The following is a 52,874-nucleotide window of genomic DNA, read 5'->3' as shown; positions in this document are numbered from 1 at the left end:
CATACTTGCTGTGTTAAAGCTAAATTAATTATTTTTTTAACTTTGACACAGTTCCATTTACAGTCTCTACTAAAATCGCCCGCAAGCAGTGGTCGAGAATGCATAACTCTATTTCTAATAGGAGCTATTTCATTTAACTTAGTCGTTAGCCCTTTTAATTCTCTAATTATTTCGACCGGAATAAAATCACTATTCTGAAAAAGAATAGTATACGAATCCTGAAAATCTATGAAATTAATTGCCTCATCTAAATTATTATTTATGTCAAGTCCATAATTTTCTGTTTGAAAACGTTTTCTGACTTTTTCTTTTAGGTCAGGAGTTCTTAGAAAGCTCAGGTCTTGATGCAGAGGAATTATATGTTTTTGGATTAGATATCTCAAATCCATCTCTATTGCATAGATATATGCAGCTAATGTTAATCTAACTTCTGTTACCTTCTGCATCATTTATTAAGTTTACTTGAGGCCATACTTTTATCCTTTAGGTATCCTTTAGGTATCCTTTAGGTTGAGGCGAATCAGATTCTCTGATTGCGCCTTCTTCACAAACTGTTGTGCCAATTCCTCTGCAAACTGCTTCACCTTTTTCTCAAAAAGAACTCCATCCTCTTCTTCCGCTTGGCAATTGCAGCCCGAAAGACAGGCTATGGACATTTATGCTGCTCTTTTGCCTGCATCTAAATTTATGGGAAATGGTAATTCTTTCCTTGTAAATTTCAGGTTGAGAAATTTTTTCCAGTTTCTCCTATTCTTCTGTTTGATTTAAGCTAACTGGGTTGCCTTATAGCCCCCATTCTCCTGATTTACTTCCAGAGTATAAGGGCTAAAAGGGGAGTTCAATTGAATAGAAACAAAACCATTTCTATTCAAATTTCCCAGCTTTCTTTCCTGCTCAATGGTATATTCCTGAAGGCTTTCTTCCAGCTTTACCTTTGGGGCAACTCCGAGCGCCAGGCTCAGTTCAATTAATTTGCTTAGTGAAAAGTTGAAATTGCCATTCACGATTTGTGAAACATAGCCCTTGCTGACACCTAATTCCTTTGCCAGGGCAGACTGGTTCAGCTGCTTTTCTTCCATATACTGATGAACCATACAGAAAATATCATTCTGGATTCTTTCAAGCCAATACTCAGGGGTTTGATGCAATTGTTCTCTTGAAATCATAATGCTTTATCGTTTAAGTAGGCTTCTTTAATCTTTCTAAGCCTTCTAATATTTTAAAATTGGTGGTAAGAACCTCCCTGCTGTAAAACCTCTTGGCACGAATTGCTTGTTCGTGGCATATTGATTACCTTTGTAAAAGCAATCTCCGTACTTCCTCTCCCAGATACCTAATGCTGGTGATGAAGCCAGTTTTTTTTCGTTTAGGGCTTTTTCACTCTTAAAATCCATAGCCAATCCCCTGCAGGTTCTCTCGAATCCGCTTCTCCAGCTCAGCCCCTTCCTCAAACTGTTGAGCCAGCTCATTCGTCAGCAACTTCATCTTTTCTTCAAAGGGAACTCCATCATCCTCCTCCGCTTCGGAGCCTACAAAGCGGCCGGGAGATAAGACAAAGTTGCTGGTCTTTACCTCTTCCAATGGGGCGGCTTTGCAGAAGCCTTCCACATCGGCATAATTCCCATTCAAGTTGCGCCACTGATGGTAGGTGTCGGCTATTTTAGAAATGTCGGCATCTTCAAACACCCGCAGGCGGCGGCTCACCATTTTGCCCAGCTTTCGGGCATCGATGAACAGGATTTCCCCTTTGCGTTCCCGGTGCTCGCCATCCTGCCCATCCCTGTTTTTACTCAGGATAAAGAGGCAGGCAGGGATACCGGTGGTCATGAACAGCTTGTCGGGCATCTGCACAATGCAGTCGACCATGCCCTGCTCAATCATATATTCCCGCACGTTTTTCTCGCCGGCACTTCCGGTGGTCATGGCGCCATTGGCCATCACAACACCAGCCGTGCCGCGCTCGCTGAGGTGGTGCCAGAGGGTTTGGAACCACATATAGTTGGCATTGCCTGGGGTGGTAAATTCTTCCTTGGCGCCAAACAGCCGCGGGTCGTTCTCCGGCAGCTGCTCCGGGTGCCAGTTGGAGATGTTGAAGGGAGGATTCATCAGCGCATAGTCCGCCTTCAGTTCCGGAAAACGGTCCTGCAGCAGGGAGTCGCCCAGCTTTACATCGAAAGAGAGGTTACGCAGTAAAAGGTTCATCTTACAGAGGCGCAGCGTGCCTTCGTAGCGTTCCTGTCCGTAGATGGAGATATCGTTTTTATTTCCGCCATGGGCCTGGGCAAACTTGAGGCTCTGCACAAACATACCACCGGAGCCACAGGCCAGGTCCATAATGCGGCCTTTCAGCGGCTCAATCATTTCTACCAGCAGCCGCACCACCGAGCCGGGCGTAAAGAACTGTCCGGCGCCGGAGCCTTCGGCCATGGCAAACTTGCCGATATAGTATTCATATACCCGTCCGTAGATATCACTCTCCGGATTGTTAATTTCGGAGAACTTCTCTTTAGAGAAAAGGTTAATCAGTCCCGCCACCTGGGCAGGGGAAAGCTGGCTTTTCACAAAGATAGGCTCCAGTACGCCTTTATAGTCGAGATTGCGCTGGGACAGGATTTCATCAATCAGCACAAAAGCCTGGTCGACTTTTACCTTGATGTCATCCTGCTCGGCATGCTCACGCAGGAAGGTCCAGGTGGCTTCCTTTGGCAGACGGTACACATTCTTTACCTGGTACTCCAGTTCATCCTCCAGCACCTCGCTTTGCTCCTCGGAATCGATATTGTAATAAGTACTTTTCGGGTCGGAAAAGGATTGCTTTATTTCCTGCTGCCGTACCTCATAGCGTTCCGAGAGGTGCTTCAGGAACAGCAGGGAGAGTACATAATCTTTATATTGGTTTTCGGCTACTGCCCCGCGCAGTTCGTTGGCAGCATCCCACAATTCTTTTTCAAAATCAATATCTGCCCGGGCTTTGGCAGGGGAGGAGTCTTTCTTTGGCATCTGTTCTTCCTTTCTTCACTATATTATTCCTGAAAATAAGGAAATTCAGGGGAGTTCCGGAAGCAATTTTCTGATAATTTTATCTTTTGTTGGAAGCCAAAGTGGGAGTAGTTTGTATTTAATTGGCAGTGAGTGGATTAGTGGAAAGAATTTCAATGCTGCGAATCAATCCGATACGCGATGCTACTGCTAACACTGAAGTGGACATTAGAACAAGGGGCAAAAAAAATCACCTGACAATTAAGTTTTCAGGTGGTTCATATTAATGTTTGCCGATAGCTTTCTCTTATTCTGCTTGTTCTGTTGCCTGCTTGCTTTTTATCAGGCTGCCAATATCAATGGCGGGTAAATAATACCTTCCTGTCGGACTTTGAGAGCTTGCATTGCTTAACTCGCCCCGCAAGCTGTTAATTACTATGTTGAGGGATGAAAAAACGCGTAGGTTACCCGCCACCGATTCCTGCAGCTGTTCAGCATTGCTTAGCTGAAAGATGCCAACGCCCTGGGCTGCTAAATGAAGTCCGGGCAACTTTTCTTCACCGGTATTCACTTCTATGTTCACCCAGACCTGGAAAAAGTCGTCCTCCAGTGATTGATGATTAAAATCAATCTCAATGGGATACTGGTCCATGATTTCATTCCAGTATTCCACCTCTTTTTCCGGTTCTATAAAGCGGAGGTACTTTTCATACAGATAAAAGCTAACAAGCTTTAAGGGAGAAGTAGTTGCTATCATACGGCCATGGCGTTAGAATCCACATCCAGTTCATAGTTGAAATCTTCCGGCTCATGGGTCGTTTCATTTCTGCGGTATACCCACAAACCATCCTTATCAGCCCTTGGAGAATAGTACTGTCGTAATTGTTTTTCTTTGGTGCTTACATAAAACTCAATATCGAGGGCCTCTGCCATTTTCTGAACAATGCTGAAGTTTGGGTTGCGGTCTCCCATAAACAGCTGGGTAATATAAGAAGGGGAGGTACCTACCTTCTTTGCCAGCTCTTTCTTCTTGATGTTTTGCTTTTCCATGGCCTCATCAATCTCCGACAGGAACTTAAAGATTAGCATCTGCGTGTTATGCTCGTGCTTCTCTTCTTTATTTTCCAGGTTAACTAAATCGGCAAATGCTTTTTGTATATCGTTCTTATTCATCGAATTCGTACTCATATTTGGCTACTTTACGGATGATTTGTTTTTCTTTATTGGTGAGCCCCTGGGATTTTTTCTTTTCCAGTAGCTCACAGGCGATAATCACAAATACTTTTTTGTCCTTCCGGCTAAATTGCTGGCAATAAATACGGGGATTGTTTTTCCCTTTTGCCAGCTTGATAGCCGTTACATGCTCACAACCTTTTTCGATGTTTTCTTTGTCATACAAATCTCTGGGAGGGCGGTTTTCATTCAGTATTAAATCCGTTACAAGTGCAAACTTCTTTTTATACGCACTGGTACTGTTTAAAAAATCTATTATTTGCGGAGCATTTTCAGCATCTACATAAAATTCTTTCTTACCATCGTTAGATAAACGGATGAGATTGGCTTTTCGTTTCGACAAAATTAACTTATTGCTTAATTTCTCAAAATATTTTGCTCACTTATTATTTAAACAGCCGGATTGTTTTTTAACAAGCATCTCCTAAAGATATAAAAACAATAGATATAGGATACTTGTAGCGGGGTAAATTATTTGGAGCAAAAGGAGGTTAGCTGAAATTTAACAGACTGGGAGCTGTACGAAAAAGGTTTTAATTCTTTTAGTTAATTTTCTTTTTCCATTGGAAGAATAAAATTAGGGTAATTCAAAAACTAAAGTAAACCAGCGCCTTTGGGTGAGGGTCAGGTACTTTAGCTGGTTCAAAATTAGTAAGGGTGAGCTTAGAGATTATCTTCAGGATTTCCTATCCGGCTGATTTTATCAGGATTAAAGTTTAAGGAAGCCAGGAACCAGTATATTTCCCTCCTTCCTTATTCTAAATCCTCCCGAAAAAGTTCTTCTAAAGTAATTCCAAAGGAATTTACTACACTTGGTAAAGAGCCAATGCGCATGTCAATGCTGCCGGCCTCATACTTTCCATATTATGACCTGTTAAAATTGTAGATGAATTCACCACCACTTTTGAATCTCTTTTTTCTCTTCTTAAATTCTTGAGCTTTGGCTCTTGCTATTCTGTATTAGGTTTTTTATATTTTATGCTTAATAAGTTTAAACTTTAAATCATAAATGTTATGCCCGTAAAACATACGCCATCAGGTGAGGTCCATAAAGGACAAGCAGAGGAAGAACTGGATGTGGAGTAGACACAAATCAACTTAGATCTCATTGGGTCAATACAAATGAGCGAATTACCTGTGGTAAAAATGGTTGTAAAAACTAAGATAGTTATTAGTTAAAACACAAACACGAGCAGTTCCGTTTTTAGAAGAGTTCGTGATTTGCGGAATTTAAAAGGTTAACTGTGGTGGACCAGTAAATCCACTACAGTTAACAATTTTCAACGTTATATTAAGTTTCTTTAGATTTGAGGAGCTGACTATTTATTTGCCTCACCAACGAATTCGCATTTTTCTTTTGAAACTTGCCTGGTTTTGAGGAGGGATTTATAAGAGAAACGATAAAAAATTAGTTTGTACAATCGCCTGTTTTCCCACCTCTTTGCTTCTTTTAAGGTTACCTAATCGGAAATATTTGCAAATATATAAGTATCTGAAGACATTAGTTAATAGTATGTAAAGATTGGCTATTCTTAACGTACCTTGCCTATTAAAGATATGCTACTTCCTTCCTTGTTTGTTCTCCTTTTCAATAGGGGGGATAAATTCTTTAGGGATAGAAAATTCAAAGTTGAATAACTCTTTTGGGTGAACTCCAATTGCCCTGGAGATTTGGGCGATATTACTTATGGAGGTATTTGTTTCTCCCCTTAAAATCCTGCCTACCTGCCTTAAATCAAATCCGGTTCTTTCACTTAAAACTTCCTGACCAATATTCTTTTCTTCACAAATCTCTAGTATTCGCTTGCGCACCTTATCAATGAATTCCTGGTCCTTGTAGTTTTTCTTCTTCACAAGGACAATTTGTTACAGTCCATGAAGAAATGTTAGGACATATTTGTCCTATTTAAATTTTTTCCATATCTTAGATCTAATTAATCAAACTTTCTAATCTGATAACTAAAGGAAGAGTAGAAGGATTTTGATTTTGTAAATTATATTTGCGATACTTCAAAATTAAAAGCATTTGAAGCATTCGCACTGATAGTCTCGTCTTAGAAAACTGGCATTTTCATTGACCACGGGACGGTAAGTGTAGTGCTCACGCTATTGGCGTGGGCCCACTTATTCGTGGTCGGGTATGCCAGTACCTCTAAGACGGATAAGCCGGGTTCCACGCCATCTTTTTTTGGTGCATGCTTTCCGCCCTGCTTTCCCTTCGGAGACTCTTTTTTTTAAAAAGACACAACGCTGTTTTGCTGGTTCCTAACAACAGGAACCGGCAGGCGCTAAACCCTTTTTGCAATGGAACATGCCTATCATATCTGGCTGCATTGTCACCGGCCACCGGCCTGAACCGCTCACCTTTGGGTGGAGCCACTTCCTGCGTCCTGGCTGCTAAGCTTATTTTGCTGGCAGTACAGGTAGGGAATGGGGGCTCCGCCTTTTCCCGGGGAGGGCCCGTGCTTGCCGGCGGCAGGGGCTTTCCTTTCTCTGTATGCTTATCCTGTATGCTTATATACCTGTCGCATAAACCATTTTTATGCGTACCGGTACCGCTATGTCTTTGTTGTTAGTAGCGGCACCGGAAAGGGGGGCAACTCGTGCCTCCTTCCGGGCCTGCTAACAAATGCCAGGACCCTCTTCATGAGGGTGTGAAGGGGTGGGCTTTGTCCTGTACACGGCCTGCTTCAACACCCCTCTGCTATTAAAAGGGAGTGCTGCTCCCGGCCTTTCCGCTCTTCCTGTCCTGTAACCCGCCGGCACCTGGGTACAGGCAGGAGGGGAGGGAGGCTTATCCAACCACCTTAAATCTGCTATCATGAAAAATTATATGCTTTTACTCCTGCTTGGCCTGCTGCTGGGCTCTCTGCCTGCTTATGCGCAGCAGGGACCAGCTACCCTGCGGGGCAAAATTACCGACGAGCAGGGAAATCCCCTGCCGGGCGCAAACCTCTACCTGCTGCAAAGCCACTCAGGGGCGGTAACGGATACGGAAGGGCTTTTCAGTCTCGAAGTACCGGCGGAGGCTTACCAAATGGGCGATACGCTCCGCATTTCTTTCCTGGGCTATGTAACGGAAAGCCTGCCGCTCCCGGAAGAAAATTACCTGGAGGTAGCCCTTATGCCGGACATTGCCACTCTCATGGAGGTGGAGGTGGTATCTACCGGCTACCAGCAGCTGCCCAAGGAAAGGGCCACAGGCTCCTTCGTGCAGGTAGAGGAGGAGCTGATTAACCGCTCGGTGGGTCCTGATATTCTCAGCCGCCTGGAAGGAGTGGCCTCGGGCGTGCTTTTTTCGCCGTACGGGGATGGTTCCGACATTACCATTCGCGGCCGCTCTACGCTCTTTGCCAATGAAGATCCCCTTATCGTGCTCGACAACTTTCCCTACGAAGGCGACATCTCCAACATCAATCCCAACGATGTGGAAAGCATTACGGTGCTGAAAGATGCGGCTGCCGCCTCCATCTGGGGTGCCCGCGCAGGGAACGGGGTGATTGTGATTACCACCAAAGGGGGGCGCTTTCAGCAGGCTCCGCGGCTGTCCTTTAACAGCAACCTGACCATCGGGCAGCAGCCGGATGCCTTTTATGTCCCCCGCATGTCGACCGCGGATTTTATTGCTACGGAGCGAACCCTTTTTGAGACAGGCTACTACAACTTTGCTGAAACGGCCTACGATAAGCGGCCGCTCACGCCCCTGGTGGAGCTGCTTATTTACCAGCGGGAGGGGCGCATTTCTGCCGAAGCGCTGCAGAGGGAAATCGAACGCCTGCAGGAACAGGATGTGCGACATGATTTTGCCGATTACCTCTACCGCCCCAGCGTACTGCAGCAGTATTCCGCCAGCCTTAGCGGAGGAGATGAACGCCAGCGCTATTACCTATCTGCAGGCTGGGATAAAAACCTGGAAAGGCTGGTAGGGGAAGGGAACAGCCGTGTAACGCTCAATGCCAAAAACAACTGGACCTTCTTCAGCAACAAACTGCGGTTTGGTGCGGACATTTATTATGCACAGCGCGGGGAGGAAAATAAAGGCCTGGACCCGCTCTTCCTGCGGCAGTCCACCAACGATGGCCTGCCCCCCTACAGCCGCCTTGCCGACGATGCCGGGCAGCCGCTGATGCTGATAAAAGACTACCGCCTCCAATTCGTGGAGCAGGCGGAAAGGGCAGGCCTGCTGAACTGGCGCTACAGCCCGCTACAGGAAATGGAGCTGCTGGATAAAACAGCCGCCGTAACAGATTTCCGTACCCGCCTGGAGACAAGTTATCAGCTGCTGCCTTCCCTGGAGGCTTCCCTCTTCTACCAATACTGGAGCGGACAACAACTAGGCAGGGACCATTACCCGGAAGAAAGCTACTTTGCGCGCGACCTGGTAAACCGCTTTACGCAGGTAGGTGCCGATGGTACGCTCAGCCGTCCGATACCAGTAGGTGGGGTGCTGGATGAGTACATGTTCCTTTCGGCCAGCCACAACCTGCGGGCACAGCTGCAGTTCTCCGAAACCTTCCGGGAACGGCATGAGCTGAATGCCCTGGCAGGCTGGGAGGCAAGAGGGGTGGAAAGCCGGAGCAGCAGCTTCCGCTACTACGGCTACCAGGAGGATAAGGCGCTGCAGGCTGCCGTAGATGCCGCAACGCTCTTTCCGCAATACCATTATCCCGGTCGCCGGCTGGCCATACCCAACGGGCAGGAGCTGGACATCCTGCACGACCGCTTCCTGTCGTACTACGCCAATGCTTCCTATGCTTATGACCGCCGCTACCTGCTTACGCTCAGCGCCCGGAAGGACCAGTCGAACCTATTTGGGGTGGAGGCTAACCAGCGGGGTGTGCCGCTCTGGTCGGCAGGGCTGGGCTGGAACCTGCATGGCGAAGGCTTTTACCGCTGGAAGGCGCTGCCTTACCTGAAGCTGCGTGCCACTTACGGCTACAACGGGAACATCGATAAAAGTGTGTCGGCCTTTACCACCGCCCGCCTCATGGGCAACAGCTGGGATACCCGTCTGCCCTATGCGGGCATTACCAATCCGCCCAACCCGGCCCTGCAGTGGGAGCGGGTGGAAATCCTCAACCTGGGCCTGGACTTTGCCAGCCGCAACTACCGCCTGAGCGGGAGCCTGGAGTATTACCGCAAGAACGGCCGGGACCTGATTGGCTATGCACCGGTTTCGCCGGTAACGGGCCTGGCTGAATTCCGCGGCAATGTGGCCGCCACGGAAGGGCAGGGGCTCGACCTGCAGCTGAGCAGCCTGAATGTGGCGGGTGCTTTCAACTGGCAGACGGACTGGCTGTACAGCTATGCCACCACCACGGTAACCGATTACCGGGCAGAGGTGCCTGCCTACCTGCTGCTACAGAACGGCGTTTTTCCGCGCGAAGGCTTTCCGCCCCGCGCCCTCTACAGCTATCGCTGGGGTGGTCTGAATGGGGACACCGGCAATCCGCAGGGCTTTCTGGACGGGGAAATCAGCGAAGATTACGGGTCTATTATCGGCAATATGGAGCCGGACAGCCTGATTTACCATGGCTCTCTTCAGCCGACCCATTTCGGTGCCCTGCGCAATACCTTCAGCTGGGAAGGGTTTTCGCTATCCTGCAACATCACCTACCGCCTGGGCTACTACTTCCGCCGCGAATCTATCCGCTACGGCACCAACCGCGGGCTGGGTGGCCATGGCGATTATGCCTTTCGCTGGCAGCAAACCGGGGACGAAGCCTTTACGCAGGTGCCTTCTGTTCCGGAGCAGGGTAGTTCCTACCGCGATGACTTTTACACCTATTCCGAAATGCTGGTAGAGCGGGGCGATCATGTCCGCCTGCAGGATGTGCGCCTGAGCTATACCCTTAGCCGGGAAGTGTGGCCGGGGCTGCCTTTCCGGGAGCTGCAGGTCTACGGCTACGCCAGCCACCTGGGGATACTCTGGAAAGCCACCAGCGCGGTGCCCGACCCGGATTACCGGAACATGCCCGCTCTCCGGAGCTGGTCTGTCGGCTTACGAGCCAATTTCTAAACCTTAATCTAACACCCTATGAAACTAATCAATAACCATTTCCGCTGGCTTCCGGCACTTTTACTGGCTGTATGGCTGCTTACCGCCTGCGAAGACTATCTGGACATAAAGCCGGATAATGCCCTGCTGGTGCCCACCAGCCTGCAGGATTTTCAGGCCCTGCTCGATAATGACTTCGAAGTGATGAACCAGGAGCCTGCCCTCGGCTTTATGGGGGCCGACAATTATTACCTGCTGCCCGAAGACTGGAACAGCCTGCTGACGGAAATCGAACGCAATGCTTATATCTGGGCGGAGGAAATTTACGGCAGCAGCCTGCCGGAGGACTGGAGTCTGCCTTATAAACAGGTTTTTTATGCCAATGTGGTGCTGGAGGGGCTGGAGAAAATGGAGGTAACAGCAGAGGAGCAGGCTGAATGGGAACGCCTGAAGGGCAGCGCCCTTTTTTACCGCTCCTATGCCTTCCATTCGCTCAGTCAGCTGTTTGCACCTGCCTATGTTCCAGGCAGGGCAGCGGACCTTCCGGGTATTCCCCTGCGCCTGAGTGCGGACATCAACCAGCCGGTGGAGCGGGCAAGCCTGCAGGAAACCTATGCGGAAATCCTCAACTCCCTGGAGGAGGCAGTGCCTTTGCTTCCGCCCATGAGCAGCTATAAAACCCGCCCCGGCAAAGCCGCCGCTTATGCGCTGCTGGCCCGGGTAAGCCTGAATAAGCAGGACTATGAAGCGGCCGCGGCTTATGCCGACAGCAGCCTCGGGATTTACCATTCCCTGATGGATTATAACCACCTGGATTCGGCCGTGGCGGTGCCTTTCCCGCTCTTCAACGAGGAGGTAATTTTCCATAGCGTCCTTTATCCTTATGAAATGCCCTTTAACCGGGCGCTGGTGGAGGAAGATTTCTATGCCCGCTATGCGGAGGAGGACCTGCGGAAATCGCTCTTCTTTAGCCGGAAGGATGATGGGAGCCTGTTTTTCCGGGGGCACTATTCCGGGCAGTTTTATTTCCTGTTCGGCGGACTGGCGACGGATGAGGTGTACCTGATTCGGGCCGAAAGCCGCGCCCGTCTGGGGGATGTAAGCTGCGCGCTGGAAGACCTGAATAGGCTTCTGTCCACCCGCTGGGAAAGCGGCACCTTCGAGCCTTTTACGGCCGCCAATGCTAGGGAAGCGCTGGACCTCATCCTGGAGGAGCGGCGCAAGGAGCTGCTGTTCCGCGGCCTGCGCTGGAGCGACCTGCGGCGGCTCAACCAGGATCCCCGCTATGCGAAAACCCTGGTGCGAAAAGTAGACGGGGAGGTGTATACCCTGCCCCCGGGAAGCCCCCGCTGGGTATACCCGATTCCTGAACAGGAAATCGAGCAAAGCGGTATTGAGCAGAACCCTCGCTGAAAAAGCGGCCGGTCCGGCTGTCGACAGACTGTATCCTGTCGACAGCCACTGCCCCCGCTTCTTACCTGATGGGCCTGGCAGCAGGTCCTTCCTCAGTTGCCTTCCAATCCTAACCTTGAAAAGTAAAAAGCATGAATGAAATAAAGATTTTAATTCTGGGCATCGGGCTCCTCCTGGCAGGGCTGCCCGGAGCTGCGCAGGTGCTGAAGCCTGCAGACTGGACCTATTACACTTCGCAGGAAGAGGTGGAAATAGGACAGGAAATAGAGCTATTCTTTGATGCGGAACTCGACAAAAGCTGGTTTATGTATGCATCGGATATCGATCCGGGCCTGGGACCGGTCCCCGCCAGCTTTTCCTTTGAACCGCACGAAAGCTATGAGCTGCTGGGAAAAATTGAATCGGTTCAGCCAACCCAAAAGTACGACCCCCTGTGGGAGGGGGATGTCCGCTTTTTTGAAGGGCAGGCCCTGTTCCGGCAGCGCATCCGGGTGCTGGCCGAAAACCCGCAGATACAGGGCACCCACCGGTACCAGCTCTGCAGCAGACGCGACGGCCGCTGCATTATGGAAGAGGCTGACTTTGTCTTTAACCAGCTAAAGGTAAAGCCGCGGCCTCCTGGAAGGCAGCAGCCGGAAAAGCGGGTCCGGCAGGAAAAGGCTGCGGGGCGGCACAAAGCCCTTCCGCTTCCTGCTGCTCCGGCAGATACCGCCGGTACTCGGGAGAGGCCGGCAGTGGAACAGCAGGAAGCCGGCGGTGAAGCCCTGCAGGAGCAGGAAAGCCTGCGGCTGACAAATCCTCAGGAGGATGCTGCCCCAGCGGATGCTGCCCCAGCGGATACTGCCGCGGAGGAAGGCCTGTGGCATTTTGCCCTCCTGGCTTTTATGGCCGGACTGGCAGCCCTGCTTACACCCTGCGTCTTTCCTGTTATCCCCCTAACGGTAAGCTGGTTTGCCTTTGAAAGAGCACCGGCAGCAGGAGGGAAAGCCGGGCCGGGCAAGCCGCTTCTGTACGGCTTTTCCATCATCGCTATCTATACAGTAGCAGGTACCCTGCTGGCCTGGCTCAACGGCCCGGCTTTTGCCAACTGGCTCAGTACTCACTGGCTGCCCAACCTCCTCTTCTTCGGGGTATTTACCCTCTTTGGCCTTTCTTTTCTGGGGCTGTTTGAAATTCGGCTGCCGGCTTCCTGGATAAACCGGGCGGACCGCCAGGCAGATAAAGGGGGTAGCCTGGGGGTGTTTTTTATGGCCTTTACGCTGGTGCTGGTTTCCTTTTCCTGTACGGGCCCGCTGGTTGGTACCCTGCTGGTTGCTTCGGCCGGAGGGGCGGTGCTGCTGCCCCTTGTAGGCATGTTTTTCTTTTCCCTGGCTTTTGCCCTTCCTTTTACCCTGCTGGCCCTTTTTCCGCAATGGCTCAATAAGCTGCCGGCCTCCGGCAGCTGGCTCCATTCGGTAAAGGTGGTGCTGGGCTTTCTGGAGCTGGCCCTGGGCCTGAAATTCCTGAGCGTAGCCGACCAGGTGTACCACTGGGACCTACTGGACCGGGAGGTTTACCTGGCCTTGTGGATTACTATCTTTTCCCTGATGGGCCTTTACCTGCTGGGGAAGCTGCGCCTGTCGGGTGCAGACGGCAACGAAAAGGTGGGGGTGCCGCGTCTCCTGCTGGCCCTGGCGGCTTTTAGTTTTGTGATGTACCTGCTGCCCGGCATGTTCGGAGCGCCCCTTCCTGCACTGGCCGGATATCTGCCTCCGAGGCAGGCAGGAGGGGTGGTAACAGCCGGTTTTCCCGGCCAAAGTTCTACGGCTGCTTCTCTTAGCAGGGAAGGTTCCGGCATCTGTGATGCGCCCTTATATGGCGATAAGCTGCACTGGCCCCATGGCCTGCAGGGCTATTTTGAGCTGGAGCAGGCCATAGCCTGTGCAAAGGAACAGGGTAAGCCGCTTTTTATTGCCTTTACCGGGCATGGCTGCGTGAACTGCCGCGAAATGGAAGCCCGGGTGTGGAGCAATCCCAGGGTACTGCAGCTGCTGAAAGAGGAATATGTACTGCTGGCCCTTTATGTGGATGAGAAAACGGAACTGCCGGAAGCTGAATGGTATCGTTCGGAAGTGGACGGCCGGATAAAAAAGTCCGTGGGCGGGCAGCATGCAGATTACCAGATTAGCCGCTTCGGGACCAATGCGCAGCCTTACTATGTGCTGCTGGACCCGGAAAGCGGACAGCTGCTGATAGACCCCATGGCCTATGAACTGAATCCGGACCGCTTTGCCGCTTTCCTGGAGCAGGGAAAAAGGGCCTACAGGAGTATCCGGCAGCTGGGCGAAGGGATCGGCAGCCCGGAAAGGGCTGCTCCGGCCCGGGGGGTGCTGTAAAGCCGGAAGCGGTTCAGGCACTGTCTGCTCCCGGGGGAGCAGAGCTATAAGTTCTTAGATTTTTCAAAACCTGAATAATATAAACATCAAATGGAAACGCAGGAAATCATTCAATATGCCGATAAAGTACTGGAAGATAAGTTTTACCGCCTGGGCTTTCTCATCGGCAATACGCCTATGCTGGAGCTTCGCTACTGCTATAAAGGGAAGCCGGGCAGCATCTTCGTAAAATGTGAACAATATAACCTGAGCGGCAGCATCAAGGACCGGATGGCCCTCCGGATACTGGAAAAGGCCTGGAGGAGGGGGCATCTGAAGCCGGGGGATACCATTGTGGAAGCTACCAGCGGCAACAGCGGAATTGCCTTTGCAGCTGTCGGGCAGGCATTGGGGCACCCGGTGAAAGTAGTGATGCCGAACTGGCTGACCCGGGAACGGGCCGTCCTGATGGAAGCAATGGGGGCTACGGTACGGCTGGTGAGCCGTGAGGAGGGCGGCTTTATGCGGAGCATTCAGCTGGCCACCGAAATGGGTGCCATGGACCCGAATGTTTTTCTGCCCCGGCAGTTCGAGAATGCCGATAATGTGCAGGCCCATGCCCAGACCACCGGACCGGAAATTGTGGCGCAGCTGTCCCGGCTGGGCAGGCTGCCGGATGCTTTTGTGGCCGGTGTAGGGACGGGAGGAACCGTCATGGGGGTAGGGAGCTATCTGCGAAGTGTCAATCCCGAGGTGCGTATCCACCCGCTGGAACCGGCGGAATCGCCCACCCTCTCTACCGGCCGCAAGTGCGGCTTTCACCGGATTCAGGGGATTTCCGATGAGTTTATTCCGCCCATTGTCCGCCTGGATGAGCTGGCACCGGTGGTACAGGCACAGGAGGAGGATGCTATCCTGATGGCGCAGAAGCTGGCGGCCAGGCTGGGACTGGGCGTCGGCTTCTCCTCCGGGGCCAATGTCGTCGGCGCCATCCGGCTTCAGCAGGAGCTGGGGCAGGATTCCACCGTGGTAACAGTGCTGCCCGACAGCAACAAAAAATACCTGAGCACCGACCTGCTCTGGGAGCACTCCTCCCGGGAAGGCTATGTGACGCCTGAAGTAGAGTTCAGGGATTATGTACCTATTGCACGACTTGCATAAGCAGCAGCCTCCCTCCGCCTGCTCCTTCTTTGGAAGGGCAGGGTGGGAGGAGGTGCTGGGTCAGGGGCTTTTTCTGCCGGCTTTGGTAATCAGCACCTCAAATGAAACACTTAACTACCTAATACCTATGAAAAATTTAGCCAGGGCTTTGTGCCTGTTATTGTTCTTCTTTTGTTTGTCTGCCCGGGGGCAGTCAGACCCGACTGCTTTAAGACCTTTAGGGATAGGCGATACGCTGCCACCCTATATCCTGGAAAACGTCATGAACCACCCCGAAGGCCGGATTCAGCTGGGAGATTACCGCGGCAGCTGGCTGGTGCTGGACTTCTGGGCCAGCTGGTGCGGGGCCTGCATCGGGATGTTCCCGAAAACAGATTCCCTGGAGCGGCTGTTCGAGGGGAAAATCCACTTTCTGCCGGTGACCTATGAGCCGGAGGCGGTGGTGCAGAATACTTTTGCGAAGCGTAAGCTCCTGCAGGGTTTAAAGCCACCGATGGTTGTACGGGATATGACTCTGCGGGCGCTCTTTCCCCATGAAAGCCTGCCGCACTACGTATGGATAGACCCGCAGGGGGTGGTGCGGGCACAAACCAGCCTGAATGAAGTAAATGCGGCTAATATCCGCCTCCTGCTGGAAGATGGCTCCGTAGCCGGAGAGTTCCGGCAGCCACGCCTGCAAAGCCTGCCTTTCGACCGGGAGGATAAGCTGGGCAGGCTGCATGAGCTCCTGCCGGAAAAGAATGCAATCTACCAGTCTACGCTAAGCGGTTATGTTGAAGGTCTGGGAGGCTTTTATACTTACCGGCAGTCGAAGGAGGGGCAGCCGGGGCGGATTATCCTGATGAACTACCCGCTTCGAGGCTTATATCAGCTGGCTTACAGCAGCGTAGCCGTTTTTTTTGGCCTGAACCGGATTGCGGTAGAGGTGGAAGAAACCGCCCCCTTCGATGCAGGAGGGGCAGGGGAAGCTTATGAGGACTGGCTGCGGCAGGGGAACGGCTACTGCTATGAACTGCAGTTTCCGGCGCGTCTGGCGGGACAGGAGTTTAGCATGATGCAGGAAGACCTGGACCGCCTCTTTCCGCAGTACCGGGCAAGGGTAGAGGTAAGAGAGTGGCCTGTCTGGGCGCTGGTACGCACTAACCGGAAAGAAAAGTTTAAAAGCGGGGGTGGGCAAGCGAAAGCTGATGTCCGGCCTTTCGGGCTCCGGCTGCAAAATACAACCTTTCATCCGCTGGTCCGCCTGCTCAATATCCAGTATATGCAGCACCTGGACGGACCGGTGGTGGATCTCACGGGCTATGAAGGCATGGTAGATCTGGAGCTGGAAACGGAAATGAATGATGTGGAAGCCGTGCGCAGGGCCCTTCAACCCTATGGTCTTGACCTGCAGAAAAGAAAAGCCAAAGTCCCCGTACTGGTGATTCGGGATAGGGCGCAAAAGGAGGAATAAGGTATCGACGGCACTTTATGCAGTAGGTTCTGAAGGTAGCCTGTGGTGGGTTTAAGAACAGAAAAAGCACAGAAGGATGCCTTCTGTGCTTTTTATTTCCCTCTTAAAAGGAAGTTTACTGGATAAACCGGCCCCTTGAGGATTCTACCATCTGGCCATGCTGCGGGTCGTTGTTTTCAAAGCGGGCCACACAAATCTCCGAACTGGCAAGACAGCGATAACTGCCTGTTACCTCGACCCACTGGCCGTTGAGGTTGCCGAACAGTTTCAGGTTCTGGTCTGCCTTTGCCGGACTAAAGGCAAAGGCACCAAGGGCTGCGGTGGCAAAGGCCAGGGCAGCCAGTTTGTTTTTCAGATTTTTCATCATAATTGCAGGCTTTTTTAACACTCAAAAAACCGGAAAACGTCTTACATTTTGAATAAATACCTACTCTGTTAAGGGTTTTCGGCTACTCCCTTTGCCTGCCCGGGCAGGCTTTTCGCGCGATAGCTTAAGGTCGGGTGGAGGGTGGCTTTTGGTGGAGAGCAAGATAAAGGCCGCTCAGGGAAAGGAAGCAGAAAAAGCTGTTTACCAGCAGGTGCTCTTTCCAGGAAAGACTTTCCAGCATTCCCCCGCAGGAGCAGGGAACATAGGCAAAAGCGCCTGATAATATCAGGACCGTATAGAGGGTGAACATCCCCATCAGCCCAAAGGCGGGCCACCAGGCGAATGGCCGCTGGGGTTTCCAGGCCAGCAGCAGGGCTGCGCCCAGCTCTGCCGCGGGCAGCAGCCAGACCAGGAGCGGGTGCAGGCTGTCGGGCAGGGGCTGGCTGAGCAGGTCCTGGCTGAATTGCTTCAGGTCCAGCAGCTTGCTGATGCCGGTGTAGGCCAGCAGCAGGATAAGCGGCAGGGACAGGTATAAAAGGCGATGCGGGTGTTTCATGATGCTCTCTTTTAAGCGGGGCCTCACCGGCTCTGGCGGAAGCTGCCTTATCAGGCATCCCCCTTCACGTATAATACACCCGCGGGGAGACCGGCCCTACCTTCCGCAGAAAGAGGTGGCAGGCGGGACAGCGGCGGAACCGGATAAGCCTGCAGGAAAATGCTTCTGGTCGTGAAAAATGCCGCTTATTCATCCGGCATAACAGATACTGTGATGAGGGGAAAGGAGATGCTGTATTAAAACCAGCTGATTGGTATCCCGCAGGGGTAGGGAAAGAGAGTGCAGGAATATTGTACAGGGTCTTTGCTGTCTGCGGCTGGCTCATGTAAGAAAAAAGGCTGAAATGGTGGTGAAGGAAAAGGAACGAGTAAAATATAGGTAAAGGCGGCCACTTTATTACATCTGCTGTTTCCTGTACTCAGGCGTGATGCAGCAGGATTATTTTCTTAAAACGTTGAGCAGCAGGAGCGGGTTGGCTGAAAAATGACGCTATAATTTCAGTTTTTATCTGTAACATAATATTTACGGGAAAAGAAAGAAAGTCTGCCCTGGCGGTTTGGCTACTTTTGGAGCATTCAACAGTCCTGGCTTGCAACGTAATATTTAGTTGATGCACCAGAGCTGCCACTTAAAGAACAGTCATGCGAAAACTGCTTTGCTTCCTCCTTCTTCTTTTGTTCTTTCCCCTCTTGGTCCCGGCTCAGACCGGAACGCTGCCGCTTCCCCGGCTTTGGCTTAGGGGAGATACGGGAACTTCTGTCAATGGCCTTTGGATGGACCAGAGCGGTCATGATCAGCATGCCGTGGCAGCAGAAGGGGAAGCCCCTCAGGCGGACGGGCTGCTGAACTTTAACAGCGTGCTGCGCTACGACGGAAGCGATGATTATATGCAGATTCCCTACAGCCTTGAAGGGCTTTCAGAAATTACCGTCTTTGCCGTTTACCAGTCTGCCGATACGGTGGAAAGGGGGATTTGGGGAACGGAAAAAGGAAATTCCCGCCGCATCCTCTTCAGTACCCGGCGGGTTTCCGGTCCCGATGAGGCGGTGGATGGTTATGGCAAAAATGAGAAGATGGCCATTCTGAGTACGCTTGTGCAGCAATGGAATGAAACCAGCTCCATCAGCGCGGAAGCATACCTTTCCCTGGGGACTTCCGGGAAGGAACAGGATACAATTAAGGTGTTCAAGGGCCTGCTGGCAGAACTAATGATTTTTGACAAGAGCCTGAGTTTTCTGGAGCGGGTGCAGATACAGACTTACCTGGCCCTGAAATACGGAATTCCCTTAAAGGAGGGGAACTATGTCAGTGCCGCCGAGCAGGTGCTCTGGAAGGCGGAAGAGAACCAGGAATATGCCTGGCGGCTGGCTGGCATCGGCCGGGCAGCGGCCTTTTCGCTGCACCAGAAACAAAGTGTCAGTGCCTATGATACGACCCGCTTTCTGCTGCTAAGTGCAGGTCCGCCTGCCGCCACCAACCTGGAAAATAAAGCCACTATTCCTGATGAACATTTTCTGTTGTGGGGGGATAATAATCTTGCCCTCTCGGATACGCTGAAAAAGGAACAGGAGCAGGATACCCTGCTGGCGGTACTGGAGCGGAAATGGCTGATGACCGCCAGTGGCAGTGAAATTAATCAGCTGGCTACTGAGCTGCGGTTTACCACCGCCAGCCTCCCGAATGACTCCAGTGCCTACTGGTTGCTTATCGACCCGACGGGTAGAGGCGATTATTCCCTTGATAATGTGAATATTGTACTGGCCGATACCGTGCTGGAGGATAGCATCAGTGTGTACCGCGGGGTTCGCTGGGACAGTGACCGCTCCGGTAAAGACGGCTTCAGCCTTGCCAGGGCTAAATATATGGTGGCGCAGGTACATAGCCTGCAGCACCCGGACTGTGAAAAGCCCGCAGGTGGCCGGGCCGCCTTCCGGGTAACAGGAGGAAAAGCGCCCTACCGCTATAGCCTGCGGAAAGAAGGCAGTGACGCACTGCGGGAATGGAAAGGACCACGGGAATTCAGCCAGGACAGCCTGGAAGCAGGTGTTTACCACCTGAGAATCACAGACGCGGAGAATTACAAAACCGAAAGGCAGTTCAGCCTTCAGCTGCCCAATACCTTAGTGGTCGATTTGGGCGAAGACCGGCCCCTGCCGGCCGGAAGCAAACTCCTCCTGAATGCCGGCGAGTTCGTGCCGGATACCATCCCCGCGACCTATCTCTGGGAAAGCAGCTATGGTTTCCGCAGTACGGACCCCCGGATCAGTATTGGTGAAACCGGAATATATACGGTCACCGTTAGCAATGCGGAAGGCTGTTCCTTTACCGATGAAATAGTGATTTCAGGAGCGGTCGCCCGGCGCTTTGCAGTCTTTCCTTCGCCGGTCAGCAGTGGAAAGCAGTTCAAGGTAAGTGTGTCGCTGAAGGAAGCAGGTCCTGTAAGCCTGCGGGTCTATTCGCTTTCGGGCAACCTGCTGCATCATCAGAAAGGGGAACATAGTGCGGAATACCAGTTTAACATGGCCCTGAAGGACCCTGGTATGTATAACATCATGCTGGATACTCCGGAAGGAACGGAGGTAAAAAGAATCGTTGTGCAGTAAGGGCCTTTTTCCTCAGCTGTCATCCATTATTAGTTCAAGTTTCATTATTCGCCTGTAAGCTTTTGCAGGCCCTGTACCCATATGAAAAGTTTCACTCCCCAAGCATTAATGCTTCTCCTGCTCCTCTGTACGCTGAGCAGGCCGGCCCTGAGTACCAATCCCGCCGCTAAACCCGTGGCGGCCTCTGTTCACTATGGGGCGGGCCTGCAGGAAGGGCTTATTGGTATTACAGAAGATATTCCGGTAGATAACCCGGCGGATAACATTTTCCATGTGGCGCTGGAGGAGGCTCCTTCGCACCACAAAAAGGTGTGGCTGGTGTATGATCTGGAGGGGGTGGCCGACCATACGGCGGTTTCCCGGAGCATCAACGACCAGCTGTCCGTAGGAGGGTACCTGGTAAAAGAGCAAAAGGGCTGGTCGCGGCAGCGTGAACAGATAGATGCCCGCTGGCTGAAGCAAGGGGATAACGTTATCCGTTTTACCATAGCCCGGGGAGGGCGGCACAGCTACCGGATCCGTAACCTGTCCATTGAGGTGGAAACAGGAGGGAGCCCCACCGCACCTGCTATTATTTTGAATCAGCCGGAAGCCTTTACTTCTGTAAAGAACCAGGTCTATGTCAAGGGATTTTTGCAGGGCCTAAAAGGAGGAGAGGCCAGGGTGCTGATTGAGGGCCAGCCTGCCAGAGTATCGGAAGGCGCTTTTGAAGCCCTTATCGTAAAGCCGCTGGAAAAGGGACAGGAGCGCCTTCAGCTGTCGGTGGAGGCTTTTCTTCCGGATGGCAGCCTGCTTTGTGAGGAATTTGAATTCCGTCAGGGCAGAAAGGCTGACTTTATGTATGATTTTGAAAAAGAAGGACAACATACCCGCCAGTTGTTTACGACCGGGCTGGATTGTGCGCTTTCACTGCAGGGAGCAGGTCTGGAAGTGAAGCCCGGCGACCTCCGGCAGGCGTCCCGTTTATCCATTACTTCCCTGAGGCAGGTGGACCTTCCGGCCCTTGATCCGGGCATGGTAAACGTAACGGCTTACAATGAAGGCTTCCGTTTTCTGCCGCACGGGCAGCTGTTCGAACGGGAGGTGGAGCTGCGTATGGGCTATGACGAAAGTAAAATCCCGGAGGGCTATACCGCCGCGGATATTAAAACCTATTATTTTGACGAGCAGACGCACCACTGGGTGCCGCTGCCGGCCGATACCCTGCTCGGAGAGCAGGGGGTGCTGGTGTCGCGCACGACCCATTTTACGGATATGATCAATGCCATTATCAAGGTGCCTGAATCACCGGAAGTGAATGCTTATAATTCTACCTCCATGAAGGGCATCAAGGCCGCAAACCCCATGGCGGGCATGAACCTGCTGGCCCCTCCGCAGGCGAATAATACCGGCAATGCCTCCATGAGCTACCCTCTTAAACTACCGGCCGGGCGGAACGGCATGCAGCCGCAGCTGGCCATCAGCTATAACAGCGGGGGCGGCAACGGCTGGCTTGGCCTGGGCTGGAACCTCAACATCCCGTCCATCAGTGTGGATACCCGCTGGGGCGTGCCGCGCTATGATTCGGCAGAGGAAACCGAAACTTATAGCCTGAACGGGGAGATGCTTAGTCCAATGGCACACCGGCAGCAGGCACCCGAAGCGAGATCGGGCGGGACAAAACGCTTCTATCCAAGGGTGGAGGGCGCTTTTAACAGGATTGAACGGTTCAAGGCTTCCACGAAAGATTATTACTGGACCGTCACCGATAAGAGTGGTGTGAAATATTACTACGGCGGAACGAACGGCGTTATGGATGAGGCGGTACTCAAGGATGCTGACGGAAATATTGCCCACTGGGCCCTGGTGAAGGTAATGGACCTGAACGGAAATTCCGTGCGCTATGAATATGAAAAGGTGCAGGAGGAGAATAATTCAGGAAAGTTAGAGGACCGGCAGTTGTATATCAGTAAAATTACTTATACCGAACACTCTTCTGTCCCAGGGAAATATTCCGTTCACTTCAGCCGGGAGCAGGGACGGACGGATATCAGCATCAATGCCCGTTATGGTTTTAAGCAGGTAACGGCAGACCTGCTGACAGGCATAGAAGTGAAGTATGGGTCGGAAAGCATCCGAAGCTATGTCTTAAAATATGAGCCGGGAGCCTTTGGCAAAAACCTGCTGAGGAGTATTAGCGAACTGGATGCGAATGGTGATATCTTCCATACCCACAGCTTTACCTATTATGATGAGGTATTCGAGGATGAGGTGTTTACTCCTTTCGGTGAAAAAGAAGAATGGGTGGTTCCATCAGATGCCATAAAAGGCACCTTCTCTACCTCTGATGAAGAAACATTTTTAGGTAAAGCCAGTGTATTAAGCGGAACGAGAAGCTCTGATTTTAGTGCAGGTACCAGTATCGGGGTAGGCTTCGACTTTAACTACTGGTTGAAAACCAATTCAGTGGGAGCGACATTTAATTTTGCCAGATCAGAAAGTAAAGGAATGACTACCCTTATTGATATAAATGGTGATGGATTACAGGATAAAGTCTTTGTTGATGAGGAAGGGATAAAATTCAGGCCAAACAAAGGGACTGCAGTGGAAAAAGGAACTTTTGGAGAAGCAGTTGCTTTGGTCTTTCATGCCGCTGAGTCCTTTCATGAAGAGAAAAGCAAAACCATCGGAGGGGGTCTAGAGGCTCAGTTCGGTGTAGCGGCTGCTGCTGTAAATGTTGGCGTTTCAAAAAGTAAAACGAAAAGTACGACTTCTGTCTACTTTGCAGATGCAAATGGAGATCAACTTACAGACATTGTTGCAAATGGTCTTGTATACTTTAATTATATCCATCCTGATACGGGTATCCCTACTTTTACGACAGATAGTAAATTTACACCGAGCCGGGTTTCGGGAGGAAGCCCTGTAAAAGGGGATATCATAACAGTAGATCAAAACGAAATTGACGAACAAAAGAGGCAGAACCCTTTACATGATATGGTAAGAATGTGGGTGGCCCCTTTTGATGGGAAAGTCAGCATTAAAGGGGAGGTCCAGCTGGTAGAGCCTGCTCAAAATGATGCGGCCAATAATGCGGATGGCGTGCGGATTTCCATACAGCGCGAAAATAAGGTCCTATGGAACGAGACTATAGAAGAAGGTGATTTTGGATGGCATAAACCGGAAGGGGTGGATAAGATTTCGGTCAAAAAGGGGGAAAGAATTTACTTCAGGCTCCAGTCCATCGACAATGGAGAAAATGACCAGGTTAACTGGGCGCCTGTGATTGAATATGTGAACAAAGATTATGATTTGACAGATGCCAATAATAAATCCTATTACCGATACAGCAGTGAAGAGGACTTTGTTTTTTCGGCACCAATGAGCACCACTCTCCCCTTTAAAGGAACGGTAGAATTGAAGAGTGATTTCAAGAAGGGGATTACCAGTGATGAAATTATAGTGGAGATCATTAGCAGGAAAGATGGTGCTGATAATGAGCGGATTTTGTTGCAGCGACACTACCAATGGGATGACACCCATGATACAGGCCTTGCCTTAGCTCCTTTTGAGGTTGATTCGGCAGAAAATATAAGCTTTCGCATTCGATCCTCCACCAATGTGGACTGGTCATCTATTGAATGGGTACCGAATTTGTATTACACTGCTTCCGATGATTATGCGGGTACAAAGGTAAAGAACGATAAAGGGGAATATTTATTTAACTTTTATCCTGTTCCATACTACAGTATTTATAGTGCCCTTTCTTCCGGAATGGGATGGACGGCAAAGGAAGATGCTGATACTCTCCGGATAAAACCGAAGATAACGCTTAAAGAAGATCTTTCCCTGGAAAGAGAGGTGGAAATCATTTTCTCTGTTAAAAAAGTAAATGAATTGGTTTATAAAGACACTGTCCTTTTAACGGAAGGACAGCCAGTAATCGCCGATAGTCTTTATCTTCCAATCAAAAAAGGAGAACGCCTGTTTTTTGAGTACCATACGAGCAATCCTACAGCTCCTGGACTTATAGATGATTTAAAAGTAGCGGTTAGCTTTCCTGAAGAAGAGCCCAAAGAGGTGGAAGCGGATTATTATCTGCACGTAGGTCCCGGAATTTTTGGTTCAATGTATCGCCAATGGGGGCATTTTTCCTATAATGGTAATGATTGGAGATCCATAGCAGGCATTGATCAAGGCCTGCTAAAGAGGAATACAGCAGTAGAGGAAATGAAGGAGGAGGATTTTGAAGGTATTGAAGATGCAGAGGATCTGGAAAACTTGGATTCGGAAAAACTCTTTAAGCCTGCTGAAGAAATGCTCATCATCCTTGCCGCTGATGAACAGCAAAGATCCTGGAAAGGATTTGATACGGACATTTACCTGACGGCCAGCCGGATGAGCAGTGCCCGCTTAGGGGCAGATGATTTATCTCCACTGGAATTTATTGCAGAAGGAGATGGTTCGGCTGCTTTTGCCATCAATAAAGTAACCGAAAGTACAAGTACCTCCGGTAGTGGCGGAGTGAGTATTGGTGGAGGTGTGGCAGGTGCGAGTGGTGTTTATGCCGGAGGACCCACTACGGTAATAACTGATTTCATGGACATGAACGGCGATCGTTATCCTGATGTGGTAACGCCTGGCAAGATCCAGTATACCCGACAAACCGGAGGTCTGCTTGAAGAAGTTGTTTCCCATGGTTTTAAACAAAACCACCAGATACGGACAAGTTCTAAAGGCTTTACTATATCAGGTAGCGCGCTGGATGAAAAGGTGCAGTCAAGGTCTACAAGCATTATGGGTATGACTGTTCTCTTAGGAAGTGGGAAAAATAGTGCCGGTTTAAGCGGAAGCTATGGAGAAGGGACCAATGAGACACGCTTTACCTGGAAGGATATAAATGGAGATGGATTGCCTGACAGGTTAACCGTAAATGATGAAGGCCAGGTACGGGTGGCTTTAAACCTCGGGTATAAATTTGCTGAGGAAGAAGAATGGAATTTCAACCAGATTCAGCAGGGAGAAAATACCAGCTATGGCGGCGGACTAGGATTTAGCATCGCCAGTGGTAGTATTTCAGGCGGAGTGAGCCTTTCAGGTTCCACCAGTAAGCTGCTGAATAATATGCAGGATGTAAATGGCGATGGTCTGGTAGATATACTTAATATTGCCGGGGATAGTGTAAGACTTAATTTAGGAAGTAGCTTTGGCAAGCCAATATCATGGAAAGGCCTCCATGGGCTTGGAGACACTAAGGGCACCAGCCTGGGAGGAAATGCAGCTTTTACAGCATCGGTTCCTTTGTTCTTTGGTAAGCTATATGTAAACCCAAGTGTGAGTAAGGGAAACTCTGTAAGCAGAGAGCTCTACCGTTTATCTGATATTGATGGAGATGGCTATCCAGATTTACTGTACTCTAATACAAGTTCGGAATTATCGGTGAAACGCTCCACCATCGGCAGGACCAATCTCCTGAAATCAGTACAGCGTCCCATGGGGGCCAGCTTTGCCCTGGAATACGAGAGGGTGGGCAATACCTATGAAATGCCGAATGCGGCCTGGGTACTGAGCGAGGTAAAAATGTTCGACGGCTTAGATGCAAAAGAGGATGGGGCAGATAGCCTGCACACCAGCTTTGCCTATGAAGCCGGTTATTACGACCGCCACGAGCGCGAATTCTATGGCTTTGGCAAAGTAACGACCCGTACCCATAACACCCAGGAAGGCAATGCCGTCTATACCCAGCTGGTGCAGACCTTCCATAACGATAATTATTATCATAAAGGCCTGCTGGAATCTGAAACGCTGCTCGACAGCAGCGGAAAGCCTTATGTAAAGAAGGCAAACCTATACAGGCTGGTTAATCCGGTGAACGGCCAGGAGCTGGAGGAGATTACAATGGACAACGATCCGTACCGGATTTTTCCGGCCCTGGAACAGACGGTACAGGAGTTTTATGAGGGAAATCCTAATGCAGGTCTTAGTACCCAAATCACCTTTGCCTATGATGCCTATGGCAATATGAGCCAGATCATCGATGAAGGCGGAGCCGGCACGGAAGATGATTTGACCGCAGATATTCTGTATCATTACCTGACAGCCAATGATCAGTATATCGTCGACCAGCCGCAAAAAATCGTGGTAAAGGGAACGGATAAAACCTACCGCATTCGGGAGGCGGATATTTACCCGAATGGCCTGGTAAAGGAAATACGACAGTACCTTAATGAGGAGGAGGCTGCGGTATATAACTTCCGCTACGATGCTTTCGGGAACCTGCAGAAAGTGACCCGGCCGGAGAATGCCGAAGGGCAGCGCATGGAAATCAGCTATGAGTATGATAATCAGGTCTATAGCTATGTCGAAAAGGTCAGCAATTCTTTTAATTATACCTCTTCTGCCAAATATGACTATAAGTTCGGGCAGCTGCTGGAAAGCGTGGATCTGAACGGGCAGAAGATCAGCTATACCATCGATGAGCTGGGAAGGGTAAAAACCATTACCGGCCCTTATGAGCAGACATCCGGTGCTCCCTTTACCCTTCAGTTTACCTACCATCCTTTCGATGAGGTGCCCTGGGCGCTGACGGAGCATTATGACCCGGCGCATCCGGAGAACAGGATGGAAACGGCCACCTTTGTAGACGGGCTGGGACGTGTGCTGCAGACTAAAAAGGATGTGGCTATTTACCAGGAAGGGGCCGCCGATAAGGAAATGATGGTGGTATCGGGCTGGCAGGAGTTCGACGGGCTGGGAAGGGTGGTGAAAACCTGGTATCCGACCCTGGAAGATAAGGGTCCGGCCAACATTAAGCATTTAAATACAGAAAAGGATACTGAGGTAGCTAAACCCACCGAAACCCTCTACGATGTGCTGGGACGCGTACGGGAGGTGAACCTGCCGGATGAGAATTCCAGTGAAACCTCTTATGGGTTTGGGTCGGACCGGGACGGGCGCCAGCAGTTTATGGCCCGGAGTACAGATGCCAATGGAATGATTACCGAGCAGTATACCGATGCCCGCGGCAGGATAACAGCCGTGAAGAACGCAGGCGATATCTGGACCAGCTTTACCTATAATGCCATAGGCGAGCAGCGAACGGCTACCAATGACCTGGGCCATACTACGGTTTCGGAATATGACCAGCTGGGCCGGCGTAAAACCCGCCTGCATCCGGATGCGGGGCTGACGGAATATACCTATGACCTTGCAGGCAATATGACGGAGCTGCTCACGGCCAACCTCAGGGAAGCAGGAGCAGGGCCTGTGCTCTATACTTACGACTATGAAAGGCTCACCGATATCACCTATCCGCAGAACCCGGAGAACAATGTGCAATATGAGTATGGCCCGGCCGGGGCTCCTCATAACCGGGCAGGGCGTATCAAGTACCAGATAGATGCCTCGGGAGCACAGGAGTTCTTCTATGGCCCTCTGGGCGAGGTGGTAAAGAATGTCCGCACCATTGTCATTCCCCGGCATGACGACCAGACCTATACCACCGAATGGACTTATGATACCTGGAACCGCTTGACCGGCATGGTTTACCCGGACGGGGAGAAGCTGGAGTATACCTACAATGTCGGTGGCTTACTTTACAGCATGAGTGGCAAAAAGAAAGGGCAGGAGTTTCACTATGTGAAGCAGCTGGGCTATGACAAGTTCGAGCAGCGGGTGTACCTGGAATATGGCAACGGCACCAAAACCACCTATGCCTATGAGCCGGAAAGAAGAAGGCTGCACAACATGGTGGCGAAGACGGCCAGTGGCCGGGCCATGATGGATAATGTTTATAAATACGACAAGGTCAACAACATCCTCAACCTGACCAATAATGCACCCATCCCTACCAGCAGTTTGATGGGAGGCTCCTCAGAATACGTATACAAGTATGATGATTTGTATCGCCTCACCGATGCCACCGGCTCCTTCAAAGGCAGTACAGAGGAGCATCGCTACAGCCTGCACATGGACTACAATACCGTAGGCGGCATTACGGCTAAGCAGCAGACTCATGAGCGGAAAGGCGGAGAGGAGCATGAGTGGACGGAGCAAAAGAAAACCACCTACAGCCAGAGCTATGAGTACGGACAGGAGCAGCCCAATGCTCCAACCCATATCGGCAAGCAGGCTTACAGCTACGATAAAAATGGGAATCAAACAGGTTGGACGCATGATGTGTCTGGCCAGCGGAGGAATATCCTCTGGGATGAGGAGAATAGAATCAGGACCATTTATGATAATGGCGCTGCGTTCCACTATACCTATGATGCTTCGGGTACAAGAGTCATCAAAGGCCGCAGCAGCGGACAAGCGGCTTATGTGAACAATGAACACAAAGGCGGCTCCGGCAATATGGGCAACTATACGGTTTATGTAAACCCCTATATCGTGCTCCGGAGTGGCGGCTATACCAAGCACTTCTACATCGAGGGACAAAGAATCGTCTCTAAATTAGGCGGCGGTATGGCAGATGCCAGCAAGGGACAGAAGGCCGGTGGTGACAAAGTCAATTATCCTGATAAGCAGGAACAGAGCCGCGAAGGCATTGTCAGAAACCTGAAGTTCCTGGGCCATGATGGTGCCATCCTTACCGCAGGAAGGAGCGGAAAGGTACCGCCCGGACAGATCATCGGCGATGGCGAAAGCGGCGGTAATGGCAATGGTGGTGGAAAAGGCGGGAAGGAAGGGGAGCACTTCCAGTACTATTACCATCCGGATCATTTAGGCAGTTCTTCCTATATTACGGATGCTTCCGGAGAGGTATACCAGCACCTGGAGTACTTTGCCTTCGGAGAGACTTTTGTGGAGGAGCATTCCAATACGCACCGCACACCTTACCTCTACAATGGAAAAGAGCTGGATGAGGAAACGGGGTTGTATTACTATGGAGCCAGGTACTATGACCCCCAGACGAGTGTTTGGCTGGCGGTGGATCCGTTAGGAGAAAAGATGCCGGGATGGTCGCCATATAATTACACTTTTAATAATCCTGTTGCCTATACTGATCCAGATGGTAGGATACCTTACCCGATAACAATTAGATCATTTGCTCCATTTAAAACGTTTGGTTTTGGGTTTCATGGAGATGATAGAGGATATTCAAATACACCTTCTTATGCTAGTGGGCAGGGGCCAACGGCAAGAGCACATCAAAGGATTTTATTTGATACTGATAAATCTTCTATACAGGCTTATGGTTGGAGTTCGCCAACATACCGGTCATCAAATCCAACTGGTGCAGAAACTGCAAAACCTGAAGTTAATTTTATTGGTGGATTTAGGACGGAAAGAAATGGTGATTCTAAAACTTTTCACTTTGGAACCCATTCAGCTGCGGCAAACCCTAAAACACCCCCTGGAACACCTAATATTGATGTTTTTTCTGAATTTTCAATCACAGAAAATAGAGCGGCAGGTACTTTAGCAATTAGTGGTAAACTTACTGGAGATAACTTTCCGAGTACGGAAGCGTTTATTACCGATCCAAGTGGCCAAAGTGTATTCATTGGAGTAGGCCAGATAGATGCAGGGGTGGATAAAGATTGGGGCGTTGGGAGTTTATTTGGCGAGGATAGAAGTAACCCTGTTACCAGTTTTAACTTTACTATATCAACTGATAAGAATGGTAACTTTACAGGTGTAAATTCAGGGGGTAAGAATTATAAAATCGCTGAATGGAATAAGCAATTTACAGATAAAAAGCCTCAATTAGATTAAATGATGAGAATATATATATGTTATTTGCTTTCATCGATATTAAACTTTCTGTTAATTATTTTTTACTGGGGAGTTTCTGCAGGATTAGCAAATTATTCTCCTATTATAGCATTGGTAGGAACTATTATTTTACTTGTACTAGCTCTCCCGGCAATTGTTTATACAAAGCAAATAGGCTTAATTCTTGGAAGTATCGGCTGTTCATTAATTTTGGTTTATGAATTGCCTTTGTTAATAATGAACTTGAAAAAGGTCGTATTGGAGCATAAGTTTCAATGGGAGGCTATTGGTTTTAGTATGCCAGCTATACTCGCTATTTTGAGTACATATTTTACTGTAAAGGCTCTGCTAAAAAAAGATGATATTTCATTAAATATGCCATCAAATAGATATTTGAAAGGATTATTAGCAGCGATACCACTAGTGTTATTTTTTCTATATATAATTTTTTATGGTAGGTACTGGAGTTGGGATATATTTAGTTTATAGAATATTGCAATTATAAAGTTTTGTCTTGCTAGTGCTGTTTAAGTTCGTGAACTCATTTCAGCAGTGCTAATGGGAAGTAACCGATGCTACGGGCTCTTTCAAGGGCAGCAGCCATGAACACCGCTACAGCCTGCACATGGACTACAATACCGTAGGCGGTATTACGGCTAAGCAGCAGACTCATGAGCGGAAAGGCGGAGAGGAGAATGAATGGAAAGAGCAAAAGAAGACCACCTACAGCCAGAGCTATGAGTACGGGCAGGAGCAGCCCAATGCTCCAACCCATATCGGCAAGCAGGCTTACAGCTACGATAAAAATGGTAATCAGACCGGATGGACGCATGATGTGTCTGGCCAGCGGAGGCAGATTCTGTGGGACGAGGAGAATAGAATCAGGACCATTTATGATAATGGCGCTGCTTTCCACTATACCTATGATGCATCCGGTACCAGAGTCATTAAAGGAAGAAGTTCAGGACAGGCAGCCTACGTCAATAACGAGCATAAAGGTGGTAGTGGCAATATGGGCAATTACACCGTCTATGTAAACCCTTATATTGTGCTGAAAAGCGGCGGCTATACCAAGCACTTCTATATCGAGGGGCAAAGAATAGTCAGCAAGTTGGGCGGCGGCATGGCCGATGCCAGCAAGGGCCAAAAAGCCGGTGGCGACAAGGTGAATTATCCCGACAAGCAGGAGCAGAGCCGCGAAGGCATTGTGAGAAACCTGAAGTTCCTGGGCCATGATGGTGCCATCCTCACCGCCGGAAAGAGCGGAAAGATACCGCCGGGACAGATCATCGGCGAGGGCGAAAGCGGCGGTAATGGCAATGGCGGCGGAAAAGGTGGTAAAGAAGGGGAGCACTTCCAGTACTATTACCACCCCGACCATTTAGGAAGTAGTTCGTATATTACAGATGCCAGTGGAGAGGTATACCAGCACCTGGAGTACTTTGCCTTTGGGGAAACCTTCGTGGAGGAGCATTCCAATACGCATAGAACTCCATACCTTTACAATGGAAAGGAATTGGATGAGGAGACAGGGCTGTATTACTACGGAGCCAGATTCTATGACCCCCAGACGAGTGTGTGGCTGGCGGTGGATCCCATGGCTGAGAAGTTTGCCGGCTGGAATGCATATAATTATACGCTCAATAATCCAGTAAGACTTACTGATCCAGATGGTAAGGCTCCTTTAGATATCATAATTAAAGGACAAAATAACTCCAGTATTACGATTAAAACTGACTTGATTGACGTTGCCGTTGATGCTAGTTCATTTGGGGCAGATTTTGGAGGAAACCATACTTTAGAGGGTAGAGCCATTGTCCAAACTGGCTTGGATATAGTTGGGGCAGTAGACCCTACTGGAATTGCTGATGTTATTAATGGCGGCATGTACTTTGAAAATGGGGATTATGGTGATGCTCTTATAAGTGGTTTTGGTTTAATTCCGTACGCCGGAGATGCTGCTAAGATTCCAAGAATAGCAAAAGGATTGGATAGGATTAGTGATGCTATTAAGATGTCGAAGCTTAGAAAATCGGCGGCAATTGGACAAGAAGCACATAGGCAAATTCAAAAAGGATTAAGGAAACAAGGGGCAAATACTGAAGTGCCGATGACATTAAAAGATGGTACAAATGTTAGGAAAGATGCTGTTAGACCTGATGGCACAACAGTCATTATTAAACCTGATACTCCTTCCGGAAGAAGATCTGCTGCAAAGAGAGAAAGTTTAATGCAAAAGAATGGTCATAGCACAGAAACCATTTTTTATAATCCACAGTCTCCAAATTACCAACCTGGCTCCCCAACATATCTAGGACCAAAAAATAAATTGGAATGAAATTAACTAAAGCTAAATTAATTAAAGGTGTAAATAAGAACCTACAGGATTTGGGGTATTTAGAGTTTAAAGATAAGGTGAATGGCTCTGATGGACTGTTTATAAAAGTGGTCAATGGATGTTTTCTATCATTAGGTTTGATCATATCTCGATTTGATGAGTCTAAGTTTACAGCTTCATATTATCTTTCTAAATCTACAAGATGGGGATCGGTGTGGGGTGATATCCCTAAGGAATCGTATCAAAGGATAGGTGTTTTTCTGACAAAAGGAGAAAGATATGATTTACTGGATTCTGATTTCACAGAAGAAGGGTTAGTAGATTCTTGGTGGAATGGTAATGATAAAAATGGAATAGCTAATTTTTTAGTAGCTGTAAAGGTAACTGAAGAGAGATTTCTGAAACAAAAAGAATTGTTCCATAAGGTAAATGGAAGTTCCGAAATAAGGGATTTTGTTAACTTTTCTTCAGCTGTTGCAAAAATGATTGATTCCGGATTTCAAGAAAAATTAGCTTATGAATTTTTGCCTAATAAAGATTTACAAGGAGTACCAGTAGATTGGTATAAAGCTGCAGAGAAAGTAATAGAAGAAAAGAATGGCATCCTTAATGCAAATACAGTAAAATTATTAGCAATAGATTCATGGAGGCAAAAAGAGTTGTATAAACATTTCCCGCAATGATTTTAATATTTTACTTTCAGATATTTAATGGTTTATTCTGTAAATTTCTTTAGTTCGTTATTAAAATATAAAAACTTTCATGATTAGCATGACCTAATCTTGTGTCCATAAGGGCCAAAGAATAGTTTACCGATGCCCGCGGCAGGGTAACGACCGTGAAGAACGCAGGCGATATCTGGACGAGCTTTACCTATAATGCCATAGGCGAGCAGCGAACGGCAACCAATGACCTGGACCATACTACGGTTTCGGAATATGACCAGCTGGGCCGGCGTAAAACCCGCCTGCATCCGGATGCGGGGCTGACGGAATATACCTATGACCTTGCAGGCAATATGACAGAGCTGCTCACAGCCAACCTCAGGGAAGCAGGAGCAGGGCCTGTGCTCTATACCTATGACTATGAAAGACTGACGGATATCATCTATCCGCAGAACCCGGAGAATAACGTCCACTATACCTACGGAGAAGCCGGAGCGGCCCATCACCGTGCCGGACGGATAGAACTGCAGCAGGAAGATGCCTCGGGGGCACAGGAATTCTTCTATGGCCCTCTGGGCGAGGTGGTAAAGAATGTCCGCACCATTGTCATTCCCCAGCATGACGACCAGACCTATACCACCGAACGGAATTATGACACCTGGAACAGACTCACCGGTATGGTTTACCCGGACGGGGAGAAACTGGAGTACAGCTATAGGTTTGGAAGGCAATCCATCAATTGATTCAGCAGAATAGGAATTTAATAATACTTCAAATGAGCCATACTACTTTCCTGCTTTCATTGATTTTCTTTTCCTGCACATCAAAGGTGGAGAAAGAGGTGGTCGAAAAAAATGAGCCTGATGTTTCTCCGGTTATTCTCTTTACAGAAGCCGGGGAGGGTAAAAATGTATCTGATACTTGTTTTGTCATTTTACCTGTGAAAAGGAGTGCTCCTCCGGCAGATATGGATTGCGCTTACATCGCATGGGTGGAAGAGGGTAGAATAATCAAGCTGGTACATAATACGGATCTTGGGATGGAGGTGTCTTATCTGGGTAAAGAGGAAGGAACAGATATCTTTTTACTCTACGACCTGCCCACGGGTAGACAAAAAATATTTGTAAAGGATCCTGATTGGGGGTTGAAGGAGAGTAACTGGTTTGATAATGCTGCACTTGGAGATTCTGTTTTATTACACACCATAACTATTGAAGGGTTTAAAGTATTTACCATAGAGGGAAATAAGGAATATCCTGTTAGTTGGAAAAACCGCTAAGCAAGTTTCTCGGGGATGCCAGCCTATACCGGATAGTATTTTTATAAAAAAAGAAAGCCCTGCCTGTTGTCTCAGGCAGGTTGTTGTTTTACTTTGTACTATTCAAAAAGATGGGAGCCTTTGATAAAAATGGGTATCAATTGGGCCGGAGGGTATAGCCTGGACGTATGTTGTATGGAGGCGCTTAGCCAGATGAGCGGTGGAATAACCTCCGGGATGAGGAGACTCTTTCCGCCGCTTTTTTCTTAATGGATTTATCGATACTATTTTATTTAGCCAGAGTGGCACCCCTTAAAAAGGATACTCTGCATAATCCTCATAATAATGGAAATAGGAAAAAAGTCGAACCGAATGGCGAGGAAAATCCTTCTGCTCCTTCTCTCCCAGGTAATCATCTCTTGCACGGAAAGTAAAACCAGCAGCAGGAGGAATCAAACACCAAAAGTTCATGAAGAGGATGTGAGACAGGAAGCCATATTTACTCCGGACAGTACCATTCATGGTGTTTTGAAATTACACAACAGAACGTCCTTAGATGAATTTTATGGGGAAACGGAGCGCCTGAAGTTGGTGGACAGCTTAAGAGAAGCATACGTGCTTCCTTTTTGTAATAGAAATGGTTCCCAATATCTTTTTGGATATCAATATGAAGGAAATGAGAAGCTTTCTTTTAGTGTGTTCGAAATAGGATATGTGAAAAAGGATATGGAAGTCTGTGAGGCAAGGGTGGATGTTGAAAACTTTAGTACGGAAAGTGGTATAAAATTAGGCATGCCACTGGAGGAGCTCCTGGAGCTAAAGGGAAAAGAGTATGAATTTAGAAGTGATTCTCTCATTATCTATAAAATAGATGATTATTCAGGTTCGGAATTTCTGCAGAAGTATAACATGCCTGCTTATTTTCTGGAATGTAGTATGAACGCTTCCAGGGTTTCAAAAATAAAATTGGGCTTTGAATATCCCTGAAGAAAAGCAGGGATGATAAAGAGAAAGAGTTGGCCTCTCCATCGGGGGCCAATGCCCGGTGCCTGCTAAGGTAAAATCATGGCTACGTACCATTCTAACAAAACTTGCCGGAATTATTTGACAGGGCTTGCTTAGCTTTCGGCCTTTCACCTATCCTTTTTAATCATGAAGAAAAATAAAGCAAGCCTCCTCCTGCTGATGGCGATGGTGGCGATGTGCTGGTCCTGCCAGGATGAAGAGCCTCTTACCCCCGGCTTTAAAGAAGAGGAAACAGGGGCAGTCAATCCCTCCATTTCCTTTTATCCAACCCAGGGAGCGGAAGGAACCAGTATGGTGATTAGCGGCCTGGAGTTTAGCATAACCGTTAATTATAATAAGGTCAGCTTCCCGGTGGAAGGGGGCGGATTTAAAACCGTGGAGGCTGATTACTATTCCCGGAACCAGGATAGTATCTGGGTCATCGTGCCTCCCGGGGTGGTCAGCGGACCCATCTCCATCAGTATTGAGGAGCAGAAAAGCCTGAGCCCGGCCCCTTTTACGGTCATAGAGCCGGAAACCGGACTCCGGTTTAGTCCCGGAACCGCCAACCCTGAAAAAATGGTGGCCCTCTATGGCATCCCCTTTAGCGAAAATTTAAAGGAAAATGCCGTCAGCTGTATGGTGGGAGGCTCCTCAGCCGGCCGGCACAGAACACAGGTTTTCAGGGTGGATGCGGAAAATCAGGTCCTCTGGATCAGGCTTTCTTCTTTGGCCGAAAGCGGAAAAGTAGTGGCCACGGTAAAGGGAAAGACTTATACTTCCGCCCTGGAACTGCCGGTGGTGGCTTGCAGCCAGGAGGAAATATCCGGTGCCGACGCCAAATTCAGTGGAATAACTGCCATGACCCTTGGCCCGGACGGAATGGTATATGTCCTCGACAACGGGGAGGGGAACAGCCGCATTCGCAAATTTAATCCTGAAACCATGGAAGTTACGACTCTGGCTGGCGGGCCGGAGGGTTTTGCAGATGGTATGGGGACGGCGGCCATGTTTAAGCAACCCCTCGACCTTACTTTCGGCCCGGATAAGCAGTTGTATGTTACCGACCAGTGGAACCATCGCATCCGCAGGGTGGATCCGATGACAGGGGAGGTAAGTACCGTAGCCGGTTCAGATACAAGGGGTGCGCAGGATGGCATCGGATCGGCAGTCAGCTTCAACCTGCCTCAGGGCATTACGGCTGCAGGGGATGGTTACCTCTATATTTCTGAATATGAAAATAACCTGATCCGCCGCCTGGATCCTGTCAGTGGAGAAGTGCTCACCATCGCCGGAAATGGCCAAACAGAGCTTATGGATGGCCCGGCGGCCTCTGCCGGTTTTGGCCGTCCTTTCAGCATGGCGGCAGACGGGGATTCCGTCCTGTATATCGTAGATGAGGTGGAGGAAGTGATTCGCAAGCTGGATTTGAAAAAGGGTGTGGTATCCAGCCTCGTGGAAGGAAAAGAGCTGATTACCATTTCAGGGGAAGAGCATGATTATGCGGATAATCCGGTCGACCTGATGATGGATAGTGAAAACCGCATTCTCTATTATACGGAAGGCTTTTATATGGATGAGGGCAGCCTGAACAGTATTGACCTGCGTACCGGTATCGTGACGACCGTAGCGGGAGGTAAATATCACAGCTATGTGGAAAACAGCTGCGTCAGTGCCGGCTATTCCTACCTGGGGGATGTGCTAAGCCTGCCCGATGGGAGCTTTTTAATGAGTGAACTCAGAGAAGGCATGAACTCCAGAAGCTTCCATATGCACCGAATCTGGTAAGCAAATCCTTTGGACCATTTCACGGGCCCTGTCTGCAATGCAGACAGGGCTTTTTTTTGGCGCAAGGCCCGAGGCTTTGCGCTGTTTTCGGACATTTTTTCCCCTGAACTAAAAAAAATAAAATTTTTTTACCGGCCGTTCCGCTAGCCTAAAGCTGATTAATTGCTGCATTATAAAATTAATTCAATTACACGTTCATTTTTTTTGCTATCAGATGGTGCCGTTTGATGCATGGTAAAGGCTTGGTAATTTGCTTTAAAATGCTGTAGGTGAGGGTTTTGAATTTGTTTTATTGAAAAATATTTTTCACCTTCCATTAAATGTCTAATGGTAATAATACAATTTTATGAAATCCATTTTTTACACTGCTAAGCCAGCTTTCCTGACTGGGGGTCAGCAAGCAGATTTGTCTGTCGGAAGCCCCGCTTTTCGCCTGCTGCGCGGCTGGTGGTCGGCCGGAAGGGGCATGTTGTCGAGAGGCCTGCCCCGCTTCCGGCCCTTTGCACCAAAAGCAGGGGGCACGGCAGGCAATCATCCGGCTATTCCGACCATCTATTATCCCGCGCTGCCTACTCCGGGGCAGGAACCGGCACGGCCGGTGGTTGCCGAAGAGGAGAATCCGGCATCGGAGGACTGGACAGCGGAAGACTGGACGCCGGAAGAGTTCGCGGCCTTTTTTGAACTGGATCCAAGAGATTAAATCAATTCCACCTTTAAAGCCTGATGGTTATGAAAATCCACACCCTACTCCTGCAGACCGGAACGACGGTGGCGCTGGAAGACTTTTCCGCCTTCGTCATTAGCGCGGTCAACATCATTTTTATCATCATTCTGGCACTGGGCCTCATTAATACGGTCCGGAAGTTTGTCATGAGCGACCCTGGAGCGATGAACAGCCTTGGACAGCTGATTGTCGGTGTCATTGTATTTTTTGTGTTTAACGTCTTCAAAGACGACTTGTCGGGCATTTTTGGCGTGTTTCAGTATTGAAAACCTACAAATCTATCGAGCGCAAAAGCATGATCCTGGGCATGCCGGTTCAGGACCTGCTGCTGCTGATGGCCCTGCTGATTGGCCTGGTGCTGCTGGGAGGAGTCATGGGGACTTTTATGCCGGTTTCCAAATACTACTACCTGCTTTCTCTTTGCCTGGTCCTTTTGCTGTTGCTGCTTTTAAGAAGCCTTGGCAGGCGAAAGCATCCTACTTTTCTAAGCTCTGTTATTTCTTATTATTTCCTGCAGGCACGCAGGATTTCCTTAAACCCTGATGATCATGAAAACCCAACCCCCTCCCATGCCGGAAGAAAAGGTTTCCGGCAGGACCCATCCATTTTCCCGTCTGATGCCGGTGTATGCGATGGAAGACCACAAACTCCTGCTTAAGGATGGTCGTATTGTGCTGGGCTTTCAGCTGGAAGGCCCGGAGCAGGAAGCCCTGTCGGAGGCACAGCTGAACTATCTGCAGGCCCGTTTTGCTGCTGCGCTCAAGGCCCTTTCCCCGGGAACAGTCGTGCAAAAACTGGATTTCTTTTATGACCAGCCTTACCGGCAGGAGGAAAAGGAGCAGGCTTACTTCCAGGGGAAGGCCAATGCCCACTTTATGGATCGCCTGCTGTTGTATCACCGCAGTTATTTTTTCCTGTCCTTTCCTCCGGAAAAAAACCGGCGTCCCCATCCGCTCTACAACCTTTTTGTCCGCCTGGAAAAGTTTTTGCCGGATAATCCTTTTATGAATATCGGAGAACGATTCCGGAAGGCGGAAGAGCAGTGTCATGAATGGGTGGCCGGCATGGAAACGGCTGCCGACCTGCGGCTCAGGCGACTGAAGGGAGAAGCGATGCACTCTCTTTACTTCCAGTATTTTAACCTTCATTTCCAGGATCCTATCCCGCCAGACTTTCAACGCCCCCTGCTCAATACCCGTAGTGGTCTTCATCTGGGTGAAAAGAAGGTGCGGGTCCTGAGCCTGAAAGGACAAGGGGAGTCCGTAGAGGAAGCGGTACGAAACGGGGGAGGAGTGGCCATGCCCATGACTTGGCCGCTTACGTATGCCCTGCAGTTTCCCCACCTGCTGAGCCAGAGTATCCTGATTGAAGAGCGGGAAGAATGTCTGCAGCAGCTGGATATGGAAAGGAAGATTAACAGCTCCCTGCATTTTCTGGCTACCCAGGACAACCACCTGAAATCGGCGGAAATTGAAGAATGGACGGCCGATGTGCGGGCGAATAACCGGCAGCTGGTCTCCCTGAGCCTGACGATGATCTTATTTGAATCGAATGAAAAGCGGCTGCAGGAGTATCTGGAGCAGGCGGTGGCGGCTTTCCGGCAGGTTAACGGCTGCGAGTGCCTGGTGGAATCCTATGATACGGCTCCTCTTTTTTTTGCCAGTGCACCGGGCAACGCTGGCCAGCTCTACCGCCGGCTTCTGATGTCCGGTGAGGCAGCCGCCTGCTATTTCGACTGCACCACCCGCTACCGCTCATCAGCGGAAGGGGAGCTGCTTTGTGACCGTTTCCGGAACCCTCTGCTGGTGAACCTTTTTAACACCCGCCTGAATAATCAGAACTGCCTGGTCATCGGACCTTCGGGTTCAGGGAAATCTTACACCATCGGCCATTTTATCTGTCAGCGCTTTGAGCGTGGAGAAAGGCAGCTGATCATCGATGTGGGCGGCACCTACAAAAATGTCATGGAAAGCCTGGTTGGAATGGAAGCTTATTTTGAGTATTCCCTGGAACAGCCCCTTTCTTTTAATCCTTTCCTGCTGGAACGGGAGCAGGGGCATTATCTGCTGAGCGGGGATAAGCTGAACTTCCTGATTGCCCTGCTGGCCCTGCTCTGGAAGGGCGGCCATCCGGGAGCAGGCAAAAGCCCGCTGAGCCCGGCAGAACGCTCCATCCTGATCCGGCTGATACCGGAATATTATGCTTATCTGAACAAGAGCGGCAAATCGCTTCCTTCCCTGGCAGGCTTTTACCACTGGTTCAGGGCTTATCACCTCCGCCATCAGGGAGTGGAAAGCTATGCCACGGAAATGCAGTTTTTCAATGCCGATCAGTTCCTGGTGGTCCTCCGCCCTTTTGTAGACGGGGAATACCGGCAGGTGCTGAATGCGGAGCGGGAGCTGGATATCTCCTCTCTGCCACTGGTTTGTTTTGATATGGCCCGGATTAAAGCGGATCCGACACTCTATCCACTGGTCTCCTTGTTAATTACCGAACTGGCACTGGACCAGGTCCGCCGCTTTCCCGAGGAGCGGAAGTATATTTATATGGATGAAGCCTGGTCCATGCTCTCCGATGCCATGGGTGAATGGGTGGAAACCATGTACCGTACCATTCGCAAGAACAATGGCAGCATTTGCATTATCACCCAGGGGATAGAAGAGCTGGTGCAGGCTCCGGCAGGGGCGGCCATTATTCAGAATGCCCAGACCCGCATCATCCTGAACCATAGTGACCAGTCCCGCCTGGAGCAGCTGGGCGTGACATTAGGCTTTACCGCTCATGAACTGGACAAGATTCGTTCGATCCGTATCGGCAAAGATTACCGGGAGCTCTTTATCAGGCAGGGGGATACGGGAAAGGTTTACTGCCTGGAGGCATCGCCCCACTTAGATGCCGTACTTTCTTCCAAACCGGCAGAACGAAACTACCTGCGGAAGCTGATGGCCTACTATCAGGGCAGGGTTCATTTTGCCGCAGACCAGTATGTGGAGGATAAACAGTTGGGAAAGGGGGTATTCCATGTATAATGTTTCCGCCAATCCCGGTTTCCTGATCGCAGTCGAAGAAATGACCCGCGTGATGCTGTATCCCTGCCAGCTGCTGGTATCCACCCTGCTGCTGATGACCCTCATCCTGAGCCTGATGCGCGGGTTTACCGCTTCCGGGGGCGTGGCCGTACATTACGGCTTCGTAGCGAGGGGCTTTGTGCTGATGGGTCTGCTCTTCTTCTACCAGGAACTGCTGGACCTGATCAGCGGCACCATTGGAGCCTTTGCCGGCTACCTGCAGGAACCTTCTAATATTTATGAGCGCCTGGATGAGCTGGCGGCAGGCAGGGCTGCGGCCACGGATCCCACTTTAAGTGGTTATGTGGAAGAGGTGGTGCAGTTTTTTAACTCCTTTAATCTCCTGAGCCTTTTACAATCCATTGCCCTGGGAGGGATCGCCAGCATCGCCAGAAAGCTGATGGAGCTCTTTCGCCAGACCTTACTGGGCTTCCTGTATATTACGGGTCCTATTGCCATTACCCTGAGTGTGCTGCCGGCTTTCGGCCAATTGCTGCAGAAGTGGTTTCAGCACTATCTCAGCGTGCAGTGCTGGAGTATCACCCTGATCATCCTGGATAACCTGGTGGTGCTTTACCGGAACCTGAGCCAGCAACGCCTGGGAATCATGAACGGGCTTTCTATTTCTGAAGCGGCAGAGAAGCTGGATATGCTGCTGATAACCCTGGTCATCGCCCTGCTCTATTTTATGGTCCCTTACCTGACCTCCCTCTTTATCGGACAAACGCAAAGTGCGGTTTTTCCTGCGAAGGTATTAACTGCCGGGGCGGCGGCCACTGTGCTAGCGGCAAAAGGGGCTGCCGTGGTGGCCGGTGCCGGAAAAGGAGGGCTGGCCAATGGTGCTGCGGCCATTAGGGACTGGGGCAGTAGTAAGGGTGCCAGCGGAGACAGGGAAGAGCGGAAAAGCGGAGGGGCAACTGCCCGTCCGATTCCTGTCCGCTATCGATGAAAAACATTTAACCTTTAAAAAAGCTGAAGATGAGCAAAGTATTGAATGAAATGGATGAAGGCTTTCAGGCCCTGAAAAAGATAACCCTTTTTACACTACTGGGAGCTTTTCTATCCATTGGAGGGCTGGTTACTTACCTGCTGCTGCAGGAAAAGGAAAAGGCGGCCCAGGTGTATGTGGTGACGGACCATGGTACCTTCAGTGCGTTACGGAAGGAAGACCGGCAGGTGTCGGTGTATGAAATACAGAACCTGGTCAGGACTTTTATGCATCAGATGTTTGCCCATGATGCCGGAAGCTATGCGGAAAAAGTGGAGGCGGGCCTTCACCTGATAGACAAGGCAGGCGGAAAGCGGATCGTGTATGACTTCAATAAAGGGGAGGTTCTTCAGAACTATCTGCGCCTTGGTACCTATACCAGCCTGGTGGTGGATTCCGTGCTGATCGATATGCAGCAAAAACCTGTCACCGGCCGGTGTTTTGCCCGCCAGACCATCCACCTGGGAGAACGGAAAAAGGAATTTCCCATTGGGATCCGCTTCAGTGTGCAGGAATCCTATCGCTCTGAGGAAAACCCCTATGGCCTGCTGCTGCAGGAGTTTGATTATATCCTTTATGCGCCTGGCTCCACTGGGCCTGCCGGAAAAAAATGAACTTTTCTCCCTTGAAATCTCACTAAAATTTTTAACGCTATGAAAAATATGATGATGATCCTGTTGTCTGTCTTTGGATTTCTTCTTGGGCCGCAGGGCTCGCAGGCACAGCAACAAACCGATACGCTCTATGTCTCTGCCCGGGAGACCACTTACCTGCTTTTTCCTGAAGCAGTAGCCCTGGTAGATATTGGACGAGCAGGGGAATATGCAGCCCGCATTGAAGGCCAGAGTGTTTTTCTGAAGGCCCTGCATGAGCAGGCAGGGCCAACTAATCTGCTGGTTCGTTATGGAACGCAGCAGTATTTTACAGCCAAGCTTCAGTATAACCCACAGCCCCCTGCCAGCCTGCACGACTTTCGTCAGCAGTTAGCGCTTCAGGAGGAAAAGATTCCGGAAGCCCTGAACCCACAGCAGGATTTTCAGGCCCGCCTGGCCAGGGTCATGGCGAGGAAAGACGATAGGCTGAAGCACCTTGGCCGGAATCAGCTGCAGCTGGAGCTCACGCACCTGCTGCAGGATGAGCAGGCTACTTATGTCGGGCTAACGATCGAAAACTTATCTTCCATCAGGTTTCAGCCGGATTTTATTGGCTTCAGTCTGATGGAACGGAAAGGAAAAGGATTCTGGCGAAAAAGAAGCAGGATAAAGGAACTTCAGCCCTACCTGTCCCAAAGGCCGGAGGTGGTGGGGGCGGGGGAAAAGAGCCGGCTGTTTTTTGTGTTGCCCCAGTATGCCCTGGCTTCCGGTGGAAGACTTTTGATTGAGATTCGGGAAAAGCAGGGTTCCCGGATACTCCGCATGGTGCTTCCTGCCCGGATGATCAACCATGCCAATCGTTTCAGCCATGAAGCCGAGTGATCATAAGTCTTCATGGCTGCACTGGCTGCGCCGCTACTGGCTGTTGCTCATCGCTTGTCTGTGCTGTTTGCTTCTGGGTATTTTATGGGGCATCGGCCAGTTGGGTGCCTTCCAGCCATCAGCCCCCATTGCCCGCATTGTACCGGAGGACAGCCTGAAAACAGATGTGGCTGCCTCCAAACTGGAGGGCTACCGGCAGGAAATAGAGGAGCTACAGCATCAGCAGTACCGGCAGCAGCAGGCCCTGGAAAAAATTGTGGCCATGGATTTTGCGCATATTCTTACTGAAGGAGGCGAAGAAGTGCCTACCCCTGCTGAAAGAGGGTCTGAAACCATTCCAGCCACCCCGCCAGTCCCTGCCATCCGGAATGAGGTCAGCACCCTTCCTTCCACAGGATCCAATCCGGTTCTTTTGGCCCCTGCAGGACAGGAAGTAAAGAAAGAAGAAAAGGAGGTTATGGACTCCCCCTTCTATACTATTCGGGCAGAGAATCTCATCAAAGACATGCCAGGAGAAAATATGCCGGAAAAGGCACCTTTTTACCAGGCCGTTATTCATGGAGATCAGCTATTACAGCCAGGCCATCCGCTTTGTCTGCGCCTGCTGGATTCCCTGCCGGTTGGAGAGAAGATCTTTCCCAGGAATACCCTCCTTTATGGAAGCTGGGAAGGCAGCCGCCAGGGACGCCAGCTCATACGTATTCACTCCATAGAGGGAGTAGCGGTAAAGCTGAGGGTGGTAGAGCAGGACGGGCTGGAGGGCCTTCTTAGCGGACCGCCGGAAACGCTGCCTCTCCTGCTGGCGGAAGGAAAAGAGGAGGTGGTGGATCAGCTCCTGTATTCGGTTCCTTATGGTAGCTGGCTAAGCGGTCTGACTGGTTTAGGGAAAAAGCTGCTGAAACAGCAGCAGGGGCCGAAACCGCTGCAGCTGTCCGACGGACGTATCCTTTACCTTCAGCCTGATGTTTCACTTCAAAAACCTACCCCATGAGAAATTTATCCCGTACAGGCCTGAGCCTGCTGTGCTGGCTCGGCCTGTCATTTCTTCAGCCCTTGCAGGCCCAGTTTGTGGTATACGATCCCGCCCAGTTTGGCAATATGATTAAAAGCCTGGCCAATGAAATCCAGCTGATTGCAAAAGCCACGGAGACCTTGAAAGAGACCCGCCATATCCTCGAAACAGCTGAACGGACAAAGGAAGAAATCGAAAATATTTACAGCCTCCAATGGGAGGTAGAGGCGGCCCTGGAAAGAGCCGGCAGTATCCGGGAGCTTCGCTGGGCAGGACTGGAAGGTTTTGCAGTCCGGATCAGCGGCCTTTCCACCGATCCGCAGGTGTTTCTGCCGGAGCTTACAGGTCTCGGACCGCTCAGGAACGGGCTTGGAAGTGCTGCCGGCGTGGAAAATGCCCGTCGTCTGTACCGGCTGCTGAGCGGCCTGCATGCGGCCAGCCCGCCCCTGGCTTCCTATGCAGAATGGGAAGCACTGACAGAACATACGCTGCTGTACCGCTTTTCCCTGGAAGAAATGAGCAAGCAGAAAAAGGTGCAGGCCGCCCTGAGCTATAATGAGCTGGCAGAAGAAATGATTGCCCAGGCCGGGGAGCTGATTCGGGTACTGAAAAGCGATCAGTGGCTGAAGATGAATGAAGCGGAGCGCTTAAGCCTGCTGAAAGAATGTCAGGAGGTACTGGACCGTAGCCTTCAGATGAAGCTGGAATCCGATGAGCTGCTTCGTTCGGTGGCAGAGGAAAACTCTGCCTCAAAGGAGGCCCTGCTGCAGGCTTACCGGAACCGCCTGGTGCGGAAAGCTCTTGCAGAAACTCCCCAGCAGAAGGTGGGGAATTCAACCGGCTTTTAACAAAGACACCCGCTTTAGTGCCTGCTTTTCCATGGAAAATAAAAGGAAGGCTGGAAAATTCCATTTCATCTCCACCCGGCTATATGTCGTATTCCTCCACATTTGCAGGGCTTTTGCTCCTGCTGCTTGCTTGCTTGATCGGGGAGTTCTGGCTGCTGGTGCTGTCCGACGCAGCCGCCGCCCTGGAGGAGCGGAAAAAGATTTTATTGCTCTTTCTGAAACTGGCCGGAACATGCGGCTACTGGTGCCGCTTAGGATTTATATTGCTGTACCCATTGTGGCTGCTCCTCCAGCCTTTTCCCACCGGCCTGTCAGGACGGAAAGCAGGCTTTATCCGCTTTTTCCTGGCGCTGGGGCTTTATCTTGGAAGTGCATGGTTCCTGCTCAAGATCTACTGTTTTTCCTTTCCGCTCCTGCTGTACCCGGCGGCAGTAGCCGGACTGCTGTTCAGTGGTTTTCAGCTTGCGGTTCAGTTCGTCCGGAGACGGCAGCTTCCTTTCGGCATAGTCCCGGATACCCGCAAGAGAGAAAATGCCTGCAGCTTTCATTTCCAGACGGAAGACGGTTATATTAACGTAAGGAACCCCTTCAGGGGAATCTATATCAGCGGGGCAGCCGGGGCTGGTAAAAGCGAATCCCTGGCTTATCCCATTATCCGGCAGGCAGTCCAAAAAGGGTATACCGGCATGGTGTATGATTTTAAATTTCCTGTTTTAGCCGAGCAGCTACATGCCGCTCTTTGGGAAACCGGCCCCGGCCGCCTGCGCCTCTATCTCCTTAATTTTCATGCACCCGAATTGAGCCACCGCCTCAATCCCCTGAAGGCTTCCCGCCTGCCGTTGGTGGCCTATGCAGAAGAATATAGCATGGCCCTCCTGCATAACCTGTTGCCGGAAACCATCCGGAAGAAGGATTTCTGGATCCGCTCCGCTATTGCCTTGCTGACGGCTGTGATCTGGTTCCTGAAAAAACATCACCCTGCCTGCTGCAGCCTGCCTCATGCGGTCAACATAATTTTGTACCAGGATTATATGCGGACAATGAGCATGCTGGAAAGGGATGCGGAAACAGCGGCCATGGTAAGGAGTGTCATCAGTGCCATAGAAAATGAAGCGGAAGGACAGATTGCCGGGGTCCTTGGCTCTCTGCAGCTGTCCATCGGACGGTTGAACAGCCCTGAAATTTGCTGGGTGCTGTCAGGAGATGACTTTGAGCCGGACCTCAATAATCCGGATGATCCCAAAATGCTGGTCATCGGCACTCATCCTTCCCTGGTGGATACTTTCAGCCCCCTGATTTCGGGTATCATCAGCGTGGCACTCAAAGAAATGAACCAGCCCGGGAGACTGCCGTCACTCTTGCTGCTGGACGAAGCTCCTACCCTTTATATACCAGGTCTGGAAATGATTCCGGCTACGGCCCGCAGTAACCGAATTGCCACTGTATTCATGGCCCAGGATTTTAGCCAGCTGATAGACCGCTACGGCAAGGAAAAAGCGGATGTGATGCTGGCTAACCTGAATAACCAGTTTTTTGGACGTACGGGGATGGCGGCTTCGGCCCGCATGGTCAGCGAACTCTTTGGAAAGGAGGAAAAGGAAATGGAGAGCCGTTCCAGCAGCAGGAGCCTGTCTGGGGAACGCCTGAGCCTGCAGGAATCCGTTTCGCACACTAAGCAGGAAAAACAACTCATCCGGCCTCAGGACGTGAGCAGCCTTAGGGAGGGGGAGTTTATCGGGAGTACGGTGGAGGGAAAACAAGCTTTTTTCCGGGGCAGGGTAAAGCTTCGGCGGGGACAATATGCCGGCAGGCCCATTCAGCCCTTTGCCTTTAATATTGGGGTGCAGGAAAATTTTGAGCGGGTCCGCCGGGAAGCAGCAGAAATTGTCACCTCCTATCCCCTCAGCCTCCGAAGGCGGAAAAGAGGATAAGACTTTGGCTTTTTCCTTTAAAGAAAATTAAGGATATGGAGGATGGCCTCAGAGAGGTGGTTTACTCCTCTAATAAAGATTATAAGAGAGGTCTGCCGCAGCGGCCCGTTGCTGAAAGCCTGTATATTTCCCTTGTTCCTCCCGCTGTTTACGAGCTTTCGGCACCCCGCACAAGCATAGCACTGCTTTCCTTTCCGTATGGCTGCACTACAAGCCGCTTGACCCTTGCTTTTTACAGGATTTTCTAGGGAAAGGTAGGAGAGCGTCGGTCAGGAAGAGGCTCCGGGATTCCTCCTCAAAAGGAAAGAGGGGAGGACAGACACGGGATATCTTTTTTAGAAGCCGTTCATTTTTTTGCAGGCTTTGTTAAAAAACAGAAAAAATATTAGAGGCTCCAATATGGCCCATTGAAAGGTGAAATAAATTAAGTGCAATTTTTATTCCTGTAAAAAATGTTGATTAGGTTCTGTTTGATGTCTTCTTTTTAAGAGTGAGATATTTGATAGAACAGAGGAGGCCTGCGATTTCTTGATTTAATGCGTAAAATTGCTCATCTTGAGTAAAGAGGGTTGTGTTGGAATAATCATAACTGGCCAGGGGCTTTTTCCTTCTGACTTTTCAGCTACCTCAGCTATTCTGTTTTTTACCTCACCTAATTTTTCAAGATCATGAGCCGGATGAAAAATAACAGAAAAGAGATCAAAATTTCCTCCTCTGTCCATGCGCTGCTAAGCCAGGAGGCTGCCGGTTGTTTACTTTCACATAAGGATTATGTGGAGGCAGCCATCCGCTACTTTGCTGGCAGAAAGCTCAATCCTCAAATGGTGAAGGAGGGGATGGCCTATGAATTACGTGCTGCTCTTCAGGATGGACTGGAGCGGATAATGGACCAACAGCTTTGCCAGGAGCAGATGGAGCTGATACTGAAAGGTCTTCAGCAGGTGCTCCATGAGCAGGTCAACATCAGGGTCATGACAGAACTGCTAATCAATAATCTGCACAGGCTTTCGGAACGGGACCGGAAGGAGCTAAGTGAGCTGGTAGAATGGAACAAGGATTTTGCCCTGAAACGGAAACAGGACATTCTGAAACTGTATCAGCAGAAGGACCAGGAACCCAAAGTTTAGTGCCATGCATTCCAAAATTATTCATCCCCTATCTCATGGAAAGGCTGTCTATGCCAATAAGGGCAGTTGTGCCAGACTGGTGAGCTATCTCCAGCACGAAGCCAGAGAAAAAGGGGAAGGACTCAGTTTCTTTAATGAGGAAGGGGAGGGGCTGCGCCCGGAAGAAGTGCAGCACCGTATCGACTATAATGTCAAGGGTCTACGGAAAACAGAAAGCAAATTTATCGCCCTGGTGCTTTCTCCCAGTCCTGCGGAGCTACGACATATCAGCAGTAGAGCAGAAAAGCTGAAGCAGTTTACCATTCAGGCTATGCAAAACTATGCAGCCAATTTTCAGCTGAAAAACGGGAAACGCTTAGCCGCCAAAGACCTGCTCTGGTATGCGGCCATTCATCATCATCGTACCTTTAAGGGAACTGAAGCAGCAGTAAAGGAAGGCCTGGTGAGATCGGGTGAACAGAAGCCGGGCCTGCAGATGCACGTACATATCATTGTCTCGAAAAGAGACCGTTCTCAGCAAATCACCCTGAGCCCATTCGGAAACCGGGAGCGCTTTAATATGAAGGTTTGGCAGAAGAATAATCAGCAAAGCTTCTGCAGGATGTTTGATTATCCACTCCTTCAAAAAGAGGCCGTAGCTAGCAGAAAGTCACCGGATGCGGCTAAGCAGGATCGCCTGCACTTTCGGATCAAGTGTAAAGTAGCCGCTGTCAATCAATACCTGGATAAGGTACATCAGCTCAGGCCTGAAAAAGTTTTGGAAATAGCAGAGAAAAGAGCCTACCACAAGACCTTTTTTTTAAATCTGTACCGGTTGGAGCATAAACTTAAAAGCGGACAGTTTGTACGGGACCCGCTTCACTTACTGGAGCATAACCGGGACAGGAAATGGAGCAGAGAGCAGCCAGAGAATTCTCTGGTGGCATCCGTCAGACAACTGGCGGAAGCACACCGGAAGATGGGCTTTACCGAGTACCTTAGCCTTTCGGATTACCCGTTTATGAAGGGAAGGAAAAGGAGGAAGCAAAAGGATAAAGGTCAGGAATGAGCTTGCTGTTTATCGGGTACTTCTATTACAGGAAGAGCCCCATTATCCACTCTGCCACAGGCAACCATAGCCTTAGAGTTTTTTGAACCCAGGGCTCCCTTTTTGCCTGACTGTTAGCAAAGAAAAGCAAATGATCAGAAGCAGTCGGATCAGTTTCAATTGGTGGGCTAAGCCAGTCTTTCAGCAGGAAGGCTGCTCTTCATAAGCATCCGCTTTGGTTTTCCTGCTTAACAGGCTGAAGGAGTGAGCTAAGGATAAAAACCTGCCAAAGTTTGGAGACCCGCCGCACAAGCCCTGTGGGAAAAGCCTGTTCATTTCGTTCGTGCCTCTCTCCATTTACAAGCTTTTCCCAGCCCACGCAAGCATCGCCCGGCTTTTCGCTCCGTCAGGCTGCACTACAAGCCGCACGACCCTTGCCTTCCCTAGTCACACCAGCCTGGAGAAATAAAAATGACTGTGTATTGAAAATAACCAGTGATAGAACCTCCTTCATTAATGATGGATTGGTGTGAAAATTTTCTTAACTATATCGGAATATTTTCGTATATTTAACCGAATCATCATAAAGCAGGTGTAATGGAAAAGGTACATAATCCCTATATTGTCATCGATAAGGCAGAAAAAGGTGTTCCGCTGCAGGCTTTCGAGTCCTTGGTGGAAGAGAGCGGCTACAATAAAACGTCTATCGCTGAATTTATCGGAATGGATGTCCGGACGGTGACCAATTATAAAAAGGCCAACCGTTCCTTTAAAAAGACAGATGCCGAACATCTTCTGAAGCTAAGAGAGCTCTTTGCCTTTGGCAGGGAAGTGTTTGGTGATAAGGATGAATTTCAGCGTTGGTTAAGCAAACCTTCCCATGGGCTGGGCGGCCGGATTCCGGAGCAGTTACTGAACTATATCTCCGGCATTGAACTGGTGAGCCGGGAACTGAGCAGGATTGAATACGGAGATTTTTCCTGATGCTGCTCTATAGGATTGTCCGGGAGAAACATGCCTATAGTCTGTCTGCTTCCGGCTTTCGTAACCGCTGGAATGAGGACGGGCAATATGTGCTTTACACCAGTGATTCCCGCTCCCTGGCATGCCTGGAAAACCTGGTGCACAGGAGCAATAGTGGCCATAATTCCCTGTTCCGCATTATGGTGATTTCAATGCCGGATGATTTGGCGGTTCTGGAAATTGCTGAAGAGGAGCTTCCGAAGCAGTGGAAAACCGATTTTTGTGAAGAGTGCCTTCAGATCGGCAGTAAGTGGTACACCCGGGAAGAATACCCGGTATTAAAAGTGCCTACCTCTATTATACCGAATGAGTGGAACTACATTCTGAATACCCGCCACCGGGATTTTCAGAAAATAAGCCTCCTAAGAACAGAAGAATTTGTTTTTGATAAACGATTGTAGAGGCGTAATACACCTAAGACGATTACATCGGTAGCAGCTAAATCTTTTTGATAAAGCTTTGCGCTTCCTACGGGATATTCCTTTGTTATGAAAGCCTGCTCATTGATTCCATCTTTCTCTCTTCTTTCAAGAATTTTTCCATCTCCCATAGGCGTTGCCGAACTGCAGCATCCGTTTCACCTATACGACCCTTATCTTGTCAGCTACCCTATCTCTGCTTATCAGTATAGGCGGCAGACATAGCAGCAGGGGTTATATGGCCAGGGTAGTTGCTTAGCTTATGGTCGCCTGTCGCAGGATGTCTTCCGGGAAAAGCCTGTTCATTCCGCTTGTGCCTCTCTCCATTTACAAGCTTATCCCAGCCCACGCAAGCATCGCACGACTTTTCGTTCCGCCCCGCTGCACTACAAGCCGCACGACCCCTGCCTTTCCAGCACACATCCTCCCTGAAATAGTCTCTCCCATAGTCCGGTAACTGGCGACAGCTTGTCTACAAGAAGGCCTGCAATAACAGGAGGAGGTTCATTTTTGTCGACAGTCGGTCTACCTTTTTAAGGTTATAACCTCCAGAAGTAAGCTCCCTTCCACCTAGCATTCCTTTTCCTGAGGGTTTGGAAGAATAGATGCTTGCTGTTTCCAGCAGAGTGGCAGAACAGTACCTGTGCCCCATCCATACAAACATACAGGAGTTAGAGAGGACCAGTCACATAATGTCTGTAGAGGTCCTTAAAAAGCATTATAAAATTTAGCTGTTGTTTCTATCATTAAAAGGTTAATCTTGTGAGAACCGGAAGAAAAGTCTGCTGGTAAAAAGAGCTTGTAGTCAAAATGTCGTCTACCTATGGTGCTTTCTTTAGCTTTAGCTTTCTTTAGCTTTAGCAAGAAAGCATTGCAAAAGGGGCTGTCGACAGCCTTTTTGGCTATGCAGGGGCCTCAACAGGGTTGAGGGGGTAGACAAGCCCCTCTTGAAGGGGGTATAGAGGCATAAAACTGTAGACAAGGGGGTGTCGACAGGTGCTCAAAAGAAGGAAAACTAGCAAAGCAGCAGGAGGGAAGGAGGAAGGGAAATGATTGTGAGAGCGGATTCAGCCTTTCCGCTTACCAGCAAAGATAGGCCTCCATCTGAAGCTGTCAAGGGTATATGAACAGCCTTCGGCTGCCCCTGACAACTTCTCCTTCCGGCCTGAAAAAGGCTACTAAGCCGGAAAGGCTGGGGGAAGGGGCAGTTGATGGGAAAAAGGTCGGGTGAAATTTTATTTATCTCCACCGGGAGAGAAAGAAACGTTTTTCAGCGAGAATTTATTCTACCTGTTCATATAAGGCTGCCAGGTGACAAGCAGGTATTTTTCTTTTTCCCCTTCTTTCAGGGACAGAAATCCATACTCATAACAGAACAGGTAGACCTGCCCTTTGCTGTTCTTCCAGTAATTGGTGAAGAAGGCAGGGTCGAAGCCCTCTGCCAGGAGCACTTCTTTTCGAAGCGTAGTTTTGCCTACTTTATTGTAGCTCTTTAAGATGGTCCGATTCTTTTTCAGTTGCCGGTCCACTTTGTAGAAGTGGGCTTCCTGTTCCTGGCGCTGTTCATACTGCTGGGCAGACTTACAGCTCAGTGAACAATAGACCTTATCTTTTCGACCGATGATTTCTTTCTGGCAGACGGGGCACTTCTTCATTTATAGCAGAATGTTAGTCGCATAATATACGAATAATATACTTTTTAGATGAAGGGCTCTGCGTATTTTTACTTCATGGACGCACAGCACCACCGGCAAATCACTCTTCACCACCTGCATATAGCAGGAGTGCAAAAGATTGGGCTACAGTTTACCCCTGATGCCCTTATTCATGCCAGGATAAAGGAGCAACTCCCGAATGCCCGCTGGTCTAGAGCGCATGCCATGGTAACGCTGCCAAATTCTCCTGCTCAGCTAAAACAGCTCTTTGCCATCTGCAAGGGAGAAATATGGATAGATAGCCAGCAGTTCTTCCATAAACCCGCTCCACCTCCGCCGCAAGCCCCTCAGGAAGAAGAAAGGGAGAAGAAAACACTTCCTCCCATTACTGTTTATCCCGCAGGAGAGGATAAAGTGGTATTGCGGCACCGCTACCACCAGCAGCTTTATCACCTGCTCAAAAAACTCGATTACCTGCGTTATTCAAAGCCCGAGAGAGGTTGGGTAGCTGATACTGCTATCACTCCTTTTGCAAAGCTGCTACAGGAGATAAAGGCCATCACCATGGTTCGGCTTGATGCACGCCTGGAGCTAAGCAATATGGAAGATATTCAGGAAGCTTTCCGCGGGAATGATGCTGCCCAGCCTCTCTGCCCTCCTCTTTACCTGGAAGTGCTCTTTGCCAAAGGCTACAGCCGCAATACCAT

At 49.8% G+C, this 52,874-nt stretch carries 40 protein-coding genes and 1 pseudogene; 29 read left to right on the top strand and 12 right to left on the bottom strand.

All coding sequences use genetic code 11. The annotated features are described in order from the left end of the window. From F752_RS0119325 to F752_RS0119280, 8 genes are all read right to left on the bottom strand, one after another. Positions 1-449: hypothetical protein (locus F752_RS0119325; protein WP_026135857.1), on the bottom strand; the 449-nt coding region annotated here is incomplete at its 3' end. A 45-nt stretch (positions 450-494) separates the two neighbouring features. Next, the gene (locus F752_RS26330; RefSeq protein WP_017733395.1) at positions 495-656 is read right to left on the bottom strand and encodes a hypothetical protein; all 162 of its coding nucleotides are present in this window, start codon (positions 654-656) and stop codon (positions 495-497) included. A gap of 108 nt (positions 657-764) precedes the next feature. Then, a complete protein-coding gene (locus F752_RS0119310) occupies positions 765-1,166 on the bottom strand; it encodes a helix-turn-helix domain-containing protein (protein ID WP_017733394.1) in 402 nt (133 codons plus the stop codon). Between the two features lie 217 nt (positions 1,167-1,383). Beyond that, complete coding sequence (locus F752_RS0119300) at positions 1,384-3,000, bottom strand: type I restriction-modification system subunit M (RefSeq protein ID WP_017733392.1); 1,617 nt, start codon at positions 2,998-3,000, stop codon at positions 1,384-1,386. Between the two features lie 286 nt (positions 3,001-3,286). Further along, on the bottom strand, positions 3,287-3,736 hold the full coding sequence (locus tag F752_RS0119295) for a protein-export chaperone SecB (RefSeq protein WP_017733391.1): 450 nt from the start codon (positions 3,734-3,736) through the stop codon (positions 3,287-3,289). After that, positions 3,733-4,167 (bottom strand): helix-turn-helix domain-containing protein, encoded by a 435-nt coding sequence (locus F752_RS24640; RefSeq protein ID WP_081604612.1) that lies wholly within the window; start codon positions 4,165-4,167, stop codon positions 3,733-3,735. Before F752_RS24640 ends, F752_RS0119295 begins: the two co-directional genes overlap by 4 nt. Beyond that, the gene (locus F752_RS0119285; protein WP_017733389.1) at positions 4,145-4,555 is read right to left on the bottom strand and encodes a hypothetical protein; all 411 of its coding nucleotides are present in this window, start codon (positions 4,553-4,555) and stop codon (positions 4,145-4,147) included. Before F752_RS0119285 ends, F752_RS24640 begins: the two co-directional genes overlap by 23 nt. A gap of 1,217 nt (positions 4,556-5,772) precedes the next feature. Continuing rightward, on the bottom strand, positions 5,773-6,066 hold the full coding sequence (locus tag F752_RS0119280) for a helix-turn-helix domain-containing protein (RefSeq protein ID WP_017733388.1): 294 nt from the start codon (positions 6,064-6,066) through the stop codon (positions 5,773-5,775). A 967-nt stretch (positions 6,067-7,033) separates the two neighbouring features. Here F752_RS0119280 and F752_RS24635 point away from each other — a divergent pair. The 5 genes from F752_RS24635 (at position 7,034) to F752_RS0119250 (ending at position 16,591) form a co-directional block, all read left to right on the top strand. Continuing rightward, entirely contained in the window at positions 7,034-10,231 is a 3,198-nt protein-coding gene (locus F752_RS24635) for a SusC/RagA family TonB-linked outer membrane protein (RefSeq protein WP_017733386.1), read from the top strand. Between the two features lie 18 nt (positions 10,232-10,249). Then, positions 10,250-11,623 carry a RagB/SusD family nutrient uptake outer membrane protein gene (locus tag F752_RS0119265; RefSeq protein ID WP_017733385.1) on the top strand — a complete coding sequence of 458 codons (1,374 nt, stop codon included), beginning with the start codon at positions 10,250-10,252 and terminating at the stop codon, positions 11,621-11,623. Positions 11,624-11,754: 131 nt separating this feature from the next. Beyond that, a complete protein-coding gene (locus F752_RS0119260; protein ID WP_017733384.1) occupies positions 11,755-13,998 on the top strand; it encodes a protein-disulfide reductase DsbD family protein in 2,244 nt (747 codons plus the stop codon). 90 nt (positions 13,999-14,088) lie between these two features. Then, on the top strand, positions 14,089-15,138 hold the full coding sequence (locus F752_RS0119255) for a PLP-dependent cysteine synthase family protein (protein WP_017733383.1): 1,050 nt from the start codon (positions 14,089-14,091) through the stop codon (positions 15,136-15,138). A 127-nt stretch (positions 15,139-15,265) separates the two neighbouring features. Continuing rightward, positions 15,266-16,591, top strand: a complete 1,326-nt coding sequence (locus F752_RS0119250) for a DUF3738 domain-containing protein (RefSeq protein WP_160164144.1) — start codon at positions 15,266-15,268, stop codon at positions 16,589-16,591. Between the two features lie 115 nt (positions 16,592-16,706). Here the strand turns inward: F752_RS0119250 and F752_RS0119245 are convergent, their stop codons facing one another. Then, on the bottom strand, positions 16,707-16,958 hold the full coding sequence (locus F752_RS0119245) for a DUF6520 family protein (RefSeq protein ID WP_017733381.1): 252 nt from the start codon (positions 16,956-16,958) through the stop codon (positions 16,707-16,709). A gap of 124 nt (positions 16,959-17,082) precedes the next feature. Beyond that, the gene (locus F752_RS24630; protein ID WP_017733380.1) at positions 17,083-17,514 is read right to left on the bottom strand and encodes a MauE/DoxX family redox-associated membrane protein; all 432 of its coding nucleotides are present in this window, start codon (positions 17,512-17,514) and stop codon (positions 17,083-17,085) included. 641 nt (positions 17,515-18,155) lie between these two features. Here F752_RS24630 and F752_RS0119230 point away from each other — a divergent pair. From F752_RS0119230 to F752_RS0119190, 9 genes are all read left to right on the top strand, one after another. Then, positions 18,156-20,117, top strand: a complete 1,962-nt coding sequence (locus F752_RS0119230) for a T9SS type A sorting domain-containing protein (protein WP_017733378.1) — start codon at positions 18,156-18,158, stop codon at positions 20,115-20,117. A gap of 81 nt (positions 20,118-20,198) precedes the next feature. Further along, positions 20,199-29,816 (top strand): SpvB/TcaC N-terminal domain-containing protein, encoded by a 9,618-nt coding sequence (locus F752_RS0119225; protein WP_152425216.1) that lies wholly within the window; start codon positions 20,199-20,201, stop codon positions 29,814-29,816. Beyond that, positions 29,817-30,305: a hypothetical protein gene (locus F752_RS0119220; RefSeq protein ID WP_017733376.1), complete on the top strand. Its 489-nt coding sequence runs from the start codon at positions 29,817-29,819 to the stop codon at positions 30,303-30,305. It begins immediately after the preceding gene. 136 nt (positions 30,306-30,441) lie between these two features. Continuing rightward, the gene (locus F752_RS26710) at positions 30,442-32,154 is read left to right on the top strand and encodes an RHS repeat-associated core domain-containing protein (RefSeq protein ID WP_017733375.1); all 1,713 of its coding nucleotides are present in this window, start codon (positions 30,442-30,444) and stop codon (positions 32,152-32,154) included. After that, a complete protein-coding gene (locus F752_RS0119210; RefSeq protein ID WP_017733374.1) occupies positions 32,151-32,837 on the top strand; it encodes a hypothetical protein in 687 nt (228 codons plus the stop codon). The genes F752_RS26710 and F752_RS0119210 overlap by 4 nt, the downstream gene beginning before the upstream one ends. A gap of 155 nt (positions 32,838-32,992) precedes the next feature. Beyond that, positions 32,993-33,562 carry a hypothetical protein gene (locus F752_RS0119205; RefSeq protein ID WP_017733373.1) on the top strand — a complete coding sequence of 190 codons (570 nt, stop codon included), beginning with the start codon at positions 32,993-32,995 and terminating at the stop codon, positions 33,560-33,562. Between the two features lie 32 nt (positions 33,563-33,594). Further along, on the top strand, positions 33,595-34,098 hold the full coding sequence (locus F752_RS0119200; protein WP_017733372.1) for a hypothetical protein: 504 nt from the start codon (positions 33,595-33,597) through the stop codon (positions 34,096-34,098). Between the two features lie 324 nt (positions 34,099-34,422). Further along, a complete protein-coding gene (locus tag F752_RS0119195) occupies positions 34,423-35,064 on the top strand; it encodes a hypothetical protein (RefSeq protein WP_017733371.1) in 642 nt (213 codons plus the stop codon). Positions 35,065-35,229: 165 nt separating this feature from the next. Continuing rightward, positions 35,230-36,870, top strand: coding sequence for an NHL repeat-containing protein (locus tag F752_RS0119190; RefSeq protein WP_020380542.1), 1,641 nt, complete (start codon positions 35,230-35,232; stop codon positions 36,868-36,870). Positions 36,871-37,040: 170 nt separating this feature from the next. Here F752_RS0119190 and F752_RS26325 read toward each other — a convergent pair whose 3' ends face one another. Beyond that, on the bottom strand, positions 37,041-37,187 hold the full coding sequence (locus tag F752_RS26325) for a hypothetical protein (RefSeq protein WP_017733369.1): 147 nt from the start codon (positions 37,185-37,187) through the stop codon (positions 37,041-37,043). Positions 37,188-37,216: 29 nt separating this feature from the next. Between F752_RS26325 and F752_RS0119175 the strand changes: the two genes are divergently transcribed. The 14 genes from F752_RS0119175 (at position 37,217) to F752_RS0119100 (ending at position 50,494) form a co-directional block, all read left to right on the top strand. Then, the gene (locus F752_RS0119175) at positions 37,217-37,570 is read left to right on the top strand and encodes a hypothetical protein (RefSeq protein ID WP_017733368.1); all 354 of its coding nucleotides are present in this window, start codon (positions 37,217-37,219) and stop codon (positions 37,568-37,570) included. Between the two features lie 29 nt (positions 37,571-37,599). After that, positions 37,600-37,860, top strand: coding sequence for a hypothetical protein (locus F752_RS0119170; RefSeq protein ID WP_152425215.1), 261 nt, complete (start codon positions 37,600-37,602; stop codon positions 37,858-37,860). Then, positions 37,857-38,252 (top strand): hypothetical protein, encoded by a 396-nt coding sequence (locus F752_RS0119165; RefSeq protein WP_017733366.1) that lies wholly within the window; start codon positions 37,857-37,859, stop codon positions 38,250-38,252. Before F752_RS0119170 ends, F752_RS0119165 begins: the two co-directional genes overlap by 4 nt. Further along, positions 38,143-40,623, top strand: a complete 2,481-nt coding sequence (locus tag F752_RS0119160; RefSeq protein WP_160164143.1) for a VirB4 family type IV secretion system protein — start codon at positions 38,143-38,145, stop codon at positions 40,621-40,623. The genes F752_RS0119165 and F752_RS0119160 overlap by 110 nt, the downstream gene beginning before the upstream one ends. Then, positions 40,616-41,611 carry a hypothetical protein gene (locus F752_RS26705; protein WP_017733364.1) on the top strand — a complete coding sequence of 332 codons (996 nt, stop codon included), beginning with the start codon at positions 40,616-40,618 and terminating at the stop codon, positions 41,609-41,611. The genes F752_RS0119160 and F752_RS26705 overlap by 8 nt, the downstream gene beginning before the upstream one ends. 29 nt (positions 41,612-41,640) lie before the next feature. Further along, a complete protein-coding gene (locus tag F752_RS0119150) occupies positions 41,641-42,264 on the top strand; it encodes a hypothetical protein (RefSeq protein WP_017733363.1) in 624 nt (207 codons plus the stop codon). 39 nt (positions 42,265-42,303) lie between these two features. Beyond that, complete coding sequence (locus F752_RS0119145; protein WP_081604611.1) at positions 42,304-43,125, top strand: DUF4138 domain-containing protein; 822 nt, start codon at positions 42,304-42,306, stop codon at positions 43,123-43,125. After that, entirely contained in the window at positions 43,094-44,116 is a 1,023-nt protein-coding gene (traM, locus tag F752_RS0119140; protein WP_081604610.1) for a conjugative transposon protein TraM, read from the top strand. The genes F752_RS0119145 and traM overlap by 32 nt, the downstream gene beginning before the upstream one ends. Further along, positions 44,113-44,985, top strand: a complete 873-nt coding sequence (locus F752_RS0119135; protein ID WP_017733360.1) for a hypothetical protein — start codon at positions 44,113-44,115, stop codon at positions 44,983-44,985. Before traM ends, F752_RS0119135 begins: the two co-directional genes overlap by 4 nt. Before the next feature lie 134 nt (positions 44,986-45,119). Next, entirely contained in the window at positions 45,120-46,916 is a 1,797-nt protein-coding gene (locus F752_RS0119130) for a type IV secretory system conjugative DNA transfer family protein (RefSeq protein ID WP_236614038.1), read from the top strand. 677 nt (positions 46,917-47,593) lie between these two features. Next, positions 47,594-48,043, top strand: coding sequence for a hypothetical protein (locus F752_RS0119120; protein ID WP_152425212.1), 450 nt, complete (start codon positions 47,594-47,596; stop codon positions 48,041-48,043). Positions 48,044-48,047: 4 nt separating this feature from the next. Beyond that, on the top strand, positions 48,048-49,091 hold the full coding sequence (locus F752_RS0119115) for a DUF5712 family protein (protein ID WP_017733356.1): 1,044 nt from the start codon (positions 48,048-48,050) through the stop codon (positions 49,089-49,091). A 576-nt stretch (positions 49,092-49,667) separates the two neighbouring features. Further along, positions 49,668-50,054: a type II RES/Xre toxin-antitoxin system antitoxin gene (gene parS, locus F752_RS0119105; RefSeq protein WP_017733354.1), complete on the top strand. Its 387-nt coding sequence runs from the start codon at positions 49,668-49,670 to the stop codon at positions 50,052-50,054. Next, entirely contained in the window at positions 50,054-50,494 is a 441-nt protein-coding gene (locus F752_RS0119100; protein WP_017733353.1) for an RES family NAD+ phosphorylase, read from the top strand. Before parS ends, F752_RS0119100 begins: the two co-directional genes overlap by 1 nt. Positions 50,495-51,798: 1,304 nt before the next feature. On the opposite strand, the gene F752_RS0119080 is transcribed toward F752_RS0119100, so the two are convergent. Then, the gene (locus F752_RS0119080) at positions 51,799-52,167 is read right to left on the bottom strand and encodes a hypothetical protein (RefSeq protein WP_017733350.1); all 369 of its coding nucleotides are present in this window, start codon (positions 52,165-52,167) and stop codon (positions 51,799-51,801) included. A 75-nt stretch (positions 52,168-52,242) separates the two neighbouring features. On the opposite strand from F752_RS0119080, the pseudogene F752_RS0119075 reads away from it, so the two are divergent. After that, positions 52,243-52,874: pseudogene (locus tag F752_RS0119075) on the top strand (tyrosine-type recombinase/integrase); the annotation flags it as partial.

The organism is Nafulsella turpanensis ZLM-10, assembly GCF_000346615.1.
In the GTDB taxonomy this organism is placed as follows: Bacteria; Bacteroidota; Bacteroidia; order Cytophagales; family Cyclobacteriaceae; genus Nafulsella; species Nafulsella turpanensis.
This window is presented reverse-complemented; position numbering and strand designations above follow the sequence as displayed.

Coding starts and splice junctions, on each gene's coding strand:
- F752_RS0119200 (WP_017733372.1), top strand. CDS start 33,595: ATGAGCCATACTACTTTCCTGCTTTCATTGATTTTCTTTTCCTGCACA.
- parS (WP_017733354.1), top strand. CDS start 49,668: ATGGAAAAGGTACATAATCCCTATATTGTCATCGATAAGGCAGAAAAA.
- F752_RS0119100 (WP_017733353.1), top strand. CDS start 50,054: ATGCTGCTCTATAGGATTGTCCGGGAGAAACATGCCTATAGTCTGTCT.
- F752_RS0119245 (WP_017733381.1), bottom strand. CDS start 16,958: ATGATGAAAAATCTGAAAAACAAACTGGCTGCCCTGGCCTTTGCCACC.
- F752_RS0119195 (WP_017733371.1), top strand. CDS start 34,423: ATGGAAATAGGAAAAAAGTCGAACCGAATGGCGAGGAAAATCCTTCTG.
- F752_RS0119310 (WP_017733394.1), bottom strand. CDS start 1,166: ATGATTTCAAGAGAACAATTGCATCAAACCCCTGAGTATTGGCTTGAA.
- F752_RS26710 (WP_017733375.1), top strand. CDS start 30,442: ATGGACTACAATACCGTAGGCGGTATTACGGCTAAGCAGCAGACTCAT.
- F752_RS24635 (WP_017733386.1), top strand. CDS start 7,034: ATGAAAAATTATATGCTTTTACTCCTGCTTGGCCTGCTGCTGGGCTCT.
- F752_RS0119265 (WP_017733385.1), top strand. CDS start 10,250: ATGAAACTAATCAATAACCATTTCCGCTGGCTTCCGGCACTTTTACTG.
- F752_RS24640 (WP_081604612.1), bottom strand. CDS start 4,167: ATGAGTACGAATTCGATGAATAAGAACGATATACAAAAAGCATTTGCC.
- F752_RS0119150 (WP_017733363.1), top strand. CDS start 41,641: ATGAGCAAAGTATTGAATGAAATGGATGAAGGCTTTCAGGCCCTGAAA.
- F752_RS26705 (WP_017733364.1), top strand. CDS start 40,616: ATGTATAATGTTTCCGCCAATCCCGGTTTCCTGATCGCAGTCGAAGAA.
- F752_RS0119295 (WP_017733391.1), bottom strand. CDS start 3,736: ATGATAGCAACTACTTCTCCCTTAAAGCTTGTTAGCTTTTATCTGTAT.
- F752_RS0119220 (WP_017733376.1), top strand. CDS start 29,817: ATGATGAGAATATATATATGTTATTTGCTTTCATCGATATTAAACTTT.
- F752_RS26330 (WP_017733395.1), bottom strand. CDS start 656: ATGTCCATAGCCTGTCTTTCGGGCTGCAATTGCCAAGCGGAAGAAGAG.
- F752_RS0119230 (WP_017733378.1), top strand. CDS start 18,156: ATGCGAAAACTGCTTTGCTTCCTCCTTCTTCTTTTGTTCTTTCCCCTC.
- F752_RS26325 (WP_017733369.1), bottom strand. CDS start 37,187: ATGGAAGGTGAAAAATATTTTTCAATAAAACAAATTCAAAACCCTCAC.
- F752_RS0119160 (WP_160164143.1), top strand. CDS start 38,143: ATGAAAACCCAACCCCCTCCCATGCCGGAAGAAAAGGTTTCCGGCAGG.
- F752_RS0119255 (WP_017733383.1), top strand. CDS start 14,089: ATGGAAACGCAGGAAATCATTCAATATGCCGATAAAGTACTGGAAGAT.
- F752_RS0119145 (WP_081604611.1), top strand. CDS start 42,304: ATGAAAAATATGATGATGATCCTGTTGTCTGTCTTTGGATTTCTTCTT.
- traM (WP_081604610.1), top strand. CDS start 43,094: ATGCCAATCGTTTCAGCCATGAAGCCGAGTGATCATAAGTCTTCATGG.
- F752_RS0119260 (WP_017733384.1), top strand. CDS start 11,755: ATGAATGAAATAAAGATTTTAATTCTGGGCATCGGGCTCCTCCTGGCA.
- F752_RS0119300 (WP_017733392.1), bottom strand. CDS start 3,000: ATGCCAAAGAAAGACTCCTCCCCTGCCAAAGCCCGGGCAGATATTGAT.
- F752_RS0119170 (WP_152425215.1), top strand. CDS start 37,600: ATGAAAATCCACACCCTACTCCTGCAGACCGGAACGACGGTGGCGCTG.
- F752_RS0119115 (WP_017733356.1), top strand. CDS start 48,048: ATGCATTCCAAAATTATTCATCCCCTATCTCATGGAAAGGCTGTCTAT.
- F752_RS0119135 (WP_017733360.1), top strand. CDS start 44,113: ATGAGAAATTTATCCCGTACAGGCCTGAGCCTGCTGTGCTGGCTCGGC.
- F752_RS0119190 (WP_020380542.1), top strand. CDS start 35,230: ATGAAGAAAAATAAAGCAAGCCTCCTCCTGCTGATGGCGATGGTGGCG.
- F752_RS0119175 (WP_017733368.1), top strand. CDS start 37,217: ATGAAATCCATTTTTTACACTGCTAAGCCAGCTTTCCTGACTGGGGGT.
- F752_RS0119080 (WP_017733350.1), bottom strand. CDS start 52,167: ATGAAGAAGTGCCCCGTCTGCCAGAAAGAAATCATCGGTCGAAAAGAT.
- F752_RS0119120 (WP_152425212.1), top strand. CDS start 47,594: ATGAAAAATAACAGAAAAGAGATCAAAATTTCCTCCTCTGTCCATGCG.
- F752_RS24630 (WP_017733380.1), bottom strand. CDS start 17,514: ATGAAACACCCGCATCGCCTTTTATACCTGTCCCTGCCGCTTATCCTG.
- F752_RS0119225 (WP_152425216.1), top strand. CDS start 20,199: ATGAAAAGTTTCACTCCCCAAGCATTAATGCTTCTCCTGCTCCTCTGT.
- F752_RS0119250 (WP_160164144.1), top strand. CDS start 15,266: ATGAAAAATTTAGCCAGGGCTTTGTGCCTGTTATTGTTCTTCTTTTGT.
- F752_RS0119210 (WP_017733374.1), top strand. CDS start 32,151: ATGAAATTAACTAAAGCTAAATTAATTAAAGGTGTAAATAAGAACCTA.